Annotated in this window: 56 protein-coding genes and 1 tRNA gene (2 of these 57 only partly in view); 22 read left to right on the forward strand and 35 right to left on the reverse strand. The window is 60.3% G+C overall.

The features are described from left to right. On the forward strand, positions 1-77 hold the end of the coding sequence (locus AAEZ10_RS13370) for a cyclic nucleotide-binding domain-containing protein (protein ID WP_016771227.1). Its footprint begins 397 nt before the window's first position; 77 of the gene's 474 nt are visible here — the last part of the coding sequence; its start codon lies beyond the left edge, outside the window; it ends in the stop codon at positions 75-77. Here the strand turns inward: AAEZ10_RS13370 and AAEZ10_RS13375 are convergent. Beyond that, a complete protein-coding gene (locus AAEZ10_RS13375; RefSeq protein ID WP_073472916.1) occupies positions 74-358 on the reverse strand; it encodes a hypothetical protein in 285 nt (94 codons plus the stop codon). The two genes, AAEZ10_RS13370 and AAEZ10_RS13375, sit on opposite strands and share 4 nt — an antisense overlap. A gap of 80 nt (positions 359-438) precedes the next feature. On the opposite strand from AAEZ10_RS13375, the gene AAEZ10_RS13380 reads away from it, so the two are divergent. The 4 genes from AAEZ10_RS13380 (at position 439) to AAEZ10_RS13395 (ending at position 2,606) form a co-directional block, all read left to right on the forward strand. Beyond that, positions 439-1,125: a spermidine synthase gene (locus AAEZ10_RS13380; RefSeq protein WP_350569550.1), complete on the forward strand. Its 687-nt coding sequence runs from the start codon at positions 439-441 to the stop codon at positions 1,123-1,125. 49 nt (positions 1,126-1,174) lie between these two features. Next, the gene (locus AAEZ10_RS13385; RefSeq protein WP_007944009.1) at positions 1,175-1,546 is read left to right on the forward strand and encodes a YajD family HNH nuclease; all 372 of its coding nucleotides are present in this window, start codon (positions 1,175-1,177) and stop codon (positions 1,544-1,546) included. A 130-nt stretch (positions 1,547-1,676) separates the two neighbouring features. Further along, the gene (locus AAEZ10_RS13390) at positions 1,677-2,147 is read left to right on the forward strand and encodes an RNA methyltransferase (RefSeq protein WP_046816778.1); all 471 of its coding nucleotides are present in this window, start codon (positions 1,677-1,679) and stop codon (positions 2,145-2,147) included. A gap of 81 nt (positions 2,148-2,228) precedes the next feature. Then, positions 2,229-2,606 (forward strand): YgaP family membrane protein, encoded by a 378-nt coding sequence (locus AAEZ10_RS13395; RefSeq protein WP_016771231.1) that lies wholly within the window; start codon positions 2,229-2,231, stop codon positions 2,604-2,606. Positions 2,607-2,726: 120 nt separating this feature from the next. Here the strand turns inward: AAEZ10_RS13395 and AAEZ10_RS13400 are convergent, their stop codons facing one another. From AAEZ10_RS13400 to AAEZ10_RS13420, 5 genes are all read right to left on the reverse strand, one after another. Beyond that, a complete protein-coding gene (locus AAEZ10_RS13400; RefSeq protein WP_016771232.1) occupies positions 2,727-3,176 on the reverse strand; it encodes a YcgN family cysteine cluster protein in 450 nt (149 codons plus the stop codon). A gap of 252 nt (positions 3,177-3,428) precedes the next feature. Beyond that, positions 3,429-4,361 (reverse strand): D-2-hydroxyacid dehydrogenase, encoded by a 933-nt coding sequence (locus AAEZ10_RS13405; RefSeq protein ID WP_073472920.1) that lies wholly within the window; start codon positions 4,359-4,361, stop codon positions 3,429-3,431. Positions 4,362-4,466: 105 nt separating this feature from the next. Continuing rightward, positions 4,467-4,760 (reverse strand): YcgL domain-containing protein, encoded by a 294-nt coding sequence (locus tag AAEZ10_RS13410; protein WP_041478850.1) that lies wholly within the window; start codon positions 4,758-4,760, stop codon positions 4,467-4,469. Further along, on the reverse strand, positions 4,757-5,890 hold the full coding sequence (rnd, locus tag AAEZ10_RS13415; RefSeq protein ID WP_071174688.1) for a ribonuclease D: 1,134 nt from the start codon (positions 5,888-5,890) through the stop codon (positions 4,757-4,759). The genes AAEZ10_RS13410 and rnd overlap by 4 nt, the downstream gene beginning before the upstream one ends. 163 nt (positions 5,891-6,053) lie before the next feature. Next, positions 6,054-7,703 (reverse strand): phosphoethanolamine transferase, encoded by a 1,650-nt coding sequence (locus AAEZ10_RS13420; RefSeq protein WP_122746544.1) that lies wholly within the window; start codon positions 7,701-7,703, stop codon positions 6,054-6,056. Positions 7,704-8,106: 403 nt separating this feature from the next. Between AAEZ10_RS13420 and AAEZ10_RS13425 the strand changes: the two genes are divergently transcribed. Then, positions 8,107-9,279, forward strand: coding sequence for a cyanate transporter (locus AAEZ10_RS13425; RefSeq protein WP_350569555.1), 1,173 nt, complete (start codon positions 8,107-8,109; stop codon positions 9,277-9,279). Positions 9,280-9,456: 177 nt separating this feature from the next. Next, positions 9,457-10,392: a LysR family transcriptional regulator gene (locus AAEZ10_RS13430; protein WP_073472928.1), complete on the forward strand. Its 936-nt coding sequence runs from the start codon at positions 9,457-9,459 to the stop codon at positions 10,390-10,392. Positions 10,393-10,395: 3 nt separating this feature from the next. Here AAEZ10_RS13430 and AAEZ10_RS13435 read toward each other — a convergent pair whose 3' ends face one another. From AAEZ10_RS13435 to AAEZ10_RS13460, 6 genes are all read right to left on the reverse strand, one after another. Continuing rightward, positions 10,396-10,761, reverse strand: coding sequence for a 5-carboxymethyl-2-hydroxymuconate Delta-isomerase (locus AAEZ10_RS13435; RefSeq protein WP_350569557.1), 366 nt, complete (start codon positions 10,759-10,761; stop codon positions 10,396-10,398). 165 nt (positions 10,762-10,926) lie between these two features. Further along, the gene (locus tag AAEZ10_RS13440; RefSeq protein ID WP_024012013.1) at positions 10,927-11,847 is read right to left on the reverse strand and encodes a LysR substrate-binding domain-containing protein; all 921 of its coding nucleotides are present in this window, start codon (positions 11,845-11,847) and stop codon (positions 10,927-10,929) included. A 74-nt stretch (positions 11,848-11,921) separates the two neighbouring features. Continuing rightward, positions 11,922-14,018, reverse strand: coding sequence for a DUF6311 domain-containing protein (locus AAEZ10_RS13445; RefSeq protein WP_350569559.1), 2,097 nt, complete (start codon positions 14,016-14,018; stop codon positions 11,922-11,924). Then, positions 14,015-14,401 carry a GtrA family protein gene (locus AAEZ10_RS13450; protein ID WP_130929406.1) on the reverse strand — a complete coding sequence of 129 codons (387 nt, stop codon included), beginning with the start codon at positions 14,399-14,401 and terminating at the stop codon, positions 14,015-14,017. Before AAEZ10_RS13450 ends, AAEZ10_RS13445 begins: the two co-directional genes overlap by 4 nt. Further along, on the reverse strand, positions 14,398-15,108 hold the full coding sequence (locus AAEZ10_RS13455; protein ID WP_273528561.1) for a class I SAM-dependent methyltransferase: 711 nt from the start codon (positions 15,106-15,108) through the stop codon (positions 14,398-14,400). The genes AAEZ10_RS13450 and AAEZ10_RS13455 overlap by 4 nt, the downstream gene beginning before the upstream one ends. 3 nt (positions 15,109-15,111) lie before the next feature. Beyond that, positions 15,112-16,077, reverse strand: a complete 966-nt coding sequence (locus AAEZ10_RS13460; RefSeq protein ID WP_071174682.1) for a glycosyltransferase family 2 protein — start codon at positions 16,075-16,077, stop codon at positions 15,112-15,114. Positions 16,078-16,351: 274 nt separating this feature from the next. Between AAEZ10_RS13460 and AAEZ10_RS13465 the strand changes: the two genes are divergently transcribed. The 3 genes from AAEZ10_RS13465 (at position 16,352) to AAEZ10_RS13475 (ending at position 17,472) form a co-directional block, all read left to right on the forward strand. Continuing rightward, positions 16,352-16,543 carry a YegP family protein gene (locus AAEZ10_RS13465; RefSeq protein WP_016771242.1) on the forward strand — a complete coding sequence of 64 codons (192 nt, stop codon included), beginning with the start codon at positions 16,352-16,354 and terminating at the stop codon, positions 16,541-16,543. A gap of 133 nt (positions 16,544-16,676) precedes the next feature. Then, positions 16,677-16,901, forward strand: a complete 225-nt coding sequence (locus AAEZ10_RS13470; RefSeq protein WP_071174681.1) for a hypothetical protein — start codon at positions 16,677-16,679, stop codon at positions 16,899-16,901. A 49-nt stretch (positions 16,902-16,950) separates the two neighbouring features. Then, positions 16,951-17,472 carry a DUF4142 domain-containing protein gene (locus tag AAEZ10_RS13475; protein ID WP_273528562.1) on the forward strand — a complete coding sequence of 174 codons (522 nt, stop codon included), beginning with the start codon at positions 16,951-16,953 and terminating at the stop codon, positions 17,470-17,472. A gap of 16 nt (positions 17,473-17,488) precedes the next feature. Here the strand turns inward: AAEZ10_RS13475 and AAEZ10_RS13480 are convergent, their stop codons facing one another. From AAEZ10_RS13480 to AAEZ10_RS13490, 3 genes are all read right to left on the reverse strand, one after another. Beyond that, positions 17,489-18,466, reverse strand: a complete 978-nt coding sequence (locus tag AAEZ10_RS13480; protein ID WP_273528563.1) for an SDR family oxidoreductase — start codon at positions 18,464-18,466, stop codon at positions 17,489-17,491. A 19-nt stretch (positions 18,467-18,485) separates the two neighbouring features. Beyond that, on the reverse strand, positions 18,486-18,716 hold the full coding sequence (locus AAEZ10_RS13485) for a hypothetical protein (protein ID WP_071174678.1): 231 nt from the start codon (positions 18,714-18,716) through the stop codon (positions 18,486-18,488). Positions 18,717-18,806: 90 nt separating this feature from the next. Then, a complete protein-coding gene (locus AAEZ10_RS13490) occupies positions 18,807-20,384 on the reverse strand; it encodes a histidine kinase famiy protein (RefSeq protein ID WP_273528564.1) in 1,578 nt (525 codons plus the stop codon). A 196-nt stretch (positions 20,385-20,580) separates the two neighbouring features. Between AAEZ10_RS13490 and AAEZ10_RS13495 the strand changes: the two genes are divergently transcribed. Beyond that, positions 20,581-21,570, forward strand: a complete 990-nt coding sequence (locus AAEZ10_RS13495; RefSeq protein WP_122752021.1) for a ribonuclease Z — start codon at positions 20,581-20,583, stop codon at positions 21,568-21,570. Between the two features lie 48 nt (positions 21,571-21,618). On the opposite strand, the gene AAEZ10_RS13500 is transcribed toward AAEZ10_RS13495, so the two are convergent. The 8 genes from AAEZ10_RS13500 to dapA all read right to left on the reverse strand — a co-directional run bounded on the left by AAEZ10_RS13500 (position 21,619) and on the right by dapA (position 28,500). Next, positions 21,619-22,128: a ferritin-like domain-containing protein gene (locus tag AAEZ10_RS13500; protein WP_071174676.1), complete on the reverse strand. Its 510-nt coding sequence runs from the start codon at positions 22,126-22,128 to the stop codon at positions 21,619-21,621. 77 nt (positions 22,129-22,205) lie between these two features. After that, entirely contained in the window at positions 22,206-23,090 is an 885-nt protein-coding gene (locus AAEZ10_RS13505) for a manganese catalase family protein (protein ID WP_122746553.1), read from the reverse strand. 238 nt (positions 23,091-23,328) lie between these two features. Continuing rightward, positions 23,329-24,684, reverse strand: coding sequence for a chromate efflux transporter (gene chrA, locus AAEZ10_RS13510; RefSeq protein WP_282382325.1), 1,356 nt, complete (start codon positions 24,682-24,684; stop codon positions 23,329-23,331). 120 nt (positions 24,685-24,804) lie between these two features. Next, positions 24,805-24,894 (reverse strand) — tRNA-Ser (locus AAEZ10_RS13515). 84 nt (positions 24,895-24,978) lie between these two features. After that, a complete protein-coding gene (gene purC, locus AAEZ10_RS13520) occupies positions 24,979-25,692 on the reverse strand; it encodes a phosphoribosylaminoimidazolesuccinocarboxamide synthase (protein ID WP_016771262.1) in 714 nt (237 codons plus the stop codon). Between the two features lie 28 nt (positions 25,693-25,720). Further along, positions 25,721-26,482, reverse strand: coding sequence for an MBL fold metallo-hydrolase (locus tag AAEZ10_RS13525; protein ID WP_024012002.1), 762 nt, complete (start codon positions 26,480-26,482; stop codon positions 25,721-25,723). Positions 26,483-26,488: 6 nt separating this feature from the next. Further along, positions 26,489-27,604: an NlpB/DapX family lipoprotein gene (bamC, locus tag AAEZ10_RS13530; protein ID WP_016771264.1), complete on the reverse strand. Its 1,116-nt coding sequence runs from the start codon at positions 27,602-27,604 to the stop codon at positions 26,489-26,491. Positions 27,605-27,621: 17 nt separating this feature from the next. Continuing rightward, a complete protein-coding gene (dapA, locus tag AAEZ10_RS13535; protein WP_016771265.1) occupies positions 27,622-28,500 on the reverse strand; it encodes a 4-hydroxy-tetrahydrodipicolinate synthase in 879 nt (292 codons plus the stop codon). 328 nt (positions 28,501-28,828) lie between these two features. Between dapA and AAEZ10_RS13540 the strand changes: the two genes are divergently transcribed. Continuing rightward, on the forward strand, positions 28,829-29,389 hold the full coding sequence (locus tag AAEZ10_RS13540; RefSeq protein ID WP_350569564.1) for a glycine cleavage system transcriptional repressor: 561 nt from the start codon (positions 28,829-28,831) through the stop codon (positions 29,387-29,389). Positions 29,390-29,399: 10 nt separating this feature from the next. Next, positions 29,400-29,873, forward strand: coding sequence for a peroxiredoxin (locus AAEZ10_RS13545; RefSeq protein ID WP_130929414.1), 474 nt, complete (start codon positions 29,400-29,402; stop codon positions 29,871-29,873). 119 nt (positions 29,874-29,992) lie between these two features. Here AAEZ10_RS13545 and AAEZ10_RS13550 read toward each other — a convergent pair whose 3' ends face one another. Next, on the reverse strand, positions 29,993-31,063 hold the full coding sequence (locus AAEZ10_RS13550) for an AI-2E family transporter (protein ID WP_016771268.1): 1,071 nt from the start codon (positions 31,061-31,063) through the stop codon (positions 29,993-29,995). Between the two features lie 31 nt (positions 31,064-31,094). Further along, positions 31,095-31,334, reverse strand: coding sequence for a sulfurtransferase TusA family protein (locus AAEZ10_RS13555; RefSeq protein WP_016771269.1), 240 nt, complete (start codon positions 31,332-31,334; stop codon positions 31,095-31,097). A 98-nt stretch (positions 31,335-31,432) separates the two neighbouring features. On the opposite strand from AAEZ10_RS13555, the gene AAEZ10_RS13560 reads away from it, so the two are divergent. Further along, positions 31,433-32,866, forward strand: a complete 1,434-nt coding sequence (locus tag AAEZ10_RS13560) for a M48 family metalloprotease (RefSeq protein ID WP_110601821.1) — start codon at positions 31,433-31,435, stop codon at positions 32,864-32,866. Between the two features lie 81 nt (positions 32,867-32,947). On the opposite strand, the gene AAEZ10_RS13565 is transcribed toward AAEZ10_RS13560, so the two are convergent. The 4 genes from AAEZ10_RS13565 to rpoE form a co-directional block, all read right to left on the reverse strand. Then, the gene (locus AAEZ10_RS13565) at positions 32,948-34,381 is read right to left on the reverse strand and encodes a DegQ family serine endoprotease (protein ID WP_016771271.1); all 1,434 of its coding nucleotides are present in this window, start codon (positions 34,379-34,381) and stop codon (positions 32,948-32,950) included. A 208-nt stretch (positions 34,382-34,589) separates the two neighbouring features. Beyond that, the gene (locus AAEZ10_RS13570) at positions 34,590-35,555 is read right to left on the reverse strand and encodes a MucB/RseB C-terminal domain-containing protein (protein ID WP_350569568.1); all 966 of its coding nucleotides are present in this window, start codon (positions 35,553-35,555) and stop codon (positions 34,590-34,592) included. A gap of 8 nt (positions 35,556-35,563) precedes the next feature. After that, on the reverse strand, positions 35,564-36,151 hold the full coding sequence (locus AAEZ10_RS13575; RefSeq protein ID WP_008077804.1) for a sigma-E factor negative regulatory protein: 588 nt from the start codon (positions 36,149-36,151) through the stop codon (positions 35,564-35,566). A 30-nt stretch (positions 36,152-36,181) separates the two neighbouring features. Further along, the gene (gene rpoE / locus AAEZ10_RS13580; RefSeq protein WP_003172477.1) at positions 36,182-36,763 is read right to left on the reverse strand and encodes an RNA polymerase sigma factor RpoE/AlgU; all 582 of its coding nucleotides are present in this window, start codon (positions 36,761-36,763) and stop codon (positions 36,182-36,184) included. Between the two features lie 558 nt (positions 36,764-37,321). Here rpoE and nadB point away from each other — a divergent pair. Continuing rightward, a complete protein-coding gene (gene nadB / locus AAEZ10_RS13585; RefSeq protein ID WP_122691666.1) occupies positions 37,322-38,938 on the forward strand; it encodes an L-aspartate oxidase in 1,617 nt (538 codons plus the stop codon). Here nadB and AAEZ10_RS13590 read toward each other — a convergent pair. Further along, a complete protein-coding gene (locus AAEZ10_RS13590) occupies positions 38,907-39,359 on the reverse strand; it encodes a protein YgfX (protein ID WP_071174669.1) in 453 nt (150 codons plus the stop codon). The genes nadB and AAEZ10_RS13590 overlap by 32 nt on opposite strands. Further along, positions 39,343-39,597, reverse strand: a complete 255-nt coding sequence (locus AAEZ10_RS13595) for an FAD assembly factor SdhE (RefSeq protein WP_007911418.1) — start codon at positions 39,595-39,597, stop codon at positions 39,343-39,345. Before AAEZ10_RS13595 ends, AAEZ10_RS13590 begins: the two co-directional genes overlap by 17 nt. A gap of 150 nt (positions 39,598-39,747) precedes the next feature. On the opposite strand from AAEZ10_RS13595, the gene ygfZ reads away from it, so the two are divergent. Both ygfZ and AAEZ10_RS13605 read left to right on the forward strand, forming a co-directional pair. Next, positions 39,748-40,689 (forward strand): CAF17-like 4Fe-4S cluster assembly/insertion protein YgfZ, encoded by a 942-nt coding sequence (ygfZ, locus tag AAEZ10_RS13600; protein ID WP_073473073.1) that lies wholly within the window; start codon positions 39,748-39,750, stop codon positions 40,687-40,689. A gap of 34 nt (positions 40,690-40,723) precedes the next feature. Further along, positions 40,724-41,545 carry an HDOD domain-containing protein gene (locus AAEZ10_RS13605; RefSeq protein WP_016770675.1) on the forward strand — a complete coding sequence of 274 codons (822 nt, stop codon included), beginning with the start codon at positions 40,724-40,726 and terminating at the stop codon, positions 41,543-41,545. Positions 41,546-41,674: 129 nt separating this feature from the next. Here the strand turns inward: AAEZ10_RS13605 and tctE are convergent, their stop codons facing one another. Both tctE and tctD read right to left on the reverse strand, forming a co-directional pair. Further along, positions 41,675-43,060: a two-component system sensor histidine kinase TctE gene (gene tctE, locus AAEZ10_RS13610; protein WP_024011993.1), complete on the reverse strand. Its 1,386-nt coding sequence runs from the start codon at positions 43,058-43,060 to the stop codon at positions 41,675-41,677. Then, a complete protein-coding gene (gene tctD / locus AAEZ10_RS13615) occupies positions 43,053-43,724 on the reverse strand; it encodes a two-component system response regulator TctD (protein ID WP_024011992.1) in 672 nt (223 codons plus the stop codon). The genes tctE and tctD overlap by 8 nt, the downstream gene beginning before the upstream one ends. A 445-nt stretch (positions 43,725-44,169) precedes the next feature. Here tctD and AAEZ10_RS13620 point away from each other — a divergent pair, with 445 nt between their 5' ends. The 4 genes from AAEZ10_RS13620 to AAEZ10_RS13635 are packed head-to-tail and all read left to right on the forward strand — an operon-like array spanning position 44,170 to position 48,207. Next, positions 44,170-45,147 carry a Bug family tripartite tricarboxylate transporter substrate binding protein gene (locus tag AAEZ10_RS13620; protein WP_016771275.1) on the forward strand — a complete coding sequence of 326 codons (978 nt, stop codon included), beginning with the start codon at positions 44,170-44,172 and terminating at the stop codon, positions 45,145-45,147. Positions 45,148-45,202: 55 nt separating this feature from the next. After that, entirely contained in the window at positions 45,203-45,661 is a 459-nt protein-coding gene (locus AAEZ10_RS13625; protein WP_016771276.1) for a tripartite tricarboxylate transporter TctB family protein, read from the forward strand. Position 45,662: 1 nt separating this feature from the next. Then, positions 45,663-47,177, forward strand: coding sequence for a tripartite tricarboxylate transporter permease (locus tag AAEZ10_RS13630; RefSeq protein WP_016771277.1), 1,515 nt, complete (start codon positions 45,663-45,665; stop codon positions 47,175-47,177). Next, positions 47,170-48,207: an AbrB family transcriptional regulator gene (locus tag AAEZ10_RS13635; RefSeq protein ID WP_122611725.1), complete on the forward strand. Its 1,038-nt coding sequence runs from the start codon at positions 47,170-47,172 to the stop codon at positions 48,205-48,207. The genes AAEZ10_RS13630 and AAEZ10_RS13635 overlap by 8 nt, the downstream gene beginning before the upstream one ends. 112 nt (positions 48,208-48,319) lie before the next feature. Here AAEZ10_RS13635 and ung read toward each other — a convergent pair whose 3' ends face one another. Further along, positions 48,320-49,015 (reverse strand): uracil-DNA glycosylase, encoded by a 696-nt coding sequence (gene ung / locus AAEZ10_RS13640; protein WP_073473079.1) that lies wholly within the window; start codon positions 49,013-49,015, stop codon positions 48,320-48,322. Between the two features lie 132 nt (positions 49,016-49,147). On the opposite strand from ung, the gene dspII reads away from it, so the two are divergent. Further along, positions 49,148-50,260 carry an enoyl-CoA hydratase/isomerase DspII gene (gene dspII / locus AAEZ10_RS13645; RefSeq protein ID WP_350569574.1) on the forward strand — a complete coding sequence of 371 codons (1,113 nt, stop codon included), beginning with the start codon at positions 49,148-49,150 and terminating at the stop codon, positions 50,258-50,260. A 64-nt stretch (positions 50,261-50,324) separates the two neighbouring features. Here dspII and AAEZ10_RS13650 read toward each other — a convergent pair whose 3' ends face one another. Next, a protein-coding gene (locus AAEZ10_RS13650; RefSeq protein ID WP_350569576.1) for a calcium-binding protein crosses the window boundary here: on the reverse strand, positions 50,325-55,387 show its 3' portion. It continues 469 nt past the right edge of the window; only the last 5,063 of its 5,532 coding nucleotides appear in the window; the start codon falls outside the window, past its right edge; its stop codon occupies positions 50,325-50,327.

Raw genomic sequence — 55,387 nt, forward strand, 5'->3', positions numbered from 1 at the left:
TCATCCGCGCCCTCGCCGTCTCGCTGTCCAAACGCCTGCGCATGGCCGACGGCCAACTCGCCGCGCAACAGGTTTAACCGCCGGGGGATTTGACCTTGTTGCCGTTCGGCTCGATGCCCGGCACCGGTTGATCCTTGCTCGGCGGGCTGGGCATTTCGATCGGTACCAGCGGTGGGCTGCCGCTGCCGGCGCCCGACTTGGGCAGGGTGATCGGGGGGATCTGCGGATACGGCGTCGGCGTCGCGGTGCCGGGCGAACCGGGTTGCGGCGTCGGGCTGACCGGAACGCTCTGCTGGGCCTGCACCGCAGTAATCGCGAGCGCGGCCAGGGTAATGACCGTTAGAATGGTGCGCTTCATCAAGGGCTCCGTTTGGCCTCTAGTCTGTGCTCAGGCTACTCCCAACGCGCCTGCTTGCCTTCCCCCCTTTAGAGATTTCCATGAAACGTTTCGTTCTGCTCGACACCACCCCGATCCCTGAAAACGGCGGTGCCCTGTGCCTGTTCGAGTATGGCGAGGACTTCGTCATCAAGATCCAGGGCGGCGACGGCGGGCAGTTGATGAACACGCGCATGCACGGTTCCGAGGACGCACTGGCCGAGATTCCCTGCCGCAAGGTCGCCGGCCGGCCGAATTCGCGGGTGTTGATCGGAGGCCTGGGCATGGGTTTCACCCTCGCCTCGGCACTCAAGCACCTGGGCAAGTCCGCCGAAGTGGTGGTCGCTGAGCTGGTGCCCGGCGTGGTCGAGTGGAATCGCGGCCCGCTCGGGGAAAAATCCGGTCGGCCATTGCTCGACCCGCGCACGGTGGTCCGCATGGAAGATGTGGCCAACGTGCTGCAAAGCGAGCCGAACGGTTTCGACGCGATCATGCTCGACGTCGATAACGGCCCTGAAGGCCTGACTCAAAAGGTCAACAGCTGGCTGTATTCCGCCGCTGGTCTGAATGCCTGCGCCAAAGCCCTACGCCCCAAAGGCGTGCTCGCGGTGTGGTCGGCCAGCGCCGACCGGCAGTTTTCCGACAAATTGAAGAAGGCCGGCTTCAAGGCCGAAGAAGTCCAGGTCTTCGCCCACGGCAACAAGGGCACCCGCCACACGATCTGGATTGCCGAGAAGCTCAAGGGCTGAGCTAAACTCTGCGCATAACCGTCATCAGTCTTTCTGCAAAGGTGAACCCATGAGTTCGTCCACCCCCACCAACACGTCGAAGCTGGACCGCATCCTCGCCGACAACCAGCGCGACAAGGAAATGGGCTACCGCGACAAGGCCCTGAAAATGTACCCGCACGTCTGCGGTCGCTGCGCCCGTGAGTTTTCCGGCAAGCGCCTGAGCGAACTGACCGTGCACCACCGCGACCACAACCACGACAACAACCCGCAGGACGGCTCGAACTGGGAGCTGTTGTGCCTGTATTGCCACGACAACGAGCACTCGCGCTACACCGATCAGCAGTATTTCGGCGAGGGCTCGCTGAGCACACCAAAAATCGCCAAGGCCACGCATAATCCGTTTGCGGCCCTGGCTGGCCTGATGAAAAAAGAAGATTAAAAGCAAAGATCGCAGCCTTCGGCAGCTCCTACACGGTGTACGCCATTAGACTGTAGGAGCTGCCGAAGGCTGCGATCTTTTGATCTTATCCCCGTATAATCGCCCTCTTTTTCCCGAAGGCACCCCGCTCGTGGCAGACAAACGGTACAGCTGCATTGGTTTGTATAACCCCAAATCACCGGAGAACGTCGGTTCGGTGATGCGCGCCGCAGGCTGTTACGGCGTAGCGTCGGTGTTCTACACCGGCAAGCGTTATGAACGCGCCGCCGACTTCGTCACCGACACCAAACGCGTGCACTACGACATCCCGCTGATCGGCATCGACGACCTGAAAAAAATCCTCCCGCTCAACTGCGTGCCCGTCGCCGTGGAGCTGGTCGACGGCGCCCGGCCGCTGCCCGAATACACCCACCCCGACCGAGCCCTGTATATCTTCGGCCCCGAGGACGGTTCGCTGGATAAAGAGATTCGCGACTGGTGCGAAGACGTCGTGTACATCCCGACCACCGGCTGCATGAACCTCGCCGCCACGGTCAACGTCGTGCTCTACGACCGCATGGCCAAAGGCCTGAACACCCGCTCCGGGCCGAAATTCCGCTGAAGCGTCGCACATTTGATGGAACAAGCTGACCGCCCTGGCAGTCAGCTTATCTATCAATCGCACCCTGCCTGGAGATAGACCATGAGCGAGCTCAAACGCGTAGAACGCATCGAATCCACCCCGTTCCAGTCGCCTTCGCACAAGAACGTGCATGGCTGGGAGCGCGTCGGCTCGTTGACCGGCGGCGTGCTGATGGTCGGCAAGGGCCTGCGCCGTGGCGGCGTGTTCGGCCTGATTCAAGTGGCGCTCGGCGGCATGGCCGTGGCCCGTGGCATTACCGGGCACTGCTCGGCGAAAAGCCTGCTGGAAAAAGGCCGTCAGGACATGAGCAACGTGCGGGCGAAGATCGAACGCGCCGGGGAAGAGCTGAGCAAGCTGAAGACCAATGCCGAAGTGGCCACCGAAACGGCAACCGTTACCGGCAATGATTCGCTGGTCTCGCCGAAGGCCGGCGTCTGAGGCTTTAAAGCAAAAGATCGCAGCCTTCGGCAGCTCCTACACGGAATCACGTTTTCCATTGTTGAGCTGCCGAAGGCCGCGATCTTTTGATCTTTACGGGTTCAACAACCCACCACCTCATCAGCCCGCGCGAAAAATCAGATGATCTTCCCAGTCATCCTCCGGCACGCTGCCTTCGGCGAGCATGCGCCCTGACTGGGAAATCCGCTCATGGTGCACCGCATCGCGGTCGCCACACACCAGGTGATGCCATAACGGCAGATCCTTGCCCTCGCTGACCAGACGATAACCGCAGGTCGGAGGCAGCCATTTGAATTCTTCCGCCTGACCCGGCGTGAGCTGAATGCAGTCCGGGACAAACTTGATCCGGTTCGGATAATCGCTGCACTGGCAGGTTTTCAGATCCAGCAGTTTGCAGGCGATGCGCGTGTAATAGACGCTATTGTCTTCTTCGTCCTCGAGCTTTTGCAGGCAGCACAGACCGCAGCCGTCGCACAGCGATTCCCACTCCTCGTGATCGAGTTGATCGAGGGTTTTGCGTTTCCAGAACGGTTCGACTATGGCGGCCATGGCTCGAGCATCAACATCAAGGTGGTGAAAAGGCCGCCAGTCTAGTGCCAGCGGGCGCAAGGGCCAAGCGCTGGCGACTGTCGGTAAATCCGCTTGTCAGCGCCAGCGCCGCCCACTGAGCAAACTGGTGGCTACCCTTTGAAACCAATGTGGGAGCGAGCCTGCTCGCGAAAGCGCTGTGTCAGACACGCTGTTGTCGACTGACACGCCCTCTTCGCGAGCAGGCTCGCTCCCACAGCGAAATCGGGTGAGTCAGTAACCGCGGGTGAAATCCACCTCGCCGCGCAAAGCCTCACCCGCCTCGTACGCTTTCAGGTTCTGCACAAACAAATCCACCATCAGCGCCGGCGAGGTCGGCGCCGAGCTGTGCCCGGTCAGCAGCAAGCCCCACGCGGTCCAGAACGGATGGCGTTGCGGCAATGGTTCCTGACGGCAGACGTCGATCACCGCGCCGGCCAGGTGCCCTTCTTTCAAAGCTTCAACCAGATCAGCATCGACCACCGCGACACCACGCCCGGCGTTGATGAACAGTCCGGTCGGTTTGAATTGCTTGAACAGCGCAGCGTCGTAGATATCGTGGGTGTGTTCGGTGTTCGGCAGCAGATTGACCACGTAGTCCACCTCGCCCACCAGTCGCGGCAGATCCGCCAGCGCGCCGACTTCGACAAACGGCGCCTGTTCGCGGGCACTGCTGGCGATGCCGTACAGCTCGACGCCGAACGGCCGCAGAAACTGCGCAACGCTCTGGCCGATGTCTCCGGTGCCGACGATCAGCACCTTGCGCCCGACCAGACTCTGGCCGCTGCGGTTGTCCCACTTGCGCTCGACCTGGCTGACCAGCCGCGCCAGCACTTCGCGTTCGTGGCCGAGGATGTAGGTCAGCACGTATTCGGCCATGACCTGACCGAAAATCCCCACGGCGCGCGTCAGGCGATAATCGCGGCGCAGGCCGTCGGCGAGCAGCGGCGTGATGCCGGCCCAGGTCGATTGCAGCCATTGCGGTTGATGGCCCTGGCGCAGCAGGGTCGCGAGCAGATCCGGCTGGCCCAGCCACACCGGGCAATCGGCGGCTTGCCGCGCCAGTTCGGCGGAGTCGCCGCTGGTCAGGACTTCAAGCTCGGGCAGTGCCTGACGCAGCAGGCGGGCGTATATCGCGTGGTCGTGTTCAGCAATCAGAACGCGCATCTTCAAACCTTTCGCAAACCGTGCAGACAGCCGCCGGGTTGGGGCCGGCCATCGCGGTAAAAACAGTTCCAGGGTTAACCGAGGCCCAGGACAGGGCCTCGCGGGTCAGACCGGGTCGTTGCGTCGCAGCAACTCTTCGGGCAGGTGCTCGATGTACTCGTCCTCGGCCGGCGGCATTTGCAGGTGATAGCCCTGCTTGTCGAGGTTTTCCAGGACCACGGTGATGTCTTCGCTGGCCAGTTTGCGCTCGGGCGACAGCACCAGATCGAAGGAATGCTTCGCTTTGCCAAAAGCCGTCATCAGCGCTTCCGGCACGCGCTCGAGCGCATCGCTCTTGAGCACGTAGAGATACATGCCGCTGCGCTTGGAGCTTTGGTAGATGGAGCAAATACGTTTCAAGGCTGTTCTCCGGCGGTGGCCAGGCTATCGAGCAGCTTCTGGCCGAGCAATTCGCGGCGCCAGCCACGCAGCGAATCGGGCAATTGGTAAGGACCCTCGGGGAAGCCGCTTTTGACCAGGGCTTCGAGGGTTTTCTTGCGCAGCATCAGTTCCGGGGCAATACCCAGGCGTTCGGCCTCGGCCTGACCCAGCGCGCGCAGTTGTTTGATCAACGCAGCGGCTTCGATCGGCAACGGCTCGGGCACTGCCGGCGGCCATTGATCCGGCCCCACACTGCCAGAGCGCTTGATCAGATCAAGCAGAAACTGACCGTCCTGACGTACGGTACGCGGGTGCATGTCTTCGATCTTGCCCAGCGCCGCGAGGTTATCCGGCTGCGTGCGGGCCAGGGGCCACAGCGAGTGTTCCCGAACGATGCGGTTGCGCGGCAAGTCGCGGGCGCGGGCTTCTTTTTCGCGCCAGGCGCACAGCTCACGCAGCACGGCCAGTTGCGCACGGGACAGCTTCCACGCCAGTTTCGCCTCGCGATAGACCTCGTACGGATCGGTCTCGCGGCGCAGGTTGGCGACCAGTTCGGCGCCATCCTCCAGCACCCAGGCGAACTTGTCGGCGGACAGCTTGGGGCGTAACTCGACGAACACCTCGGCCAGATGCACGGCGTCTTCGGCGGCATAGCTGATCTGGGTTTCGGACAGCGGGCGCTGCAACCAGTCGGAGCGGGTTTCGCCCTTGGGCAGGTCGATGCCGAGCACCTCCTGCACCAGACGCGAGTAGCCCATCGAAAAACCGAGGTTCAGATAGGCGGCGGCCAGTTGTGTGTCGAACAACGGCGCCGGCAGGCTGCCGGTCAGGCGCAACAGCACTTCGAGGTCTTCGCTGCAGGCGTGCAGGACTTTGAGCACCGCCGGGTTTTCCAGCAACGCTGCCAGAGGTTGCCAGGCGTTGATGGTCAGCGGATCGATCAGGTAGGCGCGTTTGCCGTCGCCGATCTGCAACAGGCCGGCAATCGGATAGAAGGTGTCGACCCGCATGAATTCGGTGTCGAGGGCAACGAACGGCAGCTGCTGCCACTCGGCGCAAAACTGCGCGAGGCTTTCATTGTCGCGAATCCAGTGAATATCGATAGCCACACGGCTCTCCCTTGAAGAATGGCGCGCAGTATATATCGCCACCGACGATTTACGCGCCTTTGAAGGGCAAGAGCTGTAAGGAAATGTCTTGCCTGTCAGCAAGAATAGTCTGACAGCAGAAACAGAAAGGCCCCTCGCATTGGCGCGACGGGCAGGAAACGCTTCACTGCTTGGCCAACACGCCGTCGATCACCGCGCCACGACAGCCGGCAAACATGTCCAAGGCAGGTTGATAGACGCTGCTGCGCACTTCCAGCAGGCCGAGCATCGAGTGAAACAGATTGTCCTGGCTCAGCGGTTTGTCCCGGCTCAGTTGCAGGCAATGGGTGTCGACCGAATAGGCCTTCTGATAGCTGTCGGAGAACCACGCCAGCATCGCTACATGCTTTTGTTGCTCAGGCGCCAGCATATAAGGCGTGCCGTGCAGGAACAGGTTGTACTCGCCCAGCGATTCGCCGTGGTCCGACAGATACAGCATGGCGGTGTCGACTTTGTCCTGATTGCTGCGCAGCACATCGATCAGGCTCGCCAGCACATGGTCGGTGTACACAAGGGTGTTGTCGTAACCGTTGACGATACTTTCCCGGCTGCAATTGTTCAGCGCGTTACTTTCACAGACCGGAGTGAAGTGTTCGTACTCCTTGGGATAACGCTTGAAGTAGTCCGGGCCATGACTGCCCATCTGGTGCAGAACCAGCACGGTGTCCTTGTCCAGATGATCGATGAAACTTTGCAGACCTTGCAGGAGGATTTCATCGCGACACTCGCTGTTGGCGCATAACGCAGGGTCCTGCAACTTGCTGACATCCTGCACCGTGACGCGGTCGCAAGTGCCTTTGCAGCCGGACTGGTTATCGCGCCAGATCACATCGATGCCGGCACGCTTGAGCACATCGAGCAAGCCTTCTTCATTCCTGGCCTTGCTGGCGTTGTAATCCTTGCGGCCCATGTTGGAGAACATGCACGGTACCGAGACTGCGGTTTCCGTGCCGCAGGAATGCACGTCAGTAAAAGCGATCAGGCCAGCCTCTTTGTCCAGTTGCGGGGTGGTGTCGCGGTCATAACCGAGAATGCCGAAGTTCTGCGCCCGCGCACTCTCCCCCACCACCAGCACCGTGAGGGATTTGCGTGGCTGTAGCTGCAGGTCGGGATTGCGCTGGGCATCTTCGCCGATCTTGATGAACGGCTGCTGCGCCGAGACGACTTGCTCTTGCAGATAACCAATGGATGCGCCGATGTAATTGCTCGGCACCAGCATCAGGCGAATTTCGTGGTGATTGCGAAACAGCGACGACAAGCCTTGATAGTTGGCCAATGCCACAACGCCGATCACCGCCGCCGAGGCAACACTGACAATAACTTTGCTGAACAACTCACGATGCCAGCGCCGATAATTGACCGGTACTTTCCACAACAACAAACACGGCAAAATACCCAGCAAGAGAATATAAGCGAACAACTTCAACGAGAGCAGATCACGCACTTCCGTCACATTGGTTTCGGCAAAGTTGCGAAACATGCCGGCATCGATCATCACGCCATATTGGCTCATGAAGTAAGCCACGCCGGCGCTGACTAAAAACAACAGGGTCAATAGTGGTTTAAGCAGTGGCCGGAAAGCGAATAACGTCAGGACTATGTTGAACGCGGCAAAGATCATCACGCCAAACGCCACGCGCATGGCGATGCCCTTACCATCGGCGGCGGTGATCTCGAACAGATGTTGCCAAAGCACCAGATTGAAACCGAGCAACAAAAAGGCGCTGGCGAACAACGTCACCCATTCCGGGCGCACGGCTTTTAACTTCAACATGATGAGTGACTGTTCCTGAAAAAAGAGCCTCGTCAAGTGTGAAAATTTCATTCACCGAGGCATGCCAAACTTTAGGCAGCCACGGATCAATTTTTCGTGAAAAAGATGCTAACGATTAGTTGCCTCGGAGTACGAACGTGAAAGTTTTCGAGTATTTGAGAATGGTTCAGGTTTTATTCAGTTTCAGGCACTTCGCAATGTCTTCTGTGGGAGCGAGCCTGCTCGCGAAAGCGCAGTGTCAGCAAATGAATGTCTGTCTGGAGGAACGCATTCGCGAGCAGGCTCGCTCCCACATCGGGACAGGGGTGTTATCGAGTTTTTAGGTCTGGCCCGGCATTTTCTGATTTGCCGATGCGCGCGTCGCGACGCCTAATCATCAGCTCCTGCATTCGAAGGCCCGCTGATGAATCACACCCGCCCCGCCGCTTGGCTGATGCTCGCGATCATCCTTGTCGCACTTAATCTGCGCCCATCAATGGCAGCCATCGGGCCGCTGCTGTCGGCGATCCGTGGCGATATACCGTTGAGCTTCACGCTTGCCTCTCTGCTGACGATGCTGCCGGTGATGGCCATGGGACTGGCGATGTTCTTCGGCCTGAGCATCAGCCAGCGCCTAGGCGACCGACGCACGGTGCTGCTGTCGCTGTTGATCATCGGGCTGGCGAGCCTGTCACGGCTGTTTATCGATTCGGCGGCCGAGCTGATCGTCAGCGCGATGCTGGCCGGCATTGGCATAGCCCTGATTCAGGCATTGATGCCGGCGCTGATCAAATCGCGCTTTGCTGACAACGTGGCGTTGTGCATGGGCGTCTACGTGACTTCGATCATGGGCGGCGCCGCGATTGCCGCATCGTTCGCGCCGCTGGTGATGGTGCAGACCGGCAGTTGGCGCGTCGGGCTGGCCATCTGGGCGGCGTTGGCACTGGTCGCGTTGCTGGTCTGGTGCTTGCAGCCCGCGCAAGCCATATCGACAGTGACCAGGCGGGAGTCTTTCATCACGCGCCCTCGCGCCTGGTTGCTGGCGATTTTCTTTGGCCTCGGTACGGCGTCCTACACCTGTGTCCTCGCCTGGCTCGCCCCGTACTACATGGAAAAGGGCTGGAGTGAACAAAACGCCGGGCTGCTGTTGGGTTTTCTTACAGCGATGGAGGTCATTTCGGGGCTGGTAGTGCCGGCGATCGCCAATCGCAGCCGTGATCGGCGTGGGATATTGGCGGTTCTGCTGTTGCTGATCATCGCCGGTTTCTGCGGGCTGAATCTCGCCCCGCTAACTCTGGCCCTGTTATGGCCCTGTCTGTTGGGGCTGGGGATTGGCGGTCTGTTTCCGATGAGCCTGATCGTCGCTCTGGATCACTGCGACGAGCCGCAGCGCGCCGGTGGCCTGACCGCGTTTGTACAGGGGATCGGTTATCTGATCGCAGGACTATCGCCACTGTTGGCAGGGATGATTCGCGATCGGCTGGGCAGTTTCGAAGGCGCGTGGTGGGCGTTGACGGCGGTGATGGTGATCATGCTGCTGATGGTGATGCGCTTCGACCCTCGCCACTACGCGCGCCACTTGCCTCGCCCGGGCTAGAGGCCTCTGGCCATCTTTTGCGCACGAAATCAGCAACGTCGTGTTGCTAAAAGTTTCTGTCCCACATGTGTCCGTGAAATGTCCTACAAGGGTTTCTCCTGGCACCATCGTTCCGTTAGGATCGTACGCACACGTTTGCGCGAATTCTGCGCAAGGGGGCACAGCGAGACGGAACTCATGCTGAACAGTAATTTGCTTCGCAAGCTCGATATGCAGGACTTGATGGTATTCGTCGCCGTGTACGAGCAGAGCAGTGTCACCGATGTCTCGGAAACCCTGTTCGTCAGCCAGTCCACCGTCAGTTATTGCCTGAAGAAACTGCGCACCAGTTTCGAAGACGAACTGTTCATCAACACCCGCACCGGCATGCGCCCGACCTACAAGGCTTGCAGCATGTACGGCCATGTGCAGAAGATCATCGAAAGCATCAACCTCTGCCACGCCGGTGCCCCGGCCTTCGACCCGAGTCGGCAGGCGGTGACTTTCAACATCTGCGCACCGGAATACTTCGAGCAATTGATTCTGCCGCGCCTGTTGAAGCGCTTCGACTTCGATGACTTGCCGGTGATGGTCAACATGCACAAGTTTGAAACCGACGTTCCGGCCGAAGAGTTGCGCGACGGCAGCCTCGATCTGGTGATCAGTTTCGGCCCGCACTTTCACCGCCAGCATGCGGATCTGAAATCACGGATGCTGCTTGAAGATGACCTGGTCTGCGTCTTCGACAAACGCGCCACGCCACTGGAGCCGCGCCTGAGCCTGCAAGCATTTACCGAGCGTCGGCATGTGTTCCCGACGCCATGGACATCAAGCACCAACATGGTCGACGGCTGGCTGGCGCGGCAGGCGCAGAAACGCCAGATAGTGGCGCGCTCGAACAGCTACAGCGCCGCGTTGAAGATGATCACCGGCACCGATTTCATCCTCACCCTGCCCCGGCGTATCCAGCGTCTGTTGACCAACGACGCGGTGTTCAACCACTGCGAGGCGCCCAATGGCTTGCCGGGTTTCACCCTCGACATGCAGTGGAGCCAGAACGCCGATCAGGACAGCGCCAACGTCTGGCTGCGCGAGCAGGTGATTCAAGTGTGCAGCGAGCTGGAAAACGCCTGAGCGTCAGACGCCGATCGCGGCTTTGCTGTAGGACTCGCGATCGATGTCGAGCAGTTCGACACACAGTTGCACTTCGAGCCCGGCCGGCCAGTCGCAGAGTTCCTGCAACACCGCCAGCAGGCTTTGCGAGAGCTGCTTCTTGATCTCCGCCGAGCGCCCGCTGAGCAAGGCCAGTTTCACATGGACGAAGGCGCGCTCGCCCTGCGCCGTGCCGACCTTGAAGTTGTCGATCTTGATCGCGCGGCTCTTGATATCGAACTCTGCGCCGAACTGACCGGAACCGACCAGCGTGTTGTTGAGCCGGATCAGGGCGATGTCAGCGTTCAACTGCGTCAGGTTGGCGGTGTATTCCATGTGCAGGTGTGGCATTGCGGATCTCCAGTCGGCGGATGCGGGGGCGTACATATACCACAATCACACAGCGTCATTTGTGGGAGCGAGCCTGCTCGCGAAAGCGTCCTTTCAGTTTGCACATCCGCGCCTGCCGAACGGCTTCGCGAGCAGGCTCGCTCCCACAGGGTTGTGTGGTGTTTGTCAGGACGGAATCAGCGGCCGTTCACTCATGAACGCTTCGAGCCGCGAGCGCAGCCAGCGTTCGGCCGGGTCGCTGTCGACGTGGCTGAGCCAGACCATCGACAGGTCCAGCGTCGGCGTCTTGAACGGAAACGGTTCCTGGAACAGCGCCCCGGACGCCGCCATCGCCGCTGCGGTGTAATCCGGCAGGCTGGCGATCAGGTCGGTGCCGGCCAGCAACGCCGGCAGTGCACTGTATTGCGGCACCGACAGCACCACCTGCCGCGTCCGACCGAGTTCCGCCAGCCATTCATCGGCGTAGCCACTGACATTGGCCGTGTGCGACACCAGCACATGCGGGCGAGCGCAATATTCGTCGAGGGTCAGCGGCGTATCAGAGGCATCGGCGCGCAGGATGCTCGGCTGGATGTGCCGCAGCAGTTTGCGTTTGGCGTTGGCCGGCAGGCCACGGGTCTGGCTGATGCCGACGGTGATATCGCCGGCGGCCAACAGGTCGGGAATGCGCCAGTAATCGACATGCTGCACCACGAACACCACGCTCGGTGCTTCCTGGCGCAGCGCGCGCAACAGCGGCGGCAGCAGGCCGAATTCGACGTCGTCGGACAGGCCGATGCGAAAGGTCATGGTGCTGGTGGCGGGATCGAAATCGCGGGTCAGGCTCAGCGCCGCCGACAGTGAATCCAGTGCCGGTTTGAGATGGCGGTAAATGTCTTCGGCGCGGGCCGTCGGCTCCATGCGATGGCCCACGCGGATGAACAGCGGATCATTGAGCATCGTGCGCAAACGGTTGAGTGCCGAACTGATGGTCGGCTGGCCAAGAAACAGCTTCTCCGCCGCGCGGGTCACGTTGCGTTCGAGCATCAGGGTCTCGAACACCACCATCAGGTTGATGTCGGCCTTGCGTAGTTCATTGCGGTTCATCCATTGCCCCTGCTTCCGGAATAGCGGCAGTGTAGAAAGGCCCGGGACCCGGCGTCCATCAACGTTTGCGCGGTTTACTGCACACTCACGGATTTCACGCCCAGGCCCATGATGCGTGCGTCATCGCTCATTCCGAGACTGCGCGGGCTGACGGCGTCGGGCAAATGCAGTTCAAGTCTCAGCGCGCCATCCTCCGGCAGGGTTTGCCTGACCTGTTCATTCAACGGAATTTCCAGAGAATTGCCCTGAAAGGCTGTCAGCCGAGTCGAAAGAACTTCAACGCCGTTGAGCCTGACGATGACTCGCTGAGCAAGAGTTGGCGGCATGACGAACGCCAGCGCCTGGATCGAAATCGATTTAGCTCGCGCTGGCACGCGCAGCGCCATTTCCGCGTCATGGCCCTCACTCCAGGTGCCCCACGCTTCCGGCGCCCCCCAGCCTTTGATCAGTTGTCGACTCTTGCGATCGAATGTGTAGACAACGCCCGGACGGCTCAGCGCGATGGATGCCAGCGCCCGCCCCTCATCGATCATCGGCAGACATTGCTGACAACGCTTCCAGCCTGGTGCAAGCACAACGAAGTCATCGACCCGGGTCAGCAGATCGCTATCGCTGTGAACGCTTTTGGCCGCCAGAGCCTGCGCTTCATCGTCCAGGATATATAGAGAATCGGCTTCGTACTCTCCGGTTTGCAGCCGATGCCGAGCCACGCGCTGCGCCTTGTCGAGCGCCGAAATGCTCATGCGCCCCATGTACACCGCGTCGGTTTTCAGACCATGTGCTCCAGCGAAATCAGCGATCGCTTGCCAGCGTTCGGGCTGGTTTTGCGGCAGCAACCCGCGAACATTCCCGTAGTGGCCGGCCGCGCTGTTCCAGAAGGGGTCGCGCATCGGACTGACCCAGTCCGATGCGGGGGCTACCATCCTTGATGCGCGCAGCCCCGCCCAGCCGTTGTGCGTATCTGCCACCTGCACCACCAGCGCCAAGGCGAGTGACCCTATGGCAACTGGCGCGCGAAAGCCCCGCACAAGCAGGTACACGAGGAACAGTTCGATTGCATAAAAGACCGGCCAGAACATGCGCCCTGAAGCGCGAAAAATACTGGCCAGCCGCTCGATGAATGTCGGCAACGGATAGTTGAAAGTCTGCGTCCCGACACCGATGTGATGGGACAACGCGAACAGGGTCAGGCCGATCATTGCGAACACCAGCCACCACCGATCGCCCAGCGCAGCCCTCGGCGAAATCCCGCCGCGCAACCCTGCCACCGCCGCCAGCGGTAACAGCATCAGCACACCGAGGCCGAAATAATTGAAGCCTTCATAATCGCCGCCGCCGGTGCGTATGTCCGGCAATACCTGCGACCAGCCATCCGAATCGAATGGCGCCAGCAGATTCATCCGGTAAAAACCGAACCCCCCACTGCCGGCGCCGTCGGCAATGCTGAAGTATCCGGCCTGCCAGCAACACACGCTGACCAGTGCGAACAGACCGCCGAACTCGATCAGCCCCTGACGGCGAGTCAATCGGTCAAAAATGACTTTGCCGAGCAGATCGGCAAACCAGATCAACGCCACCATGACCAACAGATACGCATGCACCAGAGCTGTCGCCGCCAGCAGACAGCCCCAGGCCAGCCGCCGCCGTTGCAACGCGGGATGCAGCGCCAGGTAAAGTGCCGCCAGTAGCAGAAAGTGCCCGGCCAGAGACAGATGTCCTCCGGCACGAACAAACATCGGCGGGGAAAACAGCAACAGTCCCGTGGCCAGAAGCCGGATTACGACGTTATCCGTGATCAAGCCGAGCAGTTTCCAGCCGAACCACGCTTGCAGTACGAAACAGATGAGCAACCACAAGCCAAAATACTGGAACGTCTCTGGCAGCCAGGCGTTGAACGGTTTGAACAGCAGTGCCAGCAGCGGATTGGAGTCAGAAAAGATGATCGCACTGCCCAACTCCATGCCGTACGACGGGTTGAGCCCGAGGGGAAAAGTCCACGGCGACTGGCGGAAAAAAACCCAGCCCAGATAATGCGTAGCCGGATCGCCCTCGCTGAGCCAGGCAATGTTCTGCGGATCGAGTGCACGCGGACCGATCACCATGAAAAAAGCAAGCACGCCCAACAGCAACGGCAGAATCGTCAACGCTGAAGATCTGTTCCAGGGCTTCATCGATACGTCCAGAAATTATGCAAAACGAAAGTAAATGCCGGCACCGTCAGGGCCACGGCGCCGATCCCGAGCAGATAGTGCAACCCAGCCATTTGCGCCGCCCAGGCAACCAGCATCGCCAATAGAAAACCGCCCGCCGAGACCGACACAAAGCGCAGTAACGTGCGCCCGTGCAGGCGAGCTGAAAAGCTCCAGGTGGTGTTGATCACATAAGACACAATGGTCGCCACGGCAAAGGCGAAACCATTGGCCAGCGGCGGTTCGGGCGCGATGAAGCGGATGAACAGCACAGCCACCAGCGCATGCAGCGCAGTGACGAACAGCCCGGTCAGGGCAAAGCGCAGACCACGGCGGACCAACGCTGAACGATCACTACCGATCACGGTTTCTGCGCCAGCACGAAGACGCTCAAACCGGCCAGCCGGTTGCTGCCCATCAACGGCAATTCCAGCCGGCACAGAGTCTTGAGCACGCTGTTGACCCACGGGTGATGACGCTTGAGTTGCGACTGTGGCTCTGCGGTTTGCGAACCTTGAGGCATCAGGCGCAACGCAGCGGCGATAGGAAACACCGCACCGAAATAGTAGGCGCCGCGCTGCACGGTCAAACCGGCATCGCCCGCCAGGGTTTCGAATTGCGCGAGGGTGTAGCGGCGCTTGTGCTCGAGAAAATCATCATGACCGCTCCAGAGAAACTGGAACGCTGGCACCGTCATCAGAAAACGACTGCCCGAAGGCACTTTATCGACATAGCCTTTGAGCAGGCCGAGGTCGTCGTCGACATGCTCGAGCACGTCCATCAGTAACACCAGATCGGCGTCGATGCTGTCGATGCCGCGTCGGTAATGCACCGGTTTGCCCGCGCTGGTGGCGCTTGAATCGGCCGGGTAACTGATGTCGACGCACCACGCCTCATGCGCGTCGGTGTGGGTCAGCAGATGGTGCGAGAAAAACCCCGAGCCGGCACCGACATCGAGTATTCGCCGAATCGGCATGTCACCCAGCAATCGCCGGGTCGCCGCCGCTTTGCAGCAGTAATACCAATGCTCATCGATACTGTCGCCGAGGATGTCGGTTTCCTTGAGATCCATCTGTCAGTCCTTGGGGTCGTAGACGCGACGCACCAGAAAAACCGGTCGGCGTTTGGATTCGATATAGGTGCGGCCGAGGTATTCGCCGAGTACGCCAATGCCGATCAATTGCAGACCGCCAAGGAACGTGACCGCGACCATCAGCGAGGCATAACCGGGCAAGTCGACGCCGTGGATCAGTGTGCGCAGGACAATGAACATGGCGAACGCAAACGACACCAGCGAAACCGTCGCCCCCAGGTAGGTCCAGACCCGCAGCGGCTCGGTGCTGAAACTGGTGATGCCTTCGAGGGCGAAATTCCACAGCCGCCAGCCATTGAACTTGCTTTGCCCGGCCACGCGCTCGGGGCGCTCGTAGTCGACGTGGGTGGTGCGAAAACCGACCCAGGCGAACAGACCTTTCATGAAGCGCCGCGACTCAGGCAGGGTCAGCAACGCATCGACCACGCAGCGGTCCATCAGGCGGAAGTCGCCAACGTTCTCCGGCAACGGCTGTTCGGCGATGCGGTTGTGCAGGCGATAGAACCAGTGGGCCGAGGTCGACTTGGCCCACGTGTCGCTGCGGCGGCTGACGCGATGCCCCAGCACCACTTCGTAACCTTCACGCCAGCGCTCGATCATTTGCAAGATGACTTCCGGCGGGTCCTGCAGATCGGCGTCGATCGGCACCACGATTTGCCCGGTGGCCATTTGCAGACCGGCCGACAACGCCGCTTCCTTACCAAAGTTGCGACTCAGGTCGACGATGCGCAGACGCGAGTCTTGCCGCTGCCGTTCAAGCAAGCGCTCAAGGGTCGTGTCGGTGCTGCCATCGTTGATGAAGACCAGTTCAAGATCGATCAGCGCCTGCGTCTGAAAGACCTCGTCGATGCGCGAAAGAAAGCTGTCGAGGCTGTCGGCCTCGTTGAAAACGGGGATCACCAGCGACAACGTCACCTGCCCGGCCTGTTGCGTTCCGTGCTCAGTCAAAGGAGTGCTCTTTTTATAGTTTGTCGGTCATCGAAAGTTTTTCGAGGCCATGAGCCGTCCCGTATTAAGCAGTAGCAGGCACGCACGTGCAAGCATGACACGGCGTCATATCGGCCAATTCGCCGGGCAGTCGCGGCGCTCTGGGCAGGGTCTTTCAGAAACATCCGCGAACGATTGGAAACAAATCCGCGATAGCCAAAAAAACCCGCTGCGCTAGGCTTGCGTCGATGCGCCACACAGGTTGGCGCGCCTATCCATCGCAGGGAGCGAACCCATGTATTTCGAAATCTACCGACAAACCCGAGGCACTCCGAGCACTGGCAAAGGCCAATGGCGCTGGCGTCTGCGCGCGCGCAACCACGAGACCGTGGCCAGTGGCGAATCGTATGTGAACAAGGCTGATTGCCTGCATGTGATCAATCTGATCAAAGCCGTACAGGGCGAGACGCCGATCAAGGAAATTTGAGCGACGTCCTGTTCATCTGCAAAGCGGCACCGTCTGTCGCCCTTCAAAGGGTTTATTTGAATGCTTGTCAGCGGTGTTCATCAAAGGTGCATGTACTGCAATTTTTGCTGCCATGCACCCAAGGATTTCAGCCATGTCCCATGAGCACCGCTACCTCGTCAGTTTCATCGTCGACAACCAGCCGCAAAGCCGCACGCTGATCCACGATGGCGAGACCCTTGATCCGGGTCTCGCTGAAACCCTGGTCAAGACCGCTTTCGCCGAATTGAAGACCGCTTCACTGAGCGACGTCCAGGTGCAGAAACGCACCAGGCCCGACGAAGGCGACAACGTCCCCGGCCACTATCAGCAGCCATGAGCTGATCCCGGGCCGCCACGATCCATCGATGCTGCGGAGGTTACGCGCCATGAAATCACTCGCCGCGATCTGCCTTGCGGTCTTGGCTATGAGCGTCCAGCCAGGCCATGCAGACACCATCGACGCCTTCATCGAAGAGGCGGCACAGCAAAGCCTGTTCCAGCACAACAGTTCGCGCATCGCTTTGGAAAAGGCAACCTTGCCCGAAGTCAAAGCGTTCGCCAGACAAATGATCGCCGACCATGAGCGTTTCGATAAACAAATCAGGCAGCTGGGGCAAAGCCAGCAGATGGCGGTTCCCACCGAACCCTCGGTGGCATCCAAAGCCAAGCAGCTACGCCTTGAATCAAGGGATGACGCCTTCGACCGCATTTACATCGACAGCCAGGCCGAAACCCTTGAGCAAAAGCTGATGCTGTTCAAGAAAGAAGCGATGTCATCACAAAATCCGCAGCTCAAGGCTTTCGCCCAATCCGCGTTGCCGGACATCGAGAAACAGACAAAAACTGCCCGCGACCTGCAGGAAAAACTCAAGCCCTCCGCTGGCGCACTGAAATCCGTCAACCCCTGACCAACCGGGGGAACAATCAAAGCTGTAATAGAACCACGCCCACCAGTACGGCAATTACTGCCGATACCGCCAGCACTTGCGTCGAAGTCAAGGCCAGCGCCGCGTCCTTTGAGCGGCCGATAAAGCGGCCGCGAATCTGATGCCGATCCGGCTGCGCTTCGAACAGGTTGTCCGGGTGCACGTTGTCTTCAGGCTCATTGGTCTGCTGACCGGACCATGCACTTCGCGCCATCAAACGGTCGAGCAGACCGGGCATGACCGACTGGCCGACAATCGCTTTGATCGTCGACCACCCCAGCCACAACTCTCGCGGCGGACGCTTTACCACACTGAAAATTGCCCGTGCTGCCACATCGGGGTCGTGAATCGGTGGCACCGGTTGGGGACGCTTGGGCAATTTGTTGCGTGCCCAATCGAACTGCGGGGTATTGATCGCCGGCAATTGCACCATGCACACGCGAATATGGCTGCGCTCATGCAGCAACTCACAGCGCAATGAATCAGTAAAACCGCGCACAGCGAACTTCGCCCCGCAGTAGGCGGCCTGCAACGGAATGGCGCGATAGGCCAGTGCCGAGCCGACCTGGATGATCAGGCCCTTGTTGCGCGGACGCATCAACGACAGCGCCGCCAAGGTGCCATGAACCGTACCGAGATAGGTCACCTGAGTGACGCGCTCGATCTCGGCGGCGGACAATTGTTCTATCGGCGAGAGCACCGTGACCATCGCCGCGTTGACCCACACCGCCAGCGGCCCAAGCGTGGCTTCCAGTTGCTGCGCGGCCTGCTGCACGGCGAGCGCATCGGCGACATCGACGCTAACCGCTTCGACCTGAACGCCATACGCTTGCAGCTCTGCTTGCGTGGCGGCCAGTCCCGCCGGATCACGCGCCAACAGGCCGATGCGGTAGCCCCCAGCGGCAAATCGATGAGCCACCGCGCGCCCCACGCCAGCACTGGCGCCGCTTATCACCACCAAAGGTTGCTCCTGCATGAACCGTTCTCCCTGATGCTCAGTCGATCGGCCCGATGTTGATCATCAGGTCATCGCCCAGCCCTTGCACCTTGGCCAGTACGTCCACCGGCGTCTCGCTGGAAAAATGCACGACGTAGCCCATGCCGCTGCCGTCCTCCTCGATTGCACTGACCCACGACTCCACCTCGTCAGCATCCAGCCCCAGCGCCTGGCCGAACTGGCGGTTGCGGTGATCGGAATCGGTTTCGTCCATCGGATAATCACTCATAGCAAACATCTCCTCGGGGATTGTCCCCTCACTGGTTGCTCAATGTGGTCTTAAGGATGGACGCCGAACGTTCGCTGACAGTTCGTTTTTTCAGCCGAGCATCGAGCGCAGCTTGCGCAACAGATCCACCGGCGCGTAGGGCTTGGCGATCAATTCGAACTCATTGTCAGCCAGCTCATTGGGCGTCGACTCGTCCGCGCAGTAGCCGGTCGTCAGCAGGATCTTCATGGTCGGATAGCGCTGGGTGATTTCTCGCGCCAGTGCCAGCCCGTTCATCTCACCGGGCATGACCAGATCGGTAAAGACCAGCTCAAAGTCGCTACTCAGCAACATCGCCAGTGCCTCGCTCGCGTCTGCAGCGATGGTGGTCTGGTAACCCTGTTCGGACAGTACGAAGCGCGCCAGTTCAGCGACTTCGGCGCGATCCTCGACGATCAGGATGCGCTCCGTGCCCTTGAGATTTTCTGCGGTTTCAGCGGAGCCAGGTGCCGATAGCTGACTGTCATCCGCCGGGAAGAACAGGCGCACCGTGGTGCCGAGCCCCGGCGTCGATTCGATTTTGACCACACCGCCGGATTGCTTGACGAAGCCATAGACCATCGATAGCCCGAGGCCAGCGCCGCTACCTTCCTCTTTCGTGGTGTAGAACGGCTCCATGACCTTGTCGAGATCGTCAGCGGCAATGCCCACGCCGTTATCGGCGATCGCGATGCAGACGTAACGCCCCGCCGCCAGCCCGCCCTGATGTGGATCCGTGGCATCCGGGACAACGACGTTGCGGGTCTGCACGGTGATCACCGGCTGTTGCTGCTGCCCCAACGCATCGCGGGCATTGGACAGCAGATGATTCAGTGCCATCTCGGCCTGCGCCGGGTCGAGCCGGCAGTTCCACAAGTCCTCGGCCAGTTCGAATCGCGGTTCCAGATCGGCGGATTCATGCGACGGCAACGGAGAGCGCTCAAGCAAGGCATTGAGATTGATCACCCGCCCCTCAAGCCGTTGCCGGCGGGAGAATGCCAGCAGATGCTGGGTCAGCAAACGTGCTTTTTCCGCCGCCGCGCGAGCGTGGCCGGCGCCGACTACGATGCGTTGCGGATCAATGCTCGGCCGCTTGGCGGTGTGCTGGATCAGCTCGATGTAGCCGATCATCACTTGCAACAGATTGTTGAAATCGTGGGCGATGCCACCGGTCAACTGGCCCAGCGCTTCCATGTTCTCGCTGTAGCGCTGGCCGTCCTCGGCGTCGCGTCGGCGGCTGACGTCCATTTGCGAGGCGAAGAAATACACCAGTTGCCCGCGCTCGTTGAATAGTGGCGCGATAAACAGCTCGTTCCAGAACGACGAGCCATCCTTGCGATAGTTGAGTACCTCCACGCAGGTTTCGTGTTGATGTTTGAGCGCTTGCTTGACCTGTTGCAAGACGGAACGATCAGTCTGCTCGCCTTGCAGAAACCTGCAGTTGCGCCCGAGCACTTCTTCCAGCTCGTAGCCGCTGAGTTCAAGAAACGCATTGTTGGCAAAAATGATGGGATCGTCGGGCTGCGCTGGATCGGTGACAATCATGGCCATGCGGCTGACCTGCACCGCCGCGAAAAACACATCTTTGCGTTCTTGCGAAAGGGTCGCCGCATCGGCGCGGTCGACGATCGGCCTGGATTTTCTGGGCAAGTTGACCTCCGCTAAGTGACTCCGTTTCGCTGTGACCATCATCAGCGAGCGAAGTGCCAAGGCCGGACACCGCAACGGCGGGTGTCCGATGAATTGTCCCGGTACTTCGATGGATCCGAATCGCCTCGCTGATTGTCGAAAGCTCACCGAGAACTGCACGCAATATCTGAAATCCGATCCGCCAGGGAGAACCACCGTGGATTTGTTGTTTCTGGGCACGTCTGCCGGCGTGCCGACCCGCCAGCGCAACGTCAGCGCAACAGCATTGATCGCCTCTGCCGGCAAGGGCTGGTACCTGATCGATTGCGGTGAAGGCACCCAGCATCAGGTGCTGCGCACGCCGCTGTCACTGAGTGAATTGCGGGCGATTTTCATCACTCATGTGCACGCCGATCACTGCCTGGGCTTGCCGGGTCTGCTGGCGAGCACCGGCATGTCCGGACGCACGCGGCCGCTGGACATTATTCTGCCGGCGGCGCTGCAGCCGTGGCTGAGAATGAGCCTGGAGGTGACGCAATCGCATCTGCCTTTCGAGATCAACCTGCACGCTGTGGAAACGCTTACCGAATGGCGCAACCTCAACGTTCAGGTGCAGACCGTCGAGTTGTCCCACCGTGTGCCGTGTCATGGTTATGTCTTCACCGAGTCCGACCCGGAACCACGTCTCGATGTGCAGCGACTCGACGCTGAAGGCATCGAACGCGGCCCGCTCTGGGGTCAGTTGGCCCATGGTCAGGACGTGGAGGTTGACGGGCGGATGCTGCACGCTCGCGACTATCTGCTGAGCGCGCGACCTGATCGGCGCATCATCGTCTGCGGCGACAACGATCGGCCGGCGCTGCTGGCAGAAGTGGCGCAATCGGCGGATGTGCTGGTGCATGAAGCGACATTCGTGCAGGCAGCAATCGACCGCGCTCGTGCCAGTTACGGCCACAGTAGCGCCGCCGCTGTCGCCGGTTTCGCCGAATCCGCCGGGGTGCGCAATCTGGTGCTGACGCACTTCAGCGCACGCTATCAGACCAACCCGGCGCTGAGTCCGTCGATTGAGGATGTGCGCAGTGAAGCGGCGGCGCTGTATAACGGCCAACTGATTCTGGCGCGGGATCTGCAGCGCTATCACTTGGATCGGCTGGGTCATTTGCAACCAGTGGAGATCGAGCGCAAGCCACTGCAGGTCGCACCATAATTTGATAGCGCGTCCGCCCGTCTGGCAGGCGGACGCCGGTGGCAAGGGTTACTTCTTGGCTTCTTTATCCGGATCCGCCGAGCGTTCGAGAAACGCGTTGGTCAGTTGCGGCAAATGCTTGAGCAGCCATTCAGCCATGGCCACTTCCTGCGGCAGAATCTGTTCGCAGGCCTTCTGCGTCTGCGTGTCCCCCGCCGCTTTCGCCGCTGCGATCAGCACGGTATAGCTGGCGACCTCCATGTTCTCGAAAACGTAGCCGGCCATGGCGCCCTTGATCACTTCATCGCTCATCAAGGAGCCGCCAACAGCCTGACCGAACGCCATCAACTTGCCGCCCAGGTCTTTCATCGTCGAGGATTCACCGCCCAGACGTTGCAGGCATTCGTCGATGAGTTTCTGCTGGCCGAGGGTTTCTTCGATGTGCTGATCGATGCGCGCCTTGAGCTGCGGGTAATGTTCCAGACGCTTGGATTGTGCCTTGAGCATTTGCTCGGCCTGTTGCTCCATGGCATGGGCATCACGCAGCCAGTCGAGCAGGTTTTCCTGTGGAGTAGCCATTGTCGAGTCCTCTTCTTGATGATTTCCCAGTGATCAACCGGGGCGCGCCGCCTGATGTCTGGCGCGCCCCACGTGCCTTACAAACCAGGCTTGGCCTGCGCGCCGGCGCCCAGATCCGCACCGGTGACCGGCTCGCTGTTGGGGTCGGACATGGTGCGCATTTTCATGTTTTCCAGCAGCGCTTCGTCGGCGCTGTCCAGTTGCACGGTGGCCAGGCCATCGCCGCCGTCGACCCCTGGCGTCGGGGTTTCGACGAACTCCCAATCGTCGCCCTGATTCCACGGGCCGCGCATGCTTTCGGTGCCTTGCGACATGTTGAAGTAGACGTTGGTGAACTCAGGCATGCCGGGCAGCTTGCCTTGCGGGAAGTTTGGCTGAATCGAATGCAGGGCTTTTTCGAACGACAACTGGTGGGCGATCTCACGGGTCATCAGAAAGCCCAGAGCCTCTTTCACGCCGGGGTCATCGGTCACGTTCATCAAGCGCTCATAAACAATCTTCGCCCGTGCCTCAGCAGCAATGTTGGAACGCATGTCGGCGGTCGGCTCACCGATGGTATCGACGTACGCCGCCGTCCATGGCACACCGGCAGAGTTGGTCAGCGGCGAACCGGCACCGTAGAGCAGGCTGGTGATGTGCGAGTCATTGCCGTTGCCATTGAGCGAGCGATACAACTCGCCCTCCTGCTCGACGCCTTCGGCCATCCGGCCTTTCGCGCCCTTGTTGAGCATGACGATGATCGAGCCAATGATTTCCAGGTGGCTGAGTTCTTCAGTGGCAATGTCCATCAGCAGGTCTTTGCGTCCCGGATCGTCCTCGGCCAGGGCTTGAGTGAAATAGCGCGAAGCCGCCGCCAGTTCACCTTGCGCGCCGCCAAACTGCTCGAGCAACAGATTGGCCAACCCCGGATTGGGCTCGGCGACACGAACGGTGTATTGAAGTCGCTTGTTATGTAGAAACATGACAAATCTCCTCAGTCGGGTAAGCGTGGCAAGTTCTGGGTAAAAGTTTGCCTACCCTTTTGTGAAGCATTGTCTTTGCGGAAATTTCAAAAAATTTGCGGCGACAGGACAAATGGTTTGACCCGCGCGAACAAGCGAAACGGGGCTATACCGCTGAGGATATTCGCACTGGAATGACCGGAACTTATTGCCGGAATCGAGTCTCCAGCGCGCGATTCGATTTCCGGCGCCGCGACCACTAACGCAGCAAATGCACCACCAGCCCAACCAACGCACAGCCCAGCAACACCTGAATCACTCCGCGTTTGAAGCGAAACAGCGCAACGGCTGCCGCAATGGCGATCAATGCCGAGGGCCAATCCAGGCTGCCGCTGAAGCCTTGCGGCCAGAGCACGTGGTAGCCGAAGAAACACGCCAGATTGAGAATCACGCCGACTACCGCTGCGGTGATCGCGGTCAGTGGGGCGGTGAATTTGAGTTCGTCGTGCGTCGACTCCACCAGCGGGCCGCCGGCGAGGATGAACAGGAATGAGGGCAGAAAGGTAAACCACGTCACCAGCGCGGCGGCGACCGCTCCGGCGAGGAACACCTGATCGGCGCCGAACACCTGCGTCACATAAGCCCCGACAAAACCGACAAACGCCACCACCATGATCAGCGGCCCCGGTGTGGTTTCGCCCAGCGCCAGGCCATCGATCATCTGCGTCGGGGTCAGCCAGCCGTAGTGACCGACCGCACCTTGATAGACGTAGGGCAACACTGCGTAAGCTCCACCGAAGGTGAGCAGCGCTGCCTTGGTGAAGAACCAGCTCATCTGCGTCAGTGTGCCCTGCCAGCCGAATAGCGCGGTCAATACCCCCATCGGCAACGCCCAAAGCGCCGCCCCGATCACGGCGAGCGTGGCCAGTTTCGTCCAGCTGAAACGGGCATGGGCCGGGGTTGGCGTATCGTCGTCGATCAACGCCGCGCCGAAAGACTTCTTCGTTGCGCTATGCCCGCCGGCCCTGAATTTCTCCGGCGCCAGGCGACCGCCGAAATAGCCAATCACCGCCGCGCCCAGCACGATCAACGGGAACGGCACATTGAACGCAAAAATCGCCGTAAACGACGCCGCCGCAATCGCCCACAGCCAATTGTTCTTCAGCGCCCGCGAACCGATGCGATGCGCCGCCTGCACGACGATGGCCGTCACCGCAGGCTTGATCCCGTAAAACAGCCCGGCGACCACCGGCACTTCACCGAAGGCGATATAGAGCCACGACAGGAAAATCAGGATGAACAGCGACGGCAACACGAACAACGCCCCGGCCACAATCCCGCCCCAGCTCCGATGCATCAGCCAGCCAATGTAAGTCGCCAACTGCTGCGCCTCAGGCCCGGGCAGCAACATGCAATAGTTCAAGGCATGCAGAAAACGCCGCTCGGAAATCCAGCGCCGCCGCTCGACCAACTCCTGGTGCATGATCGAAATCTGCCCGGCCGGCCCGCCGAAACTGATAAAGCCCAGCTTCAACCAGAACCAGAACGCCTCGCGCAGACTCACGGCCTGCGGCCTAACGTCGTCATCACCCACCAACGGCTGAACTTCACTCATCGAGCTGTTCCTTTTATGCAGTCGGCAGGTTGTACCCGAAAAGCGCAACGAACAAAACGCCAGAAACGAAAAAGCCCCCGTAATCAGCAATGATTACGGGGGCTTCGTCTTGTTCAATAATGGCGGAGAGATAGGGATTCGAACCCTAGGTACCGGTGAAGGTACAACGGATTTCGAATCCGTCCCATTCGGCCACTCTGGCATCTCTCCAACGGCGCGCATCATAACAACACTTTCGTTGGTTGCGAACCCCCCAAACGAAATTTTTTCCGTGCTATCAGATGCTTGCGTCGATTAAAGCGGTACGCCCAGACGAGCGGCGACTTCTTCGTAGGCTTCGATGACGTCACCGAGGCCCTGGCGGAAGCGGTCCTTGTCCATCTTCTTCTTGGTGTCCTTGTCCCACAGACGGCAGCCGTCCGGGCTGAACTCGTCGCCGAGGACGATGGAGCCGTCGCTGAACACGCCGAATTCAAGCTTGAAATCGACCAGAAGCAGGCCGGCGTCGTCGAACAGTTTGCTCAGGACTTCGTTGACCTTGAGCGACAGTTCCTTCATGCGCGCCAGTTGCTCGGCGGTACCCCAGCCGAATGCCACGACGTGGGATTCGTTGATGAACGGGTCGCCCTTGGCGTCGTCCTTCAAGAACAGTTCGAAGGTGTACGGGTTGAGCTTCATGCCCTCCTCGACGCCCAGACGCTTGACCAGGCTGCCGGCGGCATAGTTACGCACGACGCATTCGACCGGGATCATGTCGAGCTTCTTCACCAGGCATTCGTTGTCGCCCAGCAGTTTGTCGAACTGGGTCGGCACGCCGGCCGCTTCGAGTTTCTGCATGATGAAGGCGTTGAACTTGTTGTTCACCATACCCTTGCGATCAAGCTGTTCGATGCGCTTGCCGTCGAACGCCGAAGTGTCGTTGCGAAACAGCAGGATCAAGCGGTCAGCGTCGTCGGTCTTGTAAACCGATTTGGCTTTGCCGCGGTAGAGTTCTTCACGTTTTTCCATGATGGGCTCCGCTTGCTAAGTAGGTGGGCTAGGCGATGTGGCGCCAGTCGAGCCCTGAATCTTGATCGGCCAGTTGCAGCCAGTCCGGGTCGCACCCGAGGGTGTCGACAAAACATTGCCGGGCCAGCTGCGGCAGGTTGTTCTTGCTGCTCAGATGGGCCAGCACCAGGTGTTGCAAACCCTGCCAGCCCAACTCGGCCACCAGGAATGCCGCCTGATGGTTGTTCAGATGTCCGCGTTCGCCGCCCACCCGTTGCTTGAGAAAGTACGGGTAGTGACCACGGGCCAGCATGTCGCGGCAATGGTTCGACTCGATCATCAATGCATCGAGGTCCCGATAGCCATCCAGCACCCGCTCGCAGAACGATCCCAGGTCGGTCAACAGGCCGAAGCGCCGCTGTTCCTGATCGCTGAAAACGTACTGGGTCGGCTCCTGCGCGTCATGGGCCACGGCAATGACCCCGACGTTCAGTGCGCCGATCTGCAGTTGCTCGCCGCCGGCCAGAAAGCCTGCCGGTTCAAGCGGTTTGCGCATCCCGCGCAACGTGCCACGACTGAGGTAGACCGGCAGATTGTAGCGCCGAGACAGCAAACCCACGCCATGCACGTGGTCGGCATGTTCGTGGGTCACAAGTATCGCGCTCAGTTGCGCCGGGTGAACACCCAGGCGCAACAGACGTCTTTCGGTTTCCCGCAGGGAAAAACCACAATCCACCAGCACGTACGTATCAGCACTGGCGATCAGCGTGCCGTTCCCTTGGCTACCGCTGCCGAGAACGGCAAAACGCATATCGGATCAGCCCAGGTTGTCCTGAATCACGCTCAACACTTTACGCGCGACATCGGCCGGCGCGACGGTGTTGATGTTCTTTTCGACGGTAACCTGGATGTTCTCGCCCACCTTGCTCAGGCGAACCTGATAACGCTCGGCGCGGGCTTCGACTTCTTCCTTGCTCGGCGCACTGCCGAACAGGCTGCTGAAGAAGCCAGGCTTGTCGTCTTTCTTCTCGGCTTTTTCGGCCAGGTTGATGTAGTACAGGCCCAGGCTGCGGTTGATGTCTTCAACGCGCCATTCGCCCTGTTCCAGCGCACGGCCGACGCTCGACCAGGCGCGGTCCAGATCGGTACCGACGTTCAATACCGGGTTGCCGCTGCCGTCTTCGTTCAGGCTGACACGGCTCGGCGCGTCGAAATCACGCGAGGCCAGCATCGACACCGAACCGCCCTTCTCGGACGTGCGGCTCATGCTCGCGAGCATGTCGTCGACCAGCGCAGCGTCCAGGCCAGTGTTGACCGAACGGTTGGTGAAAGCCACGTCGGCCGTGCTGCCGGCAGGACGCTCGGCGCTGACCACGTAGATCTCACTGGTGTTGCGCTGCACGCCCGGCTCGATGCGCACACGCACGCGGGTTTCGCTGTCGCTGGCAATACCGGCCGCACTCAGGCGTTTGGCCATCGATGCGGACAACTCGTCGGAGTGCTGCCAGGTGGTGGTGAACTCACCGGTCTGCGGACGCTGTTCATCCAGACGGAAACCGTTGTCCTGGAAGAACTGCAGCGCCACTGGCCAGACTTCGGCCGGCGGGTGCTGAGCCACGACCCAACGCGAATCACCGCTCTTCTGCAGCGAGTAATCAGTTGCGTCGGCAACCGCCGAAAGCGGCTGAGGACGCGGCACGACGTATTCGCCCGTCGCGGTGTCATCGGCCACGTTGCGCGGGATCGGCAACAGCGGATCGAGACGCTTGGCAGTGCTTACATCCGGTGGCAATTGCATCGGTGCAGTCTGTTGCGCTTGCAGGTAATCGCTTCCACGGTCGCGGAAATAACCTTCCGGCCCCCAGACCCATCCGCAGCCACTGGTGCTGGAGATAATCAAGGCAAGTGCGGAAAGTCCGGCCATTCGCTTCATGCGTTGTACTTCCTCAATTAAACCAGGACGTTGCACTGGCGCAGGGCCGAGCGCAGCGTTTCATGACAAGGGGTGCTCAGCCAGGTCAGTGGCAGGCGGATGCCTTCGTGCATCAGGCCCATTTCGACCAAAGCCCACTTCACCGGAATCGGGTTGGCTTCGATGAACAGGTCCTTGTGCAGCGGCATCAGTTTTTCGTTGATTGCGCGTGCGGTATCGGCGTCGCCCTTCAGCGCGGCCTCGCACAGGTCAGCCATTTCGCGCGGGGCGACGTTGGCGGTGACCGAAATGTTGCCTTTGCCGCCCAGCAGGATCAGCTCGACAGCGGTCGGATCATCGCCGGACAGCACGATGAAATCCTTGCTCACGCCATCGATGATCGCTTTGGCGCGCTTGAGGTCGCCGGTGGCTTCCTTGATGCCGATGATGTTCGGCACGGTGGACAGGCGAATCACGGTCTCGGCCTGCATGTCGCAGGAGGTGCGGCCGGGAACGTTGTAGAGAATCTGCGGAATGTCGACCGCTTCAGCGATGTGCTTGAAGTGCTGGTACAGGCCTTCCTGGGTCGGCTTGTTGTAATAAGGAACCACCAGCAGGCAGGCATCGGCGCCGGCGGCCTTGGCGTTGCGGGTCAGCTCGACGGCTTCGCGGGTCGAATTGGCGCCGGTGCCGGCGATGACCGGAATGCGCCCGGCAACCTGTTTGACCACGGCTTTGATGACGGCGATGTGCTCTTCTACATCAAGGGTGGCCGACTCGCCGGTAGTACCGACGGCGACGATGGCATGGGTGCCGTTCTTGAGGTGGAAGTCCACGAGTTTGCTGAGGCTGTCCCAGTCAAGACGCCCTTGTGCATCCATGGGAGTGACCAGTGCCACCATACTGCCCGCAATCATGAAACCGCTCCTGCCGGAAAAAGAGAGCGGTAATGGTACTGGCGCCAAGATGCTTGCACAAGCGAAGTACTGCGCCGCCGCCATTCCCCTTGGCGCCGCTTTTCGCTACCCTTCAGACTTTGATCGGTACAGATCAGCTTGTACGCCGGGTTTCAGCCTCCCCTTTCGGCCTCCCAGGCCCCGTTCCTGCGTCGCATCGACGCGCTCCCGCACAGCGGAGCGAGCCGCGAACGCTGGCCGGGGCTCTTTATACGGACCGCCAGAACAGGCACTCCCGGCCGCCAACGCCCGTCAACCTACCGACCGCTCATCGCTTTAGGAATGCTGCATGTCCACCCCCACAGTTCGCGAACAATTCCTTGTCATCAGTGCCCTCGGCGCCAACCCCATGGAGCTGACCAACGTCCTGTGCCGCGCCAGCCATGAAAACCGCTGCGCCGTCGTCACCTCTCGCCTGACCCGCCACGGCGAGTGGAGCGCCTTGGTGCTGGAAATTTCCGGCAGCTGGGACGCCCTCGCGCGCCTCGAAGGCAGCCTGCCATTGCTGGCCAAGCGTCACGCATTCACCGTCAACGTGGTGCGCAGCGCCGCTCTGGAAAATCGTCCGCAAGCGCTGCCTTACGTGGCTTACGTCAGCTCGGCGTATCGCCCGGACATCATCAATGAGCTGTGCCAGTTCTTCATGGACCACAACGTCGAGCTGGAAAACCTCACCTGCGACACTTACCAGGCTCCCCAGACCGGCGGCACCATGCTCAACGCCACGTTCACCGTGACCCTGCCGGCCAACACCCAGATCAGTTGGCTGCGCGATCAGTTCCTTGATTTCGCCGACGCGATGAATCTGGATGCCCTGATCGAGCCTTGGCGCCCACAAAACCCAATGTAAGGAAGCTTTCATGGCCGTTGTCATCGACCAACCGGTTGCGGATTTCACCGCGCCTGCGACCAGCGGGCAGACCGTCAGCCTGTCCGAACTCAAGGGCAAGCAAGTGGTGATCTACTTCTACCCGAAGGACAGCACCCCGGGCTGCACTACTCAGGGCCAGGGTTTTCGCGATCAATATGCGGCTTTCAAGGCTGCCAACACCGAAGTCTTCGGCATTTCCCGCGACAGTTTGAAGTCGCACGAAAACTTCAAAGGCAAACAGGAATTCCCCTTCGAACTGATCAGTGACAAGGACGAGGCGGTTTGCCAGTTGTTCGACGTGATCAAGCTGAAAAAGCTGTATGGCAAGGAATACCTGGGCGTTGATCGCAGCACTTTCCTGATTGATAAGGACGGTGTGCTGCGTCAGGAATGGCGTGGCGTGAAAGTGCCGGGGCATGTTGATGCCGTGCTGGCGGCGGCTGAGGTTCTGAATAAAGCCTGATGGTTTTGCTGCGTCGTCACCGACGCCATCGCTGGCAAGCCAGCTCCCACAGGGTTCAGCACATACAAAACCTGTGGGAGCTGGCTTGCCAGCGATGAGGCCAAAAGCCTCACCCCGATTTAAAGCAACGGCGCCACCACCGGCTCCTTGCGCGGCCACGCATCGAGCACAGCCTTGAACAGCGTCGCCAGCGGGATCGCAAAAAACACCCCCCAGAATCCCCACAACCCGCCAAACAACAGCACCGCGCAGATGATTGCCACCGGATGCAGATTCACTGCTTCCGAAAACAGCAACGGCACCAGCACGTTGCCGTCCAGCGTCTGAATGATGCCGTAAACCGCCATCAGGTAGATGAACTGATCGCTCCAGCCCCACTGGAACAGCGCAATCAGCAGCACCGGCACGGTCACCACTACCGCACCGACATACGGCACCACCACCGACAAACCGACCAGCAAAGCCAGCAGCGCCGCGTAGTTCAGGCCCAGCGCGATGAAGGCGATGTAGGTCACGCCGCCGCAAATCACGATCTCGATGCCTTTGCCACGTATGTAATTGGCGATCTGCCGGTTCATTTCCTGGGCGACGCGGGTGATCAGCGCGCGTTCGCGAGGCAGATAGCCACGCACCCATTCGCCAATCATCGCCCGATCCTTGAGGAAGAAGAACACCAGAATCGGCACCAGAACCAGGTAGATCATGATGTTCACCAGCAGCGGCAAACTCGACAACGAGAAAGTCAGTGCCCACTGACCGAACTTGCCAATCTCGCCCCGCGCCGCTTCGATCGCCTGCAGGACTTGCTCGTCAGACACCAGATGCGGATAGCGCTCGGGCAATAGAAGCAGCAGCGATTGCCACTTGGCGAGCATGCCCGGCAACTCGTTGAACAGGGTGATCAACTGATGCCACAGCAATGGCAGCACCACGACGATAAACAGCATCAGCGCGCCCATGAACAGCGCAAACACCAGCCCCACCGCCACCCCGCCGGGCACACGCAGCCGCTCGAGCGTCACCACCAGGCCCTGCATCAGATACGCCAGCACCATTCCGGCCAAAACCGGCGCAAGCATGCCGCCGAGGGTGAGCACGGCAGTGAAGGCGAGAAACAGCAGCACTGCCAGCACCACGGCTTCTTCATCGGAGAAGTAGCGCTGAATCCAGTCGCGTAACACTTTGAACATCAATAATCCCTTCGATTTTAAGCGCGGCGCTTCAGGCTTTCTTCAACCAGTAACGGTAGACGCCAGCCTCGTCTTCTTCGCGCAACAGCGCATGACCGGCGAGTTTGGCAAAGGTACGGAAATCGCGTTGCGAGCCGGCATCGGTAGCGATCACCTTGAGCACAGCGCCACTTTGCAGTTTGTTGAGTTCCATTTTTGCCTTGAGCAACGGCAACGGACAGTTCAGGCCACTGGCGTCCAGTTCCACGTCATGGGCTACAGCGTCAGTCATTGCGTCACTCCGGTTCGGGTTGTCGAGCTGCCTAGAATATCTGGTCGCGGCTTCGGTGTCCGGCTACAGTAAGGTCTTTGTCCTCCAAGGCTTTGTGCATGACTTTTCTGCGCCCTACCCTGCTGACGCTCGCTTGCCTGCTCGCCTCACCAGGCTTTGCCGACGATCTGCCGTCACTCGGCGACGCCAGCTCTGCCATTGTCTCGCCGCAACAGGAATACCAGCTAGGCCGCGCCTGGCTGGCCATGCTGCGCAGTCAGGTTTCCCAGCTCAACGATCCGCAGCTCAAGGATTACGTCGAATCCAGCGTCTACAAGCTGGTGGAGACCAGTCAGGTCTCCGACCGACGCCTGGAATTCATCCTGATCAACAGCCCACAACTCAACGCCTTCGCAGCGCCGGGCGGCGTGGTCGGGGTCAACGGCGGCCTGTTCCTCAACGCCCAGACCGAAGGTGAATACGCCTCGGTGCTCGCTCACGAACTGGCGCACTTGTCGCAACGCCACTTCGCTCGCGGCGTCGAAGCCTCACAAAGAATGCAGGTGCCGATGATGGCCGCGTTGCTGGCGGGTATCGTCATCGCGGCGGCAGGTGGCGGTGATGCCGGCATCGCCACCATCGCCGGCACCCAGGCTGCGGCGTTGCAGGAACAACGGCGCTTCTCGCGGCAGAACGAACAGGAAGCGGACCGCATCGGCATCCTCAACCTGGAAAAGGCCGGGTACGATCCGCGTTCGATGCCAACCATGTTCGAACGCCTGATGCGCCAGTACCGCTTTGACGCCAAGCCGCCGGAATTCCTCCTGACTCACCCGGTCACCGAATCGCGTATCGCCGACACCCGCAACCGCGCCGAGCAGGCGAAACCGGGCGGCATCGAAGACAGCATGCGCTACCAGTTGATTCGCGCGCGGGTGCAGTTGATCTATGAGGAAACCCCGGGGCTGGGCGCCAAGCGTTTCCGCGCCCTGCTCGATGAGAACCCGAAAAATGATGTCGCGCGTTACGGCCTGGCCATCGCGCAAATCAAGGGCGGCCAGCTCAACGAAGCGCGAGAGAACCTGAAGCAGCTGTTGGCCAAGTCGCCGAACGAGATCATCTACAACCTCGCGCAGGTCGATCTGGACATCACCAACAATCGCCTGCCCGAAGCGCAATCACGGGTCGACCGCATGCTTACGCAGTTCCCGGGCAACTATCCACTGAATCAGGTGCGTGTCGATCTGCTGTTGAAACAGAATCGCGCCGCCGATGCCGAGAAGGCACTCGACAGTCTGCTCAAGTCGCGCCCGGATGATCCGGACGTCTGGTATCAGGTTGCTGAAACCCGCGGCTTGTCGGGCAACATCATCGGCCTGCATCAGGCGCGCGCCGAGTATTTTGCACTGGTCGGCGATTACCGCCAGGCCATTCAGCAGCTGGACTTCGCCAAGCGCAAGGCCGGCAACAACTTCCCGTTGTCCTCGCGCATCGATGCCCGCCAGCGCGAGTTGATGGAGCAGGAGCGTATGGTCAAGGACATGATGGGCTGAGTCTTTCGAGACAAGACAAAAACTGCAGACACAAAAAAACCGCCTCTTTCGAGGCGGTTTCTTTTTTACCTTGTTACTGGCTTATTCCGCCAGTTTGAAGGTGATGAAGCTGGCACGGCCCTGACGCAGCACGCGCATCGACACCGAACGGTTCTTCGGCAACGCCTTGGCGATGTCGGTGAACTCCTTGGCCGAGCCGATGGCTTGATTGTTCAGGTGGGTGATCACGTCACCCGGTTGCAGACCGATCAGGGCCGCAGGACCGTCCTGCACTTCCTTGATCACCACACCACCTTTAAGGTCGTAGGTTTTCTTCTGCTCGGCGGTCAATTCACCGACCGCAACACCGAGGCGGTTGCTGCTGCTTTCAGCGCCGGATTTCGGCAGACCTGCCAGCTCCTTGTCCTCGTCCGGGATTGCGCCGACGGTCAGCTCGACGTTCTTGCGCTTGCCTTCACGAATCACTTCCAGATTGGCTTTGGCGCCAGCCTTCAGCGCGCCGACCAGATGCGGAAGATCGGCGGACATGACGATCGGCTGACCGTTCATGCTCAGGATCACGTCGCCAACCTGCAGGCCGCCCTTGGCCGCAGGGCCGTCATCCTGGATCTGCGCTACCAGCGCGCCAGCTGGCTTGTCCAGACCGAACGACTCGGCCAGATCCTTGTTCACTTCCTGAATGACCACGCCCAGCCAGCCGCGGCTGACTTTGCCACCGCTCTTGAGCTGATTGGAAACGTCCATCGCCACGTCGATCGGAATGGCGAACGACACGCCCATGAAGCCACCGGAGCGGGTGTAGATCTGCGAGTTGATGCCGACCACTTCACCGTTCAGGTTGAACAGCGGGCCACCGGAGTTGCCCGGGTTGATCGGCACGTCGGTCTGAATGAACGGCACATAGTTTTCGTTTGGCAGGCTCCGACCGACGGCGCTGACGATGCCTTGGGTCACGGTGTGGTCAAAGCCGAATGGCGAACCGATCGCCACGACCCACTGGCCGGCCTTCAGGTCCTGGGATTTGCCGAGCTTGAGCACCGGCAGATCCTTGCCTTCGATTTTCAGCAACGCCACGTCAGAGCGGGGGTCGGTGCCGACCAGCTTGGCTTTCATCTCACTGCGGTCAGCCAGACGGACGAGGATTTCGTCAGCATCGGCGATCACGTGATTGTTGGTGAGGATGTAGCCATCCGGCGAAATGATGAAACCCGAGCCCAGCGATTGCGCTTCACGCTGGCGGCCATCGCCACGTGGCGAGCGCTGCTGAGGCGGCATGCCGCGCTCGAAGAATTCGCGCAGCATCGGTGGCAGGCCTTCCAGATCCGGCATCTGCTGGTTGACCCGACGGTCCGGCAGTTTCTGCGTGGTACTGATGTTCACCACCGCTGGCGACGCTTGTTCGACCAACTGGGTGAAATCAGGCAGATCGGCCGCTTGCGCAGCAGGCACCGCCTGACCGAGCAACAGCACGGTGGCGAAGATGGAAAGGTAAGACTTCAAACTTGGTATCGACATACAGCTCCCGTTACGACGAGCAGGGTTAAGCGATATGGAGCAAAGGAACACCGGAAACCACAGACCGGCATTTTTGTTCCGGGAACAACAAACAAGGCCAGAGCCGTGAGGCTCTGACCTATAAAAAATTTTCAGGGGTTTTGCAAATGAAAATGCTCAGCAAACATTTCGACGTCTCGACGACGAAGTAGAAATGACTGAAATCAGCTCACTGCTTGCTGGTCGCAGCGCCATCGTTGTTACGCATCGATAGAGCAATTCGTTCGGCGGTGCCAATCGGGATTTCGCCAACCACCGTGACCATCATTTCACCTTGCGGTGTAGTCAAACGACGGGATACCGCGACGGTAGGGCCCAACTGGGTACGGGTATCGGTAACGGTTGCACCGTTCAACGGTTCAAGGAACACCGAGAAACGCGCCAGACCATCGTCATACATCAGACTGCTGACCTGAGTCTTGGTCTGCGCATCCTTGTGCGAACTGCTGCTGGTCAGCTCAAAGCCTGGCGGGAGCCAGTCCGAACGCCAGTTTTGCACGGTTTTCGCTGCAGAAGCCTTGTCGCTTGCAATGTTGATCGACTTGCAATCCGGGTCCGCCAACAAGTCCTTGTCCGACGGGATTTCATCCGTGTCGAGGCTGGTGAACTGGAAACGCTCGAGCAACTGCCCTTTGTCGTTCAACAGCAACGACTTGAGCGGCAGCCCGGTTTTCTTGTCCAGATGCAACTCGAAACCATAACGGTGCTGATCACGAGGCGTCAGCGACACAATCACTGCATCACGGCCGGCCACGCGCGACTTGCCAATGACGGCAAGGTCATACCAATTCTTCAGCTTTTTGGGATCCAGCGCACGGGCGGCAGCGTTGGGTGAGTCACCCAATCCCGCAATCAGAGTGCCGCTGACGCATTGAGTACGTCCATCAATGCGCACGACTTCCTGAGCAGAGCCGTCGAGCTGCAATAACCGCTCGCGGACTTGGCCATTCTGGACACGATGCCAGATGTTGTGCGTGGAAAAACTGCCGTTGCGCTCGTAAACGAAAGTGCCGTGGAAGCTCTGCTGCTGCTCGGCCTGGCCCAGACGGGTCAACCAGTCCTGGGCCTCGTCAGCGTGGGCTGGAACGATGAACCAGCCACTGAGCAGAAGCGAAAGTAGAGGGATGGCGCGCATGATCCTCCTTAACGGTTTTCCAGGCTTGCGGCACGTGCGTATGGCAGCGCGCTTTCAGTTCCTTTGAGTGCAGCCTGCTGAGCATGCTGACGCAGGTAGCCTGGCAGACGCTGATCATGCCAGCCCGGCTGACCTTGCAGAACGCCATTAGCCATAGGACCCGTCGCTTCCGAGCTTTCGCTGTAACCAGCCAGAACTGCCGGACCTTTGACCTGTGGAGTGGCCAGAGTAGGCTGATTCGACTGCTGGGCCAGTTCAACACCGGCGATTTCGTCCTGGTTGTACAGGCGAACACCGGCCAGAACGGCCACGGTTACCGAAGCGGCAACAGCGAGGCGACCCAGGTTACGCCATGGGCTGCGGGATACTTTGGCCGGAGCCGTTTCGTCTTCCAGCGCAGCGGACACTGCCGCAGCGATATCCAGACGCGGAAGCAGCAGATCCTTGTGCATGGCTGCCCGAGCGATCTGGTAACGAGCCCAGGTCTCACGGGTATCAACATCATCCAGTGCGCTGAGCACTCGACGCAATTCCAGTTCGTCCGCTTCGTTATCCATCACTGCGGACAGCGATTCCTGCAGGGCTTCACGACTCATGGCGTTCCTCTCTTGGCTGTCGCCGCTGTCTCAGTTTTCCTGCAACAACGGTTGCAGGGCTTTGTCGATGGCCTCCCGAGCGCGGAAAATCCGGGAGCGCACGGTACCCACCGGACACTGCATGACGCTCGCAATGTCCTCGTAACTCAGACCATCGAATTCACGTAAAGTTAAAGCCGTACGCAAATCCTCTGGCAGTTGCTGGATGGTCCGATGGACAGTGCCTTCGATCTCATCCCGCAGCAATGCACGTTCCGGTGATTCGAGATCCTTGAGGCCGTGATCGCCATCGTAGAACTCTGCATCCTCTGAACTTACATCGCTATCCGGCGGCCGACGGCCGCGGGAAACCAGGTAGTTCTTTGCCGTGTTAATGGCAATACGGTACAGCCACGTATAAAACGCACTGTCACCGCGAAAATTTCCAAGTGCCCGATACGCCTTGATAAAGGCTTCCTGAGCAACGTCCTGGGCTTCATGGGTGTCGTGCACAAACCGCACGATCAACCCGAGAATTTTGTGCTGATATTTCAGCACCAGCAGATCGAAAGCTCGCTTGTCGCCACGCTGTACGCGTTCGACCAGCTGCTGATCCTCTTCCTGGGTTAGCATGAACACTCCTCGATAAGCCCGGAGGAGACTTGCATTACTAAACGACCAGACTTGCAAACATAGACTCGGGCTTTTCGCAAAAGTTCTCCCCCTCCAAGCAAGTTTCCTGCGGGCTCTGATTTGGCACGCACGAAAAACGCAGCGCGGGATAAACCGGCTGCGCGAATAATCTTGTTATCGGTTTCGCCGGCAGGAATCCAAACGCAGATTCCGCACTGAAGCCGACACTGTCCCTGGTTTCTGGCACCGTCTATTGATCTTGGGCCTTTGGCAAAAGTTCCAATTATTTATAGCCGTACCCACCTGACATTGCGCAACCCTGCTCGGAAAAGACTGTTTCAGCGCCGATACAGGTGTCATTTTTCAAAATCGATGAAAAAAAACTTCCGACGAAGCACAGCGCTTTTTACTGCGCGGTAGTCTCACAATGCCATCTGGGCCCGGCTATTGTGCCGCCCAACCCCTCTATATACTAGTGGGCTGTGTGGCTGTCTTGACTCGCCGATCCAGCTGTCTTGCGCCAACCCCGACCCGGGTCGCTTTGAGCGGAATCCTGAAATGAGCCAACAGTTCCAACACGATGTTCTGGTGATTGGCAGCGGTGCTGCCGGTTTGACTCTCGCTTTGACCTTGCCCGGTCATCTGCGCATTGCCGTATTGAGCAAAGGCGATCTCGCCAACGGTTCGACCTTCTGGGCCCAGGGCGGCGTCGCTGCGGTGCTCGACGATACCGACACTGTCGAATCCCATGTCGACGACACCCTCAATGCGGGCGGCGGCTTGTGCCATGAAGACGCCGTACGCTTTACCGTCGAGCACAGCCGCGAAGCCATCCAATGGCTGATCGACCAAGGCGTGCCGTTCACCCGCGACGAACAGTCCGGCACTGAAGACGGTGGTTTCGAATTTCACCTGACCCGCGAGGGTGGCCACAGCCATCGACGGATCATCCATGCTGCCGACGCCACTGGCGCTGCGATCTTCAAGACCTTGCTGGCCCAGGCCAAAGAGCGCGATAACATCGAATTGCTGGAACAGCGCGTCGCCGTTGATTTGATCACCGAACGCCGCTTGGGCATGGAAGGCGATCGTTGCCTGGGCGCTTACGTGCTGAACCGCGCCACCGGCGAAGTCGACACCTACGGCGCAAGGTTCGTGATTCTGGCCTCGGGCGGCGCAGCCAAGGTCTACCTTTATACCAGCAACCCCGACGGCGCCTGCGGTGACGGCATCGCCATGGCCTGGCGTTCCGGTTGCCGGGTGGCGAACCTGGAATTCAACCAGTTCCACCCGACCTGCCTGTATCACCCGCAAGCCAAGAGTTTCCTGATCACTGAAGCGTTGCGTGGCGAAGGCGCGCATTTGAAGCTGCCCAACGGCGAGCGCTTCATGTATCGCTTCGACAAACGCGCGGAGTTGGCGCCTCGTGACATTGTCGCGCGGGCCATCGATCATGAAATGAAGCGCCTGGGTGTCGACTGCGTATATCTCGACATCAGCCACAAGCCTGAATCGTTCGTAAAAACTCACTTCCCGACTGTTTATGAACGCTGCCTGGGCTTCGGCATCGACATCACCAAACAACCGATCCCGGTCGTCCCCGCCGCGCACTACACCTGTGGCGGCGTGATGGTCGATCAGCACGGCTGCACCGATGTACCCGGGCTCTACGCCATAGGCGAGACCAGTTTCACCGGTCTGCACGGCGCCAACCGCATGGCCAGCAACTCGCTGTTGGAATGCTTCGTTTATGCCCGTTCGGCAGCGGCGGACATTCTCGCGCAACTCGATGACGTCGCGGCGCCAAGCGCCCTGCCCGTCTGGGATGCCAGTCAGGTGACCGACTCGGATGAAGACGTGATCATTGCGCACAACTGGGACGAGCTGCGGCGGTTCATGTGGGACTACGTCGGCATCGTGCGCACCAACAAGCGTCTGCAACGGGCGCAGCATCGGGTGCGTCTGCTGCTGGATGAGATCGATGAGTTCTACAGCAACTATAAAGTCAGCCGTGACCTGATCGAGTTGCGCAACCTGGCACAGGTTGCCGAATTGATGATCAGCTCAGCCATGGAACGCAAGGAAAGTCGCGGGCTGCATTACACCCTCGACTATCCGGATATGCTCCCCGAAGCGCTCGACACTATTCTGGTGCCGCCCACCTACGCCGGCTGAACTTGAGCCGCACTCGCAGGCGTCGGTGCAGATCCGCTGCCTGCGAGTCACGTGGCACGCAGATCGACCTGACCCGCCACTCTCCGCGAAGGCGAAAGCGCAGCACCACGATCAACGGCAGCGCCAGACTGTCCGGGCGCAGTTGCACCGCTTGCCAGCCATCAGCCTGATTCCACACCTGCCAGCCATCGCCATCGCGGCGCAAGCCGCAAAATGCTTGCGGATGGTTCAGCAGAATCTGCCGTGGCAGCATCCAAAAACCGTGCAGCGCACAGGCGCAAGCGCCGAGCAGACTGGCCCAGAGCGGAATCGACAGCAGACACAGCGAACCCATGGCGAACGCCTGGGCCAACAGATACGCCGCCAGCAACTGCCGTGAGGCATGCCAGCGGCATTCGAACGTATTACTTGGGCTGGACACGATCCAGAATCATCCGGACCATGCGTTGCAGCTCGGGATCTTCCGACTCGCTGCGCTCCATGAACCAGCCGAACATGTCCTGATCCTCACAGGTCAGCAAACGCACGTACAGATCGCGATCCACTTGATTCAACGTCGCGTAAACCTCCTGCACGAACGGCACCAGCAGCACGTCAAGCTCAAGCATGCCGCGACGGCTGTGCCAAAAGAGGCGATTCAGTTCAACTTGTTCGACCATGGAGCCCTCCTCGAATTTGCCGGGCAGTATACAGCCCCGGCGCGGGCCGCACAGTCGGCTTTGGTCGGGGACCCCTGATCCTTTATCAACTACCCATTTCAACCCTGCCCCCTTATGATGTGCCCCAGTCTATTTACCCTGCGATGACCCATGGCCGATTCTGCTTTTTTCTGCACCCTGTCTCATGAAGGCGTACTCGCGGTTCGCGGTGCGGACGCCGGAAAATTCCTGCAAGGCCAGTTGACCTGCAATATCAATTACCTGAGCGACACCCGCGCCAGCCTCGGCGCCCGCTGCACGCAGAAAGGCCGGATGCAGTCGAGCTTCCGCATCCTGCTTGAGGGCGACGGCGTGGTGATGGCGATGGCCAGCGAGCTGCTCGAGCCGCAACTGGCCGACCTGAAAAAGTACGCGGTGTTCTCCAAATCGAAACTGACCGACGAAAGCGCCGCCTGGGTGCGCTTCGGTCTGGCACATGGCGATGCAGCCCTGACCAGCCTCGGTCTGGCACTGCCCGCCGAAACCGACAGCGTTGTGCGCAATGAAGGCCTGATCGCAATTCGCGTCTCGCCCGAGCGCGCCGAACTCTGGGTGCCTGCCGCTCAGGCGCCGAACATTCAAAGCCAACTGTCCGCCACGCTGGCTGAGGGCGAACTGAATCAATGGCTGCTGGGCCAGATCCGCGCCGGTATCGGCCAGGTCATGCCTTCCACTCGCGAACTGTTCATCCCGCAGATGCTCAATCTGCAGGCGGTCGGCGGGGTGAGCTTCAAGAAAGGTTGCTACACCGGCCAGGAAATCGTTGCGCGCATGCAATACCTGGGCAAGCTCAAGCGTCGGCTGTACCGCTTGCGCCTCGACGCAGCCGAGTTGCCGGAGCCCGGCACTCAACTGTTCGCCCCCAGCCACAACAGCTCGATCGGCGAAGTAGTGCTGGCGGCCAATGCCGAGGGAAACATTGAACTCCTGGCCGTGTTGCAGGCCGAAGCTGCCGAAGCCGGTGATTTGCGTCTGGGCGCCCTCGAAGGCCCCGCGTTGCACGTGCTCGACCTGCCTTACGAACTGGATCGCGACCGCGAAATCCAGCGTTGATCGCAGCATTGTTGCAACATCCTAGAGAGTCCAAATGAGCGAACTGGCGGAAAAGGTCCAACAGGATTTGGTTGCGGCCATCGATAACGATGACCTGGTTCTGCCAACGTTGCCGGAAGTGGCCCTGCAAATTCGCAAGGCCGCCGAGGATCCGGAAATCAGCGTCAGCGATCTGAGCAAAGTCATCGGCCGCGACACCGCGCTGTCGGCGCGCCTGATCAAAGTGGTCAACAGTCCGCTGCTGCGCGCTGCGCAGGAAGTCACCGACCTGCACACCGCCATCACCCGTTTGGGCATCAACTACAGCAGCAACCTGGCGATCGGCCTGGTGATGGAGCAGATCTTCAATGCCCGCTCCGAGGTGGTCGAACAGAAGATGCGCGAAGTCTGGCGCAGCAGTCTGGAAATCGCTGGCGTCAGCTATGCGCTGTGTCGTCGTCACACTCAGCTCAAACCCGATCAGGCGGCACTCGGCGGGCTGGTGCATCAGATTGGCGTGTTGCCGATTCTGACTTACGCCGAAGACCACAATGAACTGCTCTCCGATGCGGTCAGCCTGACCCATGTGATTGAGCAGATTCACCCTTTGCTGGGCGAGAAATTGCTGCGGGTCTGGGAGTTTCCCGAGCGCCTGGTGCATTTGCCGTTGCTGTATCAAGACTTCAGCCGCGACTCGACGCGCATCGATTACGTCGATGTCGTGCAGGTGGCCAATTTGTATTGCCGCAAGGACACCGATCATCCGTTTGCGCGGATTGATCCGTTTAGCGTGCCGGCGTTCAGGAAGCTGGGGATTGATCCGGAGAACAAGCAGTTCTGCGCGGATCTGGAAGAATCGCGGTCGATGTTCTACTGACCTGTAGTGAGGGGATTTATCCCCGTTGGGTTGCGAAGCGACCCTAGACTCTGCGACCCGGACCGCGACTGCTGCGCAGCCGAGCGGGGATAAATCCCCTCGCCACAAAAACCCCTCGCCACAAAGGTATTACCCGGCAATAAAACTGACCCGCACCTTCAACCCTGCCTGCTCGCCATCATGCAAGGTGATCTGCGCCAGATGCGCGCGACAGATCTCGCCGACAATCGCCAAGCCCAGACCTGAACCGGCAACCTGCTGATTGCGCCGGTAAAATCGCTCGAACACCCGATCACGCTCGTGCAGCGGGATGCCCGGCCCGTCGTCCTCAACCTCAAGCACCGCCGGGGCCGTGACCCGCAGAATCACATTGCCGCCCGATGGCGTATGCGCCAGCGCGTTGTCGACCAGATTGCTCAGCAGCTCATTGAGCAGCGTCGGCTCACCGCGCAGCCACACCGGCTCATCCGCTTCAAGCGCCAGCGCCACGCCGCGCTTGTGCGCCAAAGGCGCCATGGCCATGCCCAGCTCCCGCGCCAATTGGCTCAGATCGAGCAACTGCGCGCCGCCCTCGGCAATCGCCCGCGCGCCGTTCTCGACGCGGGCCAGCGATAGAAGCTGATTGGCCAGATGGGTCAAGCGATCGGTGCTTTGCGCGGACGATTCAAGGGTGGTGCGCCAGGTCTCCGGCTCGTTCGAGCGCAGGCCCAGTTCCAGGCGTGCCTTGAGTGCGGCCAGCGGCGTACGCAACTCGTGAGCGGCATCGGCGATGAACTGCGCCTGCCGCTCGAACTGGCCGCGCAGACGCTCGGTGAAATGATTGAGCGCGCGAACCAAGGGTCCCAGTTCATGCTGCACTTCCACCAGCGGCAGCGGCCGCAAGTCGTCGGGCTGGCGTTCCTCAACAGCGGTTCTTAACCGCTCCAGCGGGCGCAACGCCGCACTCACCGCGAACCACACCAGCAGCAATGCACCCACGGCCAACATGCCCAGGCGCAGCAACGTATCCGCCGCCAGACTGCGCGCCATACTGACCCGCGCTTCGTCGGTTTCAGCCACGCGGATCTCCGCCATGCCGTTCATGTTCGGCTCGCTTACGGCCTTGAGCAGGCTGACCACGCGCACGTTCTGGCCGTTGTACTTCGCATTGTAAAAGCGCGCCAGCGCCGGATAGCTGTCGGTGCGCGGCGTGCCGGGCGGTGGCCCGGGAAGATTTTCGTAGCCGGAAATCAGCTTCTGGTGAATGTCGTTGACCTGGTAATAGATGCGCCCGGCGCTGTCGTAGGCGAAGGTGTCCAGCGCCACGTAAGGCACATCGGCGCTGAGGCTGCCATCGCGCTGCGACAACCCGGCAGCGATGGTGCGTGCCGAGGCCAGCAGCGTGCGGTCATACGCGGTGTCGGCGGCTTCGCGACCGTTCCAGTAAGCGCTCAAACCACTGGCGAGCATCAGCACCACCAGCAACCATCCAAGGTTCCACAGCAACCGCCAGCGCAGGCTGCTGGGCTTATGCATCGCGGCTTTCCAGCAGATAGCCGAGGCCACGGAAGGTGACGATGGCCACGGGCTGGCCATCGAGCTTCTTGCGCAAGCGGTGCACGTAGATTTCGATGGCGTCGGGGCTGGCTTCTTCGTCGAGGCCGAACACCTGCGCGGCCAGTTGTTCTTTGCTCATCACTCGCCCCGGCCGCGCGATCAACGCTTCGAGAACGGCTTGCTCGCGCGAGGTGAGGGTCAGCAGTTCGTCGCCGAGGGTGAAGCGCCGCGTATCGAGGTCGTAAGCCAGCACACCACAGCGCTGCTGACGCTCGCCGCCCAGGACACTGCGGCGCAGCAAGGCTTTGACCCGCGCTTCCAGTTCCGTCAATTCGAACGGCTTGGCCAGGTAGTCGTCAGCACCGAGATTGAGGCCATGCACGCGATCCTTGACGTCACTGCGCGCGGTCAGCATCAACACCGGCAGGTTCTTGCCCCGTGCACGCAGCCGCGCCAGCACCTCGAAACCGTCCATGCGCGGCAGGCCGACATCGAGGATCGCCACCGCGTATTCCTCACTGCCCAGCGCCAGGTCGGCGGCCACGCCATCGTGCAACACATCCACGGTCAGACCGGTGCTCTTGAGCGCCTGAGCCACGCTTTCGGCCAGTTGCAAATGGTCTTCGACGAGCAGGACACGCATGGATTTTTACCTCGTTCAGGGTTGGCCGACGCCACGCTTTGTCGCGGAGTTTACAGCCGCAACCGCCGCTGTGAAGCCCGAAAAACCGTGAAAGACAATTGAAAGGTTGTTGAAAGGTTAGCCGGTTAGAGTCGGGCCACGGACAGTTTCGACTGTCGCCGCTGCCGCCACACAGCGCAACGAAAAACGCCATGAAGCGTTTTCGACTCATAAGAACAATAACGGAGTACCCCAGCATGCCCTCCATGCGCACCAAGGCTGTAACGCCTGCTCGCCTTGCTCGATTCCACCGTTACACCGTCGGCTTCTCGCCGCAGTCCTGTATCCCCTCCGTTGTTTCAGTCGTTGCGCGCGCGCCGCGAGAAAACTGCGCCTGCCGCTAGGTTTTCGCGTTGCCCTTTGGTCATTCGGTCCATCCATAACAACAACTCCTCTGGAGACTCAAATGAACGTATCACTGCGTAAAGTTGCTCTCGCCGCTGGCGCGATGCTGTTTGCCGGCCAACTCATGGCCGAGCCGAAACGTCCGGAATGCATCGCCCCCGCCTCCCCCGGCGGCGGTTTCGACCTGACCTGCAAACTGGTGCAGAGCGCATTGGTCAACCAGAAGTTGCTGAGCAAGCCGATGCGCGTCACCTACATGCCCGGCGGTGTCGGCGCGGTGGCGTACAACGCGGTGGTCGCGCAACGTCCGGCGGATGCCGGCACGCTGGTGGCGTGGTCGAGCGGTTCGCTGCTGAACCTGGCCCAGGGCAAGTTCGGTCGCTTCGATGAAACCAACGTGCGCTGGCTCGCGGCCGTCGGCACCAGCTACGGCGCCATCGCAGTGAAAAGCGATTCGCCCTACAAGACCCTCGACGATCTCGTTCAGGCGTTGAAGAAAGATCCAGGGTCAGTGGTTATCGGCTCCGGCGGCACCGTCGGCAGCCAGGACTGGATGCAGACCGCACTGATCGCCAAGGCTGCCGGGATCAACCCGCGCGAACTGCGTTACGTGGCACTCGAAGGCGGTGGTGAAATCGCCACGGCCCTGCTCGGCGGCCACATCCAGGTCGGCAGTACCGACATCTCCGACTCCATGCCGCACATCCAGAGCGGCGACATGCGTCTGCTCGCGGTGTTCTCGGACAAGCGTCTCGACGAACCGGAAATGAAAGACATCCCGACCGCTCGCGAGCAAGGCTATGACATCGTCTGGCCGGTCGTGCGTGGCTTCTACCTCGGGCCAAAAGTCAGCGATGAAGACTACGCCTGGTGGAAAGACGCGTTCGACAAACTGCTGGCTTCCGACGAGTTCGCCAAGCTGCGCGATCAGCGTGAGCTGTTCCCGTTCGCCATGACCGGCCCGGAACTGGACACCTACGTGAAGAAGCAGGTCGCCGACTACAAAGTGCTGGCCAAAGAGTTCGGCCTGATCCAGTGATCGTCTCTGTCTAGTGGCTGCGTCTCCTACGCGGGGACGCAGCACAGGAGCTCCCATGCTTATTCAACGCATTTTCGCCTCGGTGTTACTGCTGGTGTGTGCCGGCCTGGCACTGATGGCGTGGCCGTACCAAGCGGCTTTTTCCTATGAACCGGTCGGCCCGCGCGCCTTTCCGCTGCTGATGCTCGGCCTGATGGGGCTGGCGCTGCTGTACATGGTGTTTCGCCCGGCGCCGATCAAACACAACCCGGATGAGCCGCCGCTGGATCGCGAAACCCTGACCAAGATCGGTCTGTGCGTGGTGTTGTTGCTGGTGTTTGCCGGCACCTTCGAACCCCTTGGCTTCATCGTGGCCAGCATCATTACCGGCGTACCGATGGCCCGTCTCTATGGCGGCCGCTGGCTGCCGAGCGTGGTGATCATCAGCCTGATGGCGGTTGGTCTCTATCTGCTGTTCGATCGCTTGATGGATGTTCCGCTGCCCCTCGGCCTGCTCAGCGTCCTGGAGAACTGATATGGATACCCTTGGCTATTTGGGTCAGGGCTTCGGCGTCGCGCTGAGCCCGTACAACCTGGTGACCGCACTGTGCGGCACCCTGATCGGCACCGTCGTCGGCCTGCTGCCGGGCCTCGGTCCGATCAACGGCGTGGCGTTGCTGATTCCGATCGCGTTCGCACTCGGCCTGCCGCCGGAGTCGGCGCTGATCCTGCTCGCGGCGGTCTATCTGGGCTGCGAATACGGCGGCCGGATCAGCTCGATCCTGCTGAACATTCCGGGTGAAGCCTCCACCGTCATGACCACCCTCGACGGCTACCCGATGGCTCGTAAAGGTATGGCCGGTGTCGCGCTGTCACTGTCGGCGTGGAGTTCGTTCATCGGCGCGTTCATCGCGACCTGCGGCATGGTCCTGTTTGCGCCGCTGCTGGCGAAATGGGCGATTGCCTTCGGACCGGCGGAATACTTCGTGTTGATGGTGTTCGCGATTGTCTGTCTCGGCGGCATGGCCGGTGATCGACCGCTGAAGACATTTATTGCGGCGCTGATCGGTCTGTTCCTTTCCACCGTCGGCATCGACGCCAACAGTGGCGTGTACCGTTTCACCGGCGACAACATTCACCTGACCGACGGCATTCAGTTCGTTGTGCTGGTGCTGGGTCTGTTCTCGATCAGCGAAATCCTTCTGCTGCTGGAAAAAACCCACCACGGCCAGGAAGCGGTGAAAGCCACCGGCCGGATGATGTTCAACTTCAAGGAAGCGGCGTCGGTTTTCGTCGTCAACGTGCGCTGCGGCGTGCTCGGTTTCATCATGGGCGTGCTGCCCGGTGCCGGCGCAACGCTCGCCAGTGCCGTGGCCTACATGACCGAGAAGCGCATCGCCGGCACCAGCGGCAAATTCGGTGAAGGCGATCCCCGTGGTCTGGCCGCGCCGGAAACCGCTATCGGCGGCGCGGCGTGCGGCGCTCTCGTTCCGATGCTGACCCTCGGCGTTCCGGGTTCGGGCACCACGGCGGTGATGATCGGCGCGCTGTCGCTGTACAACATCACCCCGGGTCCACTGCTGTTCCAACAGCAACCGGACATCGTCTGGGGCCTGATCGCGTCGTTGTTCATCGCCAACGTGATGCTGGTGATCCTCAACATCCCGATGATCCGCGTATTCACCCGCATCCTCGCCGTGCCGAACTGGGCGTTGGTGCCGATCATCGCGATCATCACCGGGATCGGCGTTTACGCTGTGCACGCGACCACCTTCGATCTGTTCCTGATGATCGGTATCGGCATCTTCGGTTACATCCTGCGCAAGCTGGATTTCCCGCTGTCGCCACTGCTGCTGGGCTTCATCCTCGGTGGCCTGATGGAGCAGAACCTGCGTCGCGCCCTGTCGATCTCCAATGGCGCGCTGGAGATTCTCTGGTCGAGTCCGATCACCTTCGGTTGCTGGATCCTCACCGCGATCATGCTGCTGATGCCGCTGATCCGCATCTGGCGCAAGCGTTCGGCGGCACGGCGCGTCATTGCCGATGTTTGATCGCTTGTCCCTGAAAGCCTGGTGGGGCACCCCGCTGGTCGGTCTGCTTGGCGGTTTCATCGCCAGCCAGATCGGCTGGCCGCTTCCGTGGATGGTCGGCTCGTTGCTGGCGATCATCCTGGTGCGCTGCCTGACGCCGTGGCAACTGGCGGAAATTCCTGGCGGGCGCAAGTGCGGCCAGTGGATCGTCGGCATCGGTATCGGCCTGCACTTCACCCCGCTGGTGATGGAACAGGTGCTCAGCCATTTCGGTTTGATTTTCTTCGGTGCGCTGGTCACGAGCCTGTCGGCGGTGGTCGGCGTATGGCTGATGCGCCGCACCGGCGAGGATCGCGCCACGGCGTTTTTCTCAAGCATGCCCGGTGGTTCCGGGGAGATGGTCAACCTCGGCGCGCGTAACGGTGCACTGCTCAGCCATGTCGCGGCCGGGCAGAGTCTGCGGGTGTTGGTGGTGGTGTTGTGCGTGCCGGCGGCGTTCAAGTATCTGCTCGGTGACGGCACGCCGATTTCTCACGCCGGCAGTGTCGATTGGCGCTGGCTGGCGATTCTGTTTCCGGCGGGCGCCCTGCTCGCCTGGCTCTGGCAGCGTCTGCGCCAACCCAATCCATGGCTGTTCGGGCCGTTGCTGGTCAGTGCGGCGGTGAGCATTACGTGGGATCTGCACATCGGATTGCCCAATGGTGGCAGTCAGATCGGTCAATGGCTGATCGGCAGCGGTCTGGGCTGTCACTTCAATCGGCAGTTCTTCCGCCGCGCGCCGTCGTTCATGGGCCGGACGTTGATCGGCACGGCGCTGACCATGTTGATCGCGTCGCTGGCGGCGCTGGGCTTGAGTGCATTGACCCATCTGGATCTGCGTTCACTGACCCTGGGCATGATGCCGGGGGGCATTGCCGAAATGAGTCTGACGGCGGAGACCCTGCAACTGTCGGTGCCGCTGGTGACGGCGATGCAGGTGATGCGGCTGTTGTTTGTGCTGTTTCTGGCGGAGCCGTTGTTCAAGTACTGGAATCGTATTCCAGAGTCCTGACTGACTGATCGTTCCCACGCTCTGCGTGGGAATGCCTCAATGGACGCTCCGCGTCCGCTTTGGGACGCAGAGCGTCCCGGGCTGCATTCCTTTGCTGCGCGTGGGAACGATCTCAGGCGAGAGGTGGCAAGCGCCAGTCGATCGGCGTTTCGCCATTCTGTTCGAGAAACTTGTTGGTCCGGCTGAAATGCCCACAGCCCAAAAACCCGCGATAGGCCGACAACGGCGACGGATGCACCGAGGTCAGCACCAGGTGCTTGGTCGCGTCGATCAGCTTCTGCTTGCTCTGCGCATGGGCGCCCCAGAGCATGAACACCAGATGCGGCTGCCGTTCGCTGACCACTTCAATGATGCGGTCGGTGAAGTGTTGCCAGCCCTTGTCCTTGTGCGCGTTGGCGTTGGCGCGCTCAACCGTCATGGTGGTGTTGAGCAGCAGCACGCCCTGTTCGGCCCAGCTCTGCAGGTAGCCGTGGTTGGGAATGTCGATATTGAGGTCGCGTTTCAACTCTTTATAGATGTTGACCAGCGACGGCGGTGCCGGCACGCCCGGTTGCACCGAGAAACACAGACCGTGGGCCTGGCCCGGGCCGTGGTAAGGGTCCTGGCCGAGAATCACCACTTTCACCTTGTCCAGGGGCGTTGAGTTCAGTGCGTTGAAAATCATCGGTCCCGGCGGATAGATCTCCTTGCCGGCGGCCCGCTCCTGCTGCAGAAAGCTGCGCAACTCTGCCATGTAAGGCTGGTCGAACTCAGCACGCAGTGCCTCCTTCCAGCTCGGTTCGAGTTTGATACGGTCGTCAGCAGTCATGGTCATTTCCGGCAAAAACAATGGGGCGAACCCTAGGAAAGCCGACCACGCTTGTCAATTGATCTGACGCAGATCCGGCACTTTCCCCCATAGCGATCATACTGATCGCTCAAATTCCCGATCGAGGTCACGATGAATCTGCACTTCGAAGAACTAACCGGCACCGACGGCGCCCGCATCGGCATCGCCAGCCTGGATGCCGAGAAATCGTTGAACGCGCTGTCCCTGCCGATGATCAACGCGCTCAGCGACAAATTGAACGCCTGGGCCAATGACCCGCAAATCGTCTGCGTGCTGCTGCGCGGCAACGGCGCCAAAGCCTTCTGCGCCGGCGGTGAGGTGCGCAGCCTGGTCGAAGCCTGCCGCGCTCACCCCGGCGAAGTGCCGCCGCTGGCCGCGCAATTTTTCAGCGCGGAATATCGCCTCGATTACAGCCTGCATACCTATCCGAAGCCGCTGATCTGCTGGGGTCACGGTTACGTGCTTGGCGGCGGCATGGGCCTGTTGCAGGGCGCGAGCACGCGGATCGTCACGCCGAGCAGCCGTCTGGCGATGCCGGAAATCACCATTGGACTGTATCCGGACGTCGGCGCCAGTTGGTTTCTCGCACGATTGCCGGGCAAGCTCGGCTTGTTTCTCGGTCTGACCGGCGCGCACATCAACGGCCGTGATGCGCTGGATCTGGATCTGGCCGACCGCTTCCTGCTCGACGAACAGCAACCGCAATTGATCGAAGGCTTGCTGCAATTGAACTGGCAGGAACAGACCGCCATGCAGCTCAACAGCCTGCTCAAGGCTCTGCAGCAGGAGGCACTTGAGCAAATGCCCGAAGCGCAGTGGCTGCCGCGTCGTCAGCAGATCGACGAACTGCTCGATGGCAGCGACGTTGCCTGTGCGTGGAAAGCCATCAGCCTGCACCGCGACAGCAGCGATCCGTTGATTGCCCGCGCGGCGAAAACCATGGCCGAGGGCTCGCCGCTGACCGCGCATCTGGTCTGGGAACAGATCAGCCGCGCGCGGCACATGTCGCTGGCCGAAGTATTCCAGATGGAATACACCCTGAGCCTCAATTGCTGCCGTCATCCGGAATTCAGCGAAGGCGTGCGCGCGCGTTTAATCGACAAGGATCAGAAGCCGCACTGGCACTGGCCGGACATCAATAACGTGCCGGATGCAGTGGTCGAGGCGCACTTTCACAAGGTTTGGGAGGGGCGGCATCCGTTAGCGGATCTGACCCAGTATTGAGGTGACGCGAGGCCCGCGATGGCGACTGGATTGCCATCGCGGGCCGGCTCAATCGGTCGTCTTGTCAGACATTCAGTTCGTAGAACTCAATGATTTCCTTCATTGCCCGCTGCGCTTCATCGTCGCCCTTTATCAAAATATCCTCGACATCCCTCAGTGGCGGAAGCGGGTGCAGACGTTCAGCAATTTGCCTTGCGCTGTAGTCTTGAGTCGCTGTTCCTTCGCTGACTCTTATGAAGCCAATAGCGCTTTCACCTGCGGCAAAATGACTGGAAACCCGGATTTTCGGCGCCATGCCGTAATCCACCACAATCACCAGATCATCGCGCTCACGATGAAACCTCAGGTTGTCGATCGTCAGCCTGCGTTCGGAAAAATCGATCCCGTCCTGTCCGCCTCCGTTGTTTATGATCACGTCTCTGCCGAGGCCATCGTATCGGTAGAGATCATTTCCAGCGCCGCCGGTTAGCGTGTCATTGCCCGGCCCACCCAGCAGCAGATCATCACCGGGGCTGCCGGTGAGCACGTCATCCCCTTGCATGCCTCGGATCTCTCCCGCGCCGCTTATGGTGTCGTTGCCGCGACCGCCCACGAGTGGCAGCGCTCGTCCGTCTCGCAGGGAGGTTGAACGGCTGGGATTGTTGACGATGACACCCGTATGAAAAGTCTCGGGCGCAGGGCCGAGCTGACTCGATTCCAGGAGCTGCTTCAAACTTGCGACCGACCCATCGGCGAACTTGACGAGCTCAATACCGGCCCCCTCAAGTTCACCGTTGTGGGGCAAGACGATGCGGACTTTTTGCGTCCCGCCCCATTGGATATCGAGTGTCGGATGAAGCATTTTCGCTCTCGGCGGGTTGCGGTAAGCCCCGCGACTCGGGTTGGGCTCCAGCTCGACATGGGTGGTCTCTATCAGCGCAGCACCCCAGCTCAATTGCAGTGCATCGCGCTGCGCGCCTGCGGGAAGAACGACCGTGTCCTGATCGATCAATCCGTACTCGTCTTTCCACCCCGCTACGCCAACTTCTGCTCGGTGGAAAACAGGGTTTGGCACATCCGCAATCGTGGTGGTCGCTGCGGCATGCGCTTGCACGATGTAGGTGTCGGCGCCGTCTTCGCCGTAGAGCCAGTCATCACCCGAGCCGCTGAGCAGATAGTCGGCGCCCTCGGAGCCGAGCAAGGTATCGTCACCTGCCCCGGCGGATAAAAACGCGCCCGGTGTTCGGTCGCCGACAGTGCCGTAGTCAAGTGGGGAGCCTGCATAAGCGACGATCAGATCGTCTCCCGCGCCGCCGTGGAAAACGTTTTCCACTTCGACGTTGACTCGCCCGCCGGCATCGTTGCCATGGACGATTTTGCGTTTGATCGTTTCAGTTGTGACATCCCAGCGAAACGCCTTGGGCACTGTTGCCCCCGAACCGAAGCTTGCCGCCGGATAGACGTACCAGCCTTCAAGCGCGCCGGATTCCTTTCGGTCTTCAACCAATACGTCGCCCGTATTGAAGGAAAACCCGTTGGCCGAGCCGGATCGATAATAGCGAGGCGCCTGAGCTGAGGAAGGCATTGCTCCCTCGGCTTTCACCTGCTTATTTTCGATACGGTTTGTGGTTGTCGACTGCCTTTCGCTGACCACGGCGTGCCCTGCATCAACCTTCATCCATGGCGGCGTTTCAGACAGTGTTCCCGCTTCGACGCTGCCATCGATCAGCTCGGTGTGAGTGGTGTAACCGGTGTCGCTGGTGGTGACATGACTGCGCACCCAGACGCCTTGCTCATTCAAGGTAAAACCTGTGGCGTGTCTGCGGGCAGAGCGTTTTGACTGGATTTGCGCGAGGAACTCATCGGTCCAGTTGACCGCTTGAACAGACGCCACCGGGCCTTGCGCCGCAGCGGTGACATCGTCTGGCTTAACCGGATCCGCAACTTTGCTTTCAGGGGTTGCCGGGGCGGTGACAGGTTCTGGTACGGGTGATTCGGCCGTCTCTATCGGTGGCAATGTTTTGCGCAGGACATCTGCGTAATCAAGTACCACGCCGTCGCTGAAATTGAATGTGGAATCCTTCCACCGCTCGTGATTCTTGATGAGTATCGCGTCGCCCGTGCCATTGGCCAGTCGCAACACCGTGCCGACGGTAGCGTCGATAACGTCGGCCTTCAGACTTTGCGCGCAAAACCCTGCACCGAACCTGATGATGTTGCGGCCGCCGGCATCGGTGACGATATCCAGGCCGTCGCCAGCGCCGAAATAGTAGATGTCGGCGCCATCCATGCCATCCAGCACGTCAGCACCGGGACCGCCATCAAACACGTTGTCACCGGAATCACCGCGAAGGTAGTCCGTCCCTTCCCCGCCCAGCAGGGTGTCGTTGCCACCACCTCCGAGCAGCGTGTCGTTACCTGAGCCACCGTGCAGATAATCGGCATTGTGCTCGGCCTCAGCGCTGTTTTCGTAATCGCCGGCAAGGATGTCGTCACCCGCGCCGCCGTACAGCGTGTCGGCACCGAAACCACCCTGTAACGTATCGTTTCCTTCGCCGCCCTGAAGCACGTCATTGTTGCTTCCGCCCGGTTGCAGGTCAGATACGTCGCCATCGAGAAAATCCGCCCCTGCGCCACCCGCCAGCGTATCTGCGCCGCCCATGCCGCGCAGGGTGTCATCCCCCGCGCCACCATCGAGAAAGTCGTTGCCGTGATAGCGAACCGGATGCTCAGAGTTATCGCCAATCAGATCGTCATGGCCTTCGCCGCCGAAGAGCAAATCATCGCCACCGCCGCCCCAGAGCGTGTCATCGCCGGAGCCACCGTCCAGCAGATCATCGCCAAAAAAATGCGCGGCATCGCCTTCGACGCCGTCCAGTACGCCGTCATCACCCTGCAAAATGTCGTTGCCAGGGCCGCCATACAAAGCGTCGCTGCCACCGTTACCGCCGAGTGAATCATCACCACTGCCGCCGTCCAGCACATCGTTGCCATGGTGTCTGCTGGGCAGGCCACCGCCCCAATCGAGGTTGTCACCAAGCATCACGTCGTTGCCGCTGCCACCGGCCAGGGTGTCGTTACCTTGATCGCCTTTGAGAAAATCGTCGTCAGCGCCGCCGTCAAGCAGGTCCTCACCCCAGCCGCCGTTGATAATGTCCTTGCCGCCCTGCCCATACAGCACGTCACTACCGCCCTCGGGCGCACTGTTTATCGAGGCCTTTGAATAGACCGCTCGGTGACTGGTCACACCGCGAGCAATCGTGACGGCAGCGCGCTTGACCGACCAACCTTGTTCCAGCGCGCCGGTGGTTTCGTCTCCGGATAACACATCGTCACCAGCACCGCCGATCAAGGTATCCCGGTCATTGCCACCGAGCAGAACGTCTCGCGATGCCGTACCGATAAGCAAATCGTCACCTTGTCCGCCGTCGAGCCAGTCTCCGCGATTTGCCTTGCCTTTGGCGTCACCGTCGGCCATGGCCTTTTCGATTGTCGTCTGCTTGTCGCCGAATAACCGATCGTCTCCAGCCTTGCCGAACAATCGATCAGAACCACCCAGGCCGAGAATGACGTCGTCTGCGGCGGAACCGTACAGTACGTCGGCCTTGTTGCGCTGTTTGACCTTGGGCAGCAGCACCACGTTGCCCAGCTCATCAAAGGAGGGCTGATCGCCGGGGGCAGTGGGATCGGCGTCTTTGGCTTTCCAGTCGCCCTGAAGCGTCAAATCCGCAGCAGTGAGCGGCTGCCCCTCATATTCAGGGAGGCGAATACCAAGCATCCCGGGCTGAAAGTTCTTGATGACCACCAGATCGCCCTCGCCATATTTGATGTTGAGGGTGTGTTCAACAAGCGTCAGGGTGATTGACCGATCCTCGGTAGACCAGATATTGCTCAGAGGCGCGCAGCATTTGAGTTGGGGAATCGGCGCGCCGTTGATCCACAGTTGCCCATCGGCGTTGGCATCAAGAATCTCGTCGATGCCATCGCCGCTGGCGAATTCATAACGGTCGTTGCCTTCGCCCCCAATCAAAGAATCGTTCCCCTTTCCTCCGAGCAGAACATCGTCACCGGCCATCCCGTACAACTCATCATTGCCGTCACCTCCGGTTAGCGAGTCGTTACCGCGACCACCTTCAATGACATCGTGACCGGCCATCCCATGGATCGAATCATTGCCCTCGCCGCCATACAGATGATCGGCATTGGCGCCACCAGCGAAAGATCGCCCGCCGTCATCACCGAACATGGCCAACGGGTTCAGCACTCCGGTGGTCATCGGCACCTGTTTGCCGGAGGCGAGATCGGAGTAGGAAAACTGCTGCAGCGAGTGTTCTCCAAACGAGCCTTGGGTTCGGGCAATCAAACGGGCGAGCATCTGCGCACGATCCGCCAGCCACTGCGCGGTGATAAAGCCTTCGCCAGTGTGCGGATCGTAAAGCTCGAGGTTGCGGTCGGGATAACCGTCGGCTCGTTCTATGACGACTTCACTGAGTTGCTGCAAAGAGTTGCGCAACGCCAGACCGCGCGGCGTCGCCTCGCCTGCCAGTTTCGCCCATGCATTGGCATTGCCGAACTCGCCTATTGTCCGGGTGACGATGTTTTGCGACTGCTCTGGGGAGAATGCCGAGAAGAAGGCGTAAGCGTTGCTGGAGAAGGTGTCGTTGGTGGTGGGTATGGCAGCAGAATCGCCGTCGTAAGTGCGCTTGAACATGTCGAGAAATTCGTTCTGGCCGTAGCGCAAGATCAGCTCGACCACGGCGGCAACAGGCGTGCCTTTGACTACATGCTGAATCAGCGGATTCACACTGCCACTGGCCAGCGCGATGTTGATTTGCTCGGGTACGACCGATAGCAGACTTTGCAGTGGATTGATGCCGAAATTGCTGATCGCCGCTTGCAGGCCGACGCTGTAGGCGTCGATGGCGAAGAGAATGTTTTTATAGTCGTCGAGCCGGTTGGGCTTTGCCTGAGTGGGTGGGCCGCCATCTTCCGCATCCGGGTCGCCCGCAGAGATCAGTCTCCACGTTTCATAGGGAGGTTTACCGCCCAACAGGCTGAATCCGACCGTTCCAGACCAACCGGAGTTACGTTTCACGGCGGTGTCGTCCTCCCCGCAAACCTCCTTGAACAGGGCCTCGCCAATCGCGC

The sequence above is a fragment of the Pseudomonas sp. H26/SER47-MNA-CIBAN-0231 genome (genome assembly GCF_040310465.1).
Taxonomy (GTDB): Bacteria; Pseudomonadota; Gammaproteobacteria; order Pseudomonadales; family Pseudomonadaceae; genus Aquipseudomonas; species Aquipseudomonas atacamensis.

What these genes read in the sequence shown, in the direction of transcription:
- AAEZ10_RS13545 (WP_130929414.1), top strand. Translation starts at nt 29,400, where the DNA reads ATGGCCGTTGTCATCGACCAACCGGTTGCGGATTTCACCGCGCCTGCG.
- AAEZ10_RS13625 (WP_016771276.1), top strand. Translation starts at nt 45,203, where the DNA reads ATGCTTATTCAACGCATTTTCGCCTCGGTGTTACTGCTGGTGTGTGCC.
- dapA (WP_016771265.1), bottom strand. Translation starts at nt 28,500, where the DNA reads ATGATTGCGGGCAGTATGGTGGCACTGGTCACTCCCATGGATGCACAA.
- AAEZ10_RS13440 (WP_024012013.1), bottom strand. Translation starts at nt 11,847, where the DNA reads ATGAACCGCAATGAACTACGCAAGGCCGACATCAACCTGATGGTGGTG.
- AAEZ10_RS13475 (WP_273528562.1), top strand. Translation starts at nt 16,951, where the DNA reads ATGAAATCACTCGCCGCGATCTGCCTTGCGGTCTTGGCTATGAGCGTC.
- AAEZ10_RS13620 (WP_016771275.1), top strand. Translation starts at nt 44,170, where the DNA reads ATGAACGTATCACTGCGTAAAGTTGCTCTCGCCGCTGGCGCGATGCTG.
- tctD (WP_024011992.1), bottom strand. Translation starts at nt 43,724, where the DNA reads ATGCGTGTCCTGCTCGTCGAAGACCATTTGCAACTGGCCGAAAGCGTG.
- AAEZ10_RS13500 (WP_071174676.1), bottom strand. Translation starts at nt 22,128, where the DNA reads ATGGCTACTCCACAGGAAAACCTGCTCGACTGGCTGCGTGATGCCCAT.
- AAEZ10_RS13555 (WP_016771269.1), bottom strand. Translation starts at nt 31,334, where the DNA reads ATGACTGACGCTGTAGCCCATGACGTGGAACTGGACGCCAGTGGCCTG.
- AAEZ10_RS13605 (WP_016770675.1), top strand. Translation starts at nt 40,724, where the DNA reads ATGAGCGAACTGGCGGAAAAGGTCCAACAGGATTTGGTTGCGGCCATC.
- AAEZ10_RS13565 (WP_016771271.1), bottom strand. Translation starts at nt 34,381, where the DNA reads ATGTCGATACCAAGTTTGAAGTCTTACCTTTCCATCTTCGCCACCGTG.
- AAEZ10_RS13435 (WP_350569557.1), bottom strand. Translation starts at nt 10,761, where the DNA reads ATGCCACACCTGCACATGGAATACACCGCCAACCTGACGCAGTTGAAC.
- AAEZ10_RS13380 (WP_350569550.1), top strand. Translation starts at nt 439, where the DNA reads ATGAAACGTTTCGTTCTGCTCGACACCACCCCGATCCCTGAAAACGGC.
- AAEZ10_RS13595 (WP_007911418.1), bottom strand. Translation starts at nt 39,597, where the DNA reads ATGGTCGAACAAGTTGAACTGAATCGCCTCTTTTGGCACAGCCGTCGC.
- nadB (WP_122691666.1), top strand. Translation starts at nt 37,322, where the DNA reads ATGAGCCAACAGTTCCAACACGATGTTCTGGTGATTGGCAGCGGTGCT.
- AAEZ10_RS13400 (WP_016771232.1), bottom strand. Translation starts at nt 3,176, where the DNA reads ATGGCCGCCATAGTCGAACCGTTCTGGAAACGCAAAACCCTCGATCAA.
- AAEZ10_RS13455 (WP_273528561.1), bottom strand. Translation starts at nt 15,108, where the DNA reads ATGGATCTCAAGGAAACCGACATCCTCGGCGACAGTATCGATGAGCAT.
- ung (WP_073473079.1), bottom strand. Translation starts at nt 49,015, where the DNA reads ATGACTGCTGACGACCGTATCAAACTCGAACCGAGCTGGAAGGAGGCA.
- AAEZ10_RS13630 (WP_016771277.1), top strand. Translation starts at nt 45,663, where the DNA reads ATGGATACCCTTGGCTATTTGGGTCAGGGCTTCGGCGTCGCGCTGAGC.
- AAEZ10_RS13430 (WP_073472928.1), top strand. Translation starts at nt 9,457, where the DNA reads ATGCTGAACAGTAATTTGCTTCGCAAGCTCGATATGCAGGACTTGATG.
- AAEZ10_RS13560 (WP_110601821.1), top strand. Translation starts at nt 31,433, where the DNA reads ATGACTTTTCTGCGCCCTACCCTGCTGACGCTCGCTTGCCTGCTCGCC.
- rpoE (WP_003172477.1), bottom strand. Translation starts at nt 36,763, where the DNA reads ATGCTAACCCAGGAAGAGGATCAGCAGCTGGTCGAACGCGTACAGCGT.
- AAEZ10_RS13470 (WP_071174681.1), top strand. Translation starts at nt 16,677, where the DNA reads ATGTCCCATGAGCACCGCTACCTCGTCAGTTTCATCGTCGACAACCAG.
- AAEZ10_RS13445 (WP_350569559.1), bottom strand. Translation starts at nt 14,018, where the DNA reads ATGAAGCCCTGGAACAGATCTTCAGCGTTGACGATTCTGCCGTTGCTG.
- AAEZ10_RS13550 (WP_016771268.1), bottom strand. Translation starts at nt 31,063, where the DNA reads ATGTTCAAAGTGTTACGCGACTGGATTCAGCGCTACTTCTCCGATGAA.
- AAEZ10_RS13635 (WP_122611725.1), top strand. Translation starts at nt 47,170, where the DNA reads ATGTTTGATCGCTTGTCCCTGAAAGCCTGGTGGGGCACCCCGCTGGTC.
- AAEZ10_RS13540 (WP_350569564.1), top strand. Translation starts at nt 28,829, where the DNA reads ATGTCCACCCCCACAGTTCGCGAACAATTCCTTGTCATCAGTGCCCTC.
- AAEZ10_RS13575 (WP_008077804.1), bottom strand. Translation starts at nt 36,151, where the DNA reads ATGAGTCGTGAAGCCCTGCAGGAATCGCTGTCCGCAGTGATGGATAAC.
- AAEZ10_RS13485 (WP_071174678.1), bottom strand. Translation starts at nt 18,716, where the DNA reads ATGAGTGATTATCCGATGGACGAAACCGATTCCGATCACCGCAACCGC.
- purC (WP_016771262.1), bottom strand. Translation starts at nt 25,692, where the DNA reads ATGGAAAAACGTGAAGAACTCTACCGCGGCAAAGCCAAATCGGTTTAC.
- AAEZ10_RS13395 (WP_016771231.1), top strand. Translation starts at nt 2,229, where the DNA reads ATGAGCGAGCTCAAACGCGTAGAACGCATCGAATCCACCCCGTTCCAG.
- ygfZ (WP_073473073.1), top strand. Translation starts at nt 39,748, where the DNA reads ATGGCCGATTCTGCTTTTTTCTGCACCCTGTCTCATGAAGGCGTACTC.
- AAEZ10_RS13570 (WP_350569568.1), bottom strand. Translation starts at nt 35,555, where the DNA reads ATGCGCGCCATCCCTCTACTTTCGCTTCTGCTCAGTGGCTGGTTCATC.
- AAEZ10_RS13420 (WP_122746544.1), bottom strand. Translation starts at nt 7,703, where the DNA reads ATGTTGAAGTTAAAAGCCGTGCGCCCGGAATGGGTGACGTTGTTCGCC.
- AAEZ10_RS13525 (WP_024012002.1), bottom strand. Translation starts at nt 26,482, where the DNA reads ATGCGTTTTGCCGTTCTCGGCAGCGGTAGCCAAGGGAACGGCACGCTG.
- AAEZ10_RS13385 (WP_007944009.1), top strand. Translation starts at nt 1,175, where the DNA reads ATGAGTTCGTCCACCCCCACCAACACGTCGAAGCTGGACCGCATCCTC.
- AAEZ10_RS13465 (WP_016771242.1), top strand. Translation starts at nt 16,352, where the DNA reads ATGTATTTCGAAATCTACCGACAAACCCGAGGCACTCCGAGCACTGGC.
- chrA (WP_282382325.1), bottom strand. Translation starts at nt 24,684, where the DNA reads ATGAGTGAAGTTCAGCCGTTGGTGGGTGATGACGACGTTAGGCCGCAG.
- AAEZ10_RS13480 (WP_273528563.1), bottom strand. Translation starts at nt 18,466, where the DNA reads ATGCAGGAGCAACCTTTGGTGGTGATAAGCGGCGCCAGTGCTGGCGTG.
- bamC (WP_016771264.1), bottom strand. Translation starts at nt 27,604, where the DNA reads ATGAAGCGAATGGCCGGACTTTCCGCACTTGCCTTGATTATCTCCAGC.
- AAEZ10_RS13505 (WP_122746553.1), bottom strand. Translation starts at nt 23,090, where the DNA reads ATGTTTCTACATAACAAGCGACTTCAATACACCGTTCGTGTCGCCGAG.
- tctE (WP_024011993.1), bottom strand. Translation starts at nt 43,060, where the DNA reads ATGCATAAGCCCAGCAGCCTGCGCTGGCGGTTGCTGTGGAACCTTGGA.
- dspII (WP_350569574.1), top strand. Translation starts at nt 49,148, where the DNA reads ATGAATCTGCACTTCGAAGAACTAACCGGCACCGACGGCGCCCGCATC.
- AAEZ10_RS13425 (WP_350569555.1), top strand. Translation starts at nt 8,107, where the DNA reads ATGAATCACACCCGCCCCGCCGCTTGGCTGATGCTCGCGATCATCCTT.
- AAEZ10_RS13405 (WP_073472920.1), bottom strand. Translation starts at nt 4,361, where the DNA reads ATGCGCGTTCTGATTGCTGAACACGACCACGCGATATACGCCCGCCTG.
- AAEZ10_RS13375 (WP_073472916.1), bottom strand. Translation starts at nt 358, where the DNA reads ATGAAGCGCACCATTCTAACGGTCATTACCCTGGCCGCGCTCGCGATT.